Annotated in this window: 45 protein-coding genes (2 of these 45 cut by a window edge); 34 read left to right on the plus strand and 11 right to left on the minus strand. The window is 57.1% G+C overall.

Going from position 1 to position 57,671, the window contains the following annotated elements:
• The 4 genes from MTX78_RS23305 to MTX78_RS23320 all read left to right on the plus strand — a co-directional run.
• On the plus strand, positions 1 to 408 hold the end of the coding sequence (locus MTX78_RS23305) for an efflux RND transporter periplasmic adaptor subunit (RefSeq protein WP_243803109.1). 672 nt of this gene lie to the left of the window's left edge; the window shows 408 of its 1,080 coding nt (coding positions 673–1,080); its start codon lies off the left edge, out of view; it ends in the stop codon at positions 406 to 408.
• 132 nt (positions 409 to 540) lie between these two features.
• Complete coding sequence (locus tag MTX78_RS23310) at positions 541 to 3,681, plus strand: efflux RND transporter permease subunit (protein WP_243803110.1); 3,141 nt, start codon at positions 541 to 543, stop codon at positions 3,679 to 3,681.
• Positions 3,682 to 3,925: 244 nt separating this feature from the next.
• A complete protein-coding gene (locus tag MTX78_RS23315; protein WP_243803111.1) occupies positions 3,926 to 4,369 on the plus strand; it encodes a hypothetical protein in 444 nt (147 codons plus the stop codon).
• 64 nt (positions 4,370 to 4,433) lie between these two features.
• Positions 4,434 to 4,838 (plus strand): hypothetical protein, encoded by a 405-nt coding sequence (locus tag MTX78_RS23320; protein ID WP_243803113.1) that lies wholly within the window; start codon positions 4,434 to 4,436, stop codon positions 4,836 to 4,838.
• A gap of 134 nt (positions 4,839 to 4,972) precedes the next feature.
• On the opposite strand, the gene MTX78_RS23325 is transcribed toward MTX78_RS23320, so the two are convergent.
• A complete protein-coding gene (locus MTX78_RS23325) occupies positions 4,973 to 5,851 on the minus strand; it encodes an SDR family oxidoreductase (RefSeq protein ID WP_243803114.1) in 879 nt (292 codons plus the stop codon).
• An 89-nt stretch (positions 5,852 to 5,940) separates the two neighbouring features.
• Complete coding sequence (locus MTX78_RS23330) at positions 5,941 to 7,761, minus strand: glycoside hydrolase family 15 protein (RefSeq protein ID WP_243803115.1); 1,821 nt, start codon at positions 7,759 to 7,761, stop codon at positions 5,941 to 5,943.
• Between the two features lie 79 nt (positions 7,762 to 7,840).
• Here MTX78_RS23330 and MTX78_RS23335 point away from each other — a divergent pair, with 79 nt between their 5' ends.
• The gene (locus MTX78_RS23335) at positions 7,841 to 8,011 is read left to right on the plus strand and encodes a hypothetical protein (protein WP_243803116.1); all 171 of its coding nucleotides are present in this window, start codon (positions 7,841 to 7,843) and stop codon (positions 8,009 to 8,011) included.
• Between the two features lie 145 nt (positions 8,012 to 8,156).
• On the opposite strand, the gene MTX78_RS23340 is transcribed toward MTX78_RS23335, so the two are convergent.
• A complete protein-coding gene (locus MTX78_RS23340) occupies positions 8,157 to 8,678 on the minus strand; it encodes a BLUF domain-containing protein (protein WP_243803118.1) in 522 nt (173 codons plus the stop codon).
• A 474-nt stretch (positions 8,679 to 9,152) separates the two neighbouring features.
• On the opposite strand from MTX78_RS23340, the gene MTX78_RS23345 reads away from it, so the two are divergent.
• On the plus strand, positions 9,153 to 9,584 hold the full coding sequence (locus tag MTX78_RS23345) for a hypothetical protein (RefSeq protein ID WP_243802976.1): 432 nt from the start codon (positions 9,153 to 9,155) through the stop codon (positions 9,582 to 9,584).
• 36 nt (positions 9,585 to 9,620) lie between these two features.
• On the opposite strand, the gene MTX78_RS23350 is transcribed toward MTX78_RS23345, so the two are convergent.
• The 4 genes from MTX78_RS23350 to MTX78_RS23365 all read right to left on the minus strand — a co-directional run bounded on the left by MTX78_RS23350 (position 9,621) and on the right by MTX78_RS23365 (position 14,750).
• Entirely contained in the window at positions 9,621 to 9,830 is a 210-nt protein-coding gene (locus MTX78_RS23350; RefSeq protein WP_243802978.1) for a hypothetical protein, read from the minus strand.
• A 445-nt stretch (positions 9,831 to 10,275) separates the two neighbouring features.
• Complete coding sequence (locus tag MTX78_RS23355) at positions 10,276 to 11,601, minus strand: glycoside hydrolase family 28 protein (protein WP_243802980.1); 1,326 nt, start codon at positions 11,599 to 11,601, stop codon at positions 10,276 to 10,278.
• Between the two features lie 590 nt (positions 11,602 to 12,191).
• Positions 12,192 to 13,400 carry a DUF4861 domain-containing protein gene (locus MTX78_RS23360; RefSeq protein ID WP_243802982.1) on the minus strand — a complete coding sequence of 403 codons (1,209 nt, stop codon included), beginning with the start codon at positions 13,398 to 13,400 and terminating at the stop codon, positions 12,192 to 12,194.
• Positions 13,401 to 13,499: 99 nt separating this feature from the next.
• Positions 13,500 to 14,750 (minus strand): DUF2264 domain-containing protein, encoded by a 1,251-nt coding sequence (locus MTX78_RS23365; protein WP_243802984.1) that lies wholly within the window; start codon positions 14,748 to 14,750, stop codon positions 13,500 to 13,502.
• Positions 14,751 to 15,728: 978 nt separating this feature from the next.
• Here MTX78_RS23365 and MTX78_RS23370 point away from each other — a divergent pair.
• The 18 genes from MTX78_RS23370 (at position 15,729) to MTX78_RS23455 (ending at position 40,358) form a co-directional block, all read left to right on the plus strand.
• Positions 15,729 to 18,809: a SusC/RagA family TonB-linked outer membrane protein gene (locus MTX78_RS23370; protein ID WP_243802986.1), complete on the plus strand. Its 3,081-nt coding sequence runs from the start codon at positions 15,729 to 15,731 to the stop codon at positions 18,807 to 18,809.
• Between the two features lie 31 nt (positions 18,810 to 18,840).
• Complete coding sequence (locus MTX78_RS23375) at positions 18,841 to 20,418, plus strand: RagB/SusD family nutrient uptake outer membrane protein (protein WP_243802988.1); 1,578 nt, start codon at positions 18,841 to 18,843, stop codon at positions 20,416 to 20,418.
• A 328-nt stretch (positions 20,419 to 20,746) separates the two neighbouring features.
• On the plus strand, positions 20,747 to 20,896 hold the full coding sequence (locus tag MTX78_RS23380) for a hypothetical protein (protein ID WP_243802990.1): 150 nt from the start codon (positions 20,747 to 20,749) through the stop codon (positions 20,894 to 20,896).
• A 161-nt stretch (positions 20,897 to 21,057) separates the two neighbouring features.
• On the plus strand, positions 21,058 to 22,878 hold the full coding sequence (locus MTX78_RS23385; protein WP_243802992.1) for a glycoside hydrolase family 2 protein: 1,821 nt from the start codon (positions 21,058 to 21,060) through the stop codon (positions 22,876 to 22,878).
• Positions 22,879 to 23,135: 257 nt separating this feature from the next.
• Entirely contained in the window at positions 23,136 to 24,122 is a 987-nt protein-coding gene (locus tag MTX78_RS23390; RefSeq protein WP_243802994.1) for a family 43 glycosylhydrolase, read from the plus strand.
• 104 nt (positions 24,123 to 24,226) lie between these two features.
• The gene (locus tag MTX78_RS23395; RefSeq protein WP_243802996.1) at positions 24,227 to 25,393 is read left to right on the plus strand and encodes a glycoside hydrolase family 88/105 protein; all 1,167 of its coding nucleotides are present in this window, start codon (positions 24,227 to 24,229) and stop codon (positions 25,391 to 25,393) included.
• A gap of 236 nt (positions 25,394 to 25,629) precedes the next feature.
• Positions 25,630 to 26,631: a glycoside hydrolase family 43 protein gene (locus tag MTX78_RS23400; protein ID WP_243802998.1), complete on the plus strand. Its 1,002-nt coding sequence runs from the start codon at positions 25,630 to 25,632 to the stop codon at positions 26,629 to 26,631.
• Positions 26,632 to 26,922: 291 nt separating this feature from the next.
• Positions 26,923 to 27,252, plus strand: coding sequence for a Dabb family protein (locus tag MTX78_RS23405; RefSeq protein ID WP_243803000.1), 330 nt, complete (start codon positions 26,923 to 26,925; stop codon positions 27,250 to 27,252).
• Positions 27,253 to 27,366: 114 nt separating this feature from the next.
• Positions 27,367 to 28,239 (plus strand): AraC family transcriptional regulator, encoded by an 873-nt coding sequence (locus tag MTX78_RS23410; protein WP_243803002.1) that lies wholly within the window; start codon positions 27,367 to 27,369, stop codon positions 28,237 to 28,239.
• A 179-nt stretch (positions 28,240 to 28,418) separates the two neighbouring features.
• Entirely contained in the window at positions 28,419 to 29,279 is an 861-nt protein-coding gene (locus tag MTX78_RS23415) for an SDR family oxidoreductase (RefSeq protein ID WP_243803004.1), read from the plus strand.
• Positions 29,280 to 29,489: 210 nt separating this feature from the next.
• Positions 29,490 to 30,053 (plus strand): Crp/Fnr family transcriptional regulator, encoded by a 564-nt coding sequence (locus tag MTX78_RS23420; RefSeq protein ID WP_243803006.1) that lies wholly within the window; start codon positions 29,490 to 29,492, stop codon positions 30,051 to 30,053.
• A 124-nt stretch (positions 30,054 to 30,177) separates the two neighbouring features.
• On the plus strand, positions 30,178 to 30,585 hold the full coding sequence (locus MTX78_RS23425; RefSeq protein ID WP_243803008.1) for a RidA family protein: 408 nt from the start codon (positions 30,178 to 30,180) through the stop codon (positions 30,583 to 30,585).
• Between the two features lie 205 nt (positions 30,586 to 30,790).
• Positions 30,791 to 31,240 (plus strand): hypothetical protein, encoded by a 450-nt coding sequence (locus MTX78_RS23430; RefSeq protein ID WP_243803009.1) that lies wholly within the window; start codon positions 30,791 to 30,793, stop codon positions 31,238 to 31,240.
• 293 nt (positions 31,241 to 31,533) lie between these two features.
• On the plus strand, positions 31,534 to 33,585 hold the full coding sequence (locus MTX78_RS23435; RefSeq protein WP_243803011.1) for a HelD family protein: 2,052 nt from the start codon (positions 31,534 to 31,536) through the stop codon (positions 33,583 to 33,585).
• 487 nt (positions 33,586 to 34,072) lie between these two features.
• Positions 34,073 to 37,252 (plus strand): SusC/RagA family TonB-linked outer membrane protein, encoded by a 3,180-nt coding sequence (locus tag MTX78_RS23440; RefSeq protein ID WP_243803013.1) that lies wholly within the window; start codon positions 34,073 to 34,075, stop codon positions 37,250 to 37,252.
• Positions 37,253 to 37,272: 20 nt separating this feature from the next.
• Positions 37,273 to 38,748, plus strand: a complete 1,476-nt coding sequence (locus MTX78_RS23445; protein ID WP_243803015.1) for a RagB/SusD family nutrient uptake outer membrane protein — start codon at positions 37,273 to 37,275, stop codon at positions 38,746 to 38,748.
• A gap of 309 nt (positions 38,749 to 39,057) precedes the next feature.
• The gene (locus tag MTX78_RS23450) at positions 39,058 to 39,420 is read left to right on the plus strand and encodes a hypothetical protein (protein WP_243803017.1); all 363 of its coding nucleotides are present in this window, start codon (positions 39,058 to 39,060) and stop codon (positions 39,418 to 39,420) included.
• Positions 39,421 to 39,431: 11 nt separating this feature from the next.
• Entirely contained in the window at positions 39,432 to 40,358 is a 927-nt protein-coding gene (locus MTX78_RS23455; RefSeq protein WP_243803019.1) for a PAS domain-containing protein, read from the plus strand.
• Positions 40,359 to 40,496: 138 nt separating this feature from the next.
• Here the strand turns inward: MTX78_RS23455 and MTX78_RS23460 are convergent, their stop codons facing one another.
• Both MTX78_RS23460 and MTX78_RS23465 read right to left on the minus strand, forming a co-directional pair.
• A complete protein-coding gene (locus MTX78_RS23460; protein ID WP_243803021.1) occupies positions 40,497 to 41,393 on the minus strand; it encodes an alpha/beta fold hydrolase in 897 nt (298 codons plus the stop codon).
• Positions 41,394 to 41,490: 97 nt separating this feature from the next.
• A complete protein-coding gene (locus MTX78_RS23465) occupies positions 41,491 to 41,874 on the minus strand; it encodes a hypothetical protein (protein ID WP_243803023.1) in 384 nt (127 codons plus the stop codon).
• An 863-nt stretch (positions 41,875 to 42,737) separates the two neighbouring features.
• Between MTX78_RS23465 and MTX78_RS23470 the strand changes: the two genes are divergently transcribed.
• Both MTX78_RS23470 and MTX78_RS23475 read left to right on the plus strand, forming a co-directional pair.
• On the plus strand, positions 42,738 to 43,649 hold the full coding sequence (locus MTX78_RS23470; protein ID WP_243803025.1) for a helix-turn-helix domain-containing protein: 912 nt from the start codon (positions 42,738 to 42,740) through the stop codon (positions 43,647 to 43,649).
• A gap of 115 nt (positions 43,650 to 43,764) precedes the next feature.
• On the plus strand, positions 43,765 to 44,592 hold the full coding sequence (locus tag MTX78_RS23475) for an SDR family oxidoreductase (RefSeq protein WP_243803027.1): 828 nt from the start codon (positions 43,765 to 43,767) through the stop codon (positions 44,590 to 44,592).
• An 88-nt stretch (positions 44,593 to 44,680) separates the two neighbouring features.
• Here the strand turns inward: MTX78_RS23475 and MTX78_RS23480 are convergent, their stop codons facing one another.
• Entirely contained in the window at positions 44,681 to 45,688 is a 1,008-nt protein-coding gene (locus MTX78_RS23480; protein WP_243803029.1) for a Rossmann-fold NAD(P)-binding domain-containing protein, read from the minus strand.
• A gap of 932 nt (positions 45,689 to 46,620) precedes the next feature.
• Between MTX78_RS23480 and MTX78_RS23485 the strand changes: the two genes are divergently transcribed.
• The 4 genes from MTX78_RS23485 to MTX78_RS23500 all read left to right on the plus strand — a co-directional run bounded on the left by MTX78_RS23485 (position 46,621) and on the right by MTX78_RS23500 (position 51,606).
• Positions 46,621 to 47,868, plus strand: a complete 1,248-nt coding sequence (locus tag MTX78_RS23485) for a DUF6807 domain-containing protein (protein WP_243803031.1) — start codon at positions 46,621 to 46,623, stop codon at positions 47,866 to 47,868.
• A gap of 33 nt (positions 47,869 to 47,901) precedes the next feature.
• Positions 47,902 to 49,296 (plus strand): Gfo/Idh/MocA family protein, encoded by a 1,395-nt coding sequence (locus MTX78_RS23490; protein WP_243803033.1) that lies wholly within the window; start codon positions 47,902 to 47,904, stop codon positions 49,294 to 49,296.
• 62 nt (positions 49,297 to 49,358) lie between these two features.
• Positions 49,359 to 50,741: a putative oxidoreductase C-terminal domain-containing protein gene (locus MTX78_RS23495; protein WP_243803035.1), complete on the plus strand. Its 1,383-nt coding sequence runs from the start codon at positions 49,359 to 49,361 to the stop codon at positions 50,739 to 50,741.
• 82 nt (positions 50,742 to 50,823) lie between these two features.
• On the plus strand, positions 50,824 to 51,606 hold the full coding sequence (locus tag MTX78_RS23500) for a cupin domain-containing protein (protein ID WP_243803036.1): 783 nt from the start codon (positions 50,824 to 50,826) through the stop codon (positions 51,604 to 51,606).
• Positions 51,607 to 52,001: 395 nt separating this feature from the next.
• Here the strand turns inward: MTX78_RS23500 and MTX78_RS23505 are convergent, their stop codons facing one another.
• Complete coding sequence (locus MTX78_RS23505) at positions 52,002 to 52,184, minus strand: hypothetical protein (protein ID WP_243803038.1); 183 nt, start codon at positions 52,182 to 52,184, stop codon at positions 52,002 to 52,004.
• A gap of 123 nt (positions 52,185 to 52,307) precedes the next feature.
• On the opposite strand from MTX78_RS23505, the gene MTX78_RS23510 reads away from it, so the two are divergent.
• The 4 genes from MTX78_RS23510 to MTX78_RS23525 all read left to right on the plus strand — a co-directional run.
• Entirely contained in the window at positions 52,308 to 53,108 is an 801-nt protein-coding gene (locus MTX78_RS23510; RefSeq protein ID WP_243803040.1) for a 3-keto-disaccharide hydrolase, read from the plus strand.
• Between the two features lie 713 nt (positions 53,109 to 53,821).
• Positions 53,822 to 54,670: an AraC family transcriptional regulator gene (locus MTX78_RS23515; protein WP_243803041.1), complete on the plus strand. Its 849-nt coding sequence runs from the start codon at positions 53,822 to 53,824 to the stop codon at positions 54,668 to 54,670.
• Positions 54,671 to 54,737: 67 nt separating this feature from the next.
• Positions 54,738 to 56,369 (plus strand): amidohydrolase, encoded by a 1,632-nt coding sequence (locus MTX78_RS23520; protein ID WP_243803043.1) that lies wholly within the window; start codon positions 54,738 to 54,740, stop codon positions 56,367 to 56,369.
• A 289-nt stretch (positions 56,370 to 56,658) separates the two neighbouring features.
• Positions 56,659 to 57,671, plus strand: partial view of a Gfo/Idh/MocA family protein gene (locus MTX78_RS23525; protein ID WP_243803045.1) — the 5' portion only. Its footprint extends 106 nt past the window's final position; only the first 1,013 of its 1,119 coding nucleotides appear in the window; the start codon lies at positions 56,659 to 56,661; its stop codon lies beyond the right edge, outside the window.

The raw sequence follows: 57,671 nt of genomic DNA on the forward strand, positions 1-57,671 counted from the left end.
GTGAAGCTCGGTGATGGCGTGCTGGTAACCACGCTGTCATACCCCGATAAGCCGTTGCGGGGAAAGATCGACAAGCTCTTCAACGTCCTCGACCCGGATAGCAAGGTGATGAAAGTGCGCGTGCGGCTCGCCAACCCAGGCTACCTGCTCAAACCCGCCATGTACGCCCAGGTGCGCATCGAAAACACCGCTGGCACTCAAATGCTGGCCGTGCCCACCAAGTCGGTGATTTTTGACAAGGACCGCCACTTCGTGATGGTGTACAAAGACCGTCAGCACGTGGAAACCCGCCCCGTAACGATCCATAAGACGGTGGGCAACGTGAGCTACGTGGGTGCGGGCTTGCAGGCCGGCGAAATCGTCATTGCGGAAGAGCAGCTGCTGGTCTACAACGAGCTCAACAACTAAAGCCAGCCGCGTGCGGCGTGTGGCCCTAAGCCCGTGTTTGCGCTGGTCTGCTTTTCACCTCCTTACCCCCCGTCACCCGCGCGACCCGCAGCCGACGAGCACGTTGGCGCCGCTTCGCCTGACAGAACGATCATGAATAAATTTATCCAAGGCATCATTGCCTTTTCGCTGAAAAACCGCGGCTTTGTCTTCCTCATGACCCTGGTAGTGGTGGTAATGGGTGTCGTAAGCTACCGCAACACCCCCATTGAGGCGTTCCCGGACGTCACCAACACCGAAATTACCATCATCACGCAGTGGCCGGGGCGCTCGGCCGAGGAGATGGAGAAATTCGTGTCGGTGCCCATTGAAATTGCGCTTAACCCGGTGCAGAAAAAGGCTTCAGTGCGCAGTACCACGTTGTTTGGTCTTTCGGTGGTGAAGGTGATTTTCGAGGATGGCGTAGATGATGCCTTTGCCCGCCCCCAGGTATACAACCAGCTGCGCGAAGTGGACTTGCCCGACGGCATTGCGCCCGAAGTGCAGCCGCCCTACGGCCCTACCGGCGAAATTTTCCGTTACACGCTGGAAAGCAAAACCAAGTCGGTGCGCGAGTTGAAAACCCTGCAAGCGTGGGTGGTGGAACGCAACCTAAAGGCCGTGCCCGGCATTGCCGACGTGAACAGCTTTGGCGGCGAGGTGAAGTCCTATGAAATCAGCGCCAACCCCGGCCAGCTGCAGGATTTCAACCTTACGCCGCTCGACCTCTACAATGCTGTGCAGCGCTCCAACATCAACGTGGGCGGCGACGTCATAAACGAGGGCCAGCAAGGCTTCGTGGTGCGGGGCCTGGGGCTGCTCAACAACATCAACGACATCAACAACACGGTCGTCAAGAACGTGAACGGGGTGCCCATCTTGGTGCGGGACGTGGCCCAGGTGACAGAAAGCGCCCTCTCGCGGCTAGGCCAAGTGGGTCGGGGCTACGAGGACGACAAGCTGGAGGGCATTGTGGTGATGCGCAAAGGCGAAAACCCAACTGCCGTCATTCAATTGCTGCAAGCCAAGGTAGCCGAGCTGAACAGCAAAATCCTACCCGATGACGTGAAAATCAAGAGCTTCTACGACCGGCAGCAGTTGATTGACTTCTCCACCGATACCGTAATTCACAACCTGGTGGAAGGCATTGTGCTGGTTACGCTGGTGGTGTTCGTGTTCATGGCCGACTGGCGCACCACGGTTATCGTGGCGGTTATTATTCCGTTGGCGCTGCTGTTCGCCTTTATCTGTTTGCGCCTGAAAGGTATGTCGGCCAACCTGCTAAGCATGGGCGCCATTGACTTCGGTATCATCATCGACGGGGCCGTGGTGATGGTGGAGGGCTTGTTTGTGGCCCTCGACCACAAAGCGCATTCCGTGGGCATGGAACGTTTCAACAAGCTCACCAAAAATGGTCTGATCAAGAAGTCGGGGCGGGAAATGGGCAAATCCATCTTCTTTGCCAAGGCCATTATCATCACGGCTTTGCTGCCCATCTTCGCCTTCGAAAAGGTGGAAGGCAAAGTGTTTTCACCGTTGGCCTGGACGCTGGGCTTTGCCCTGCTCGGGGCATTGCTTTTCACCCTCACGCTGGTGCCGGTGCTGGTAAGTTTGCTGCTGAACAAGAACGTGCGCGAGAAAGACAACTTCTTTGTGCGGGCCGTCAATAGGGGAGCCGAGCGGTTTTTTCGTTTCACTTACGGCCGCAAAACCAGCAGCTTGGTGGTAGCCTTCGCCATCACGCTGGTGGGGTTGTTCAGCTTCTCGTTTCTGGGTTCGGAGTTCTTGCCGGAACTGAATGAGGGTTCGATTTATGTGCGGGCCCAGCTGCCGCTCAGCATCAACCTACAAGCCTCGAACCGCGTGAGCAACCAGATGCGCCGGGTGTTTATGAGCTTTCCGGAAGTGAGCGACGTGGTAAGCCAGACCGGCCGCCCCAACGACGGCACGGACCCGACGGGCTTCTACAACAACGAGTTCCTGGTGCAAATCAAGCAGACGCCGGAGGTGCAGAAAAAGATGAAGTCGAAAGCCTACCGCGAGGACCTTATCGAACGGATGAAAGGCAAGCTCGACCAGTTTGCGGGAGTGAATTTCAACTTCTCGCAGCCCATCACCGACAATGTGGAGGAGGCGGCCTCAGGAGTGAAAGGCTCGATTGCCGTGAAAATCTACGGCACCGACCTGCCCACGCTCGAAGCCACCGCCAACCGCGTGTACGAGGTGCTGAAAACCGTGCGCGGCATCGACGACCTAGGGGTGCTCCGCAATATCGGCCAGCCCGAGCTGCACGTAACTCTTGATGAGCGCCGCATGGCCAGCTACGGCGTAGACAAGGCCGATGCTAACGCCGTGCTGGAAATGGCCGTGGGGGGTAAGCAGGCCACGCAGCTCTACGAAGGCGAGCGTAAATTCCCCATCCGGGTGCGCTACGAACCGGAGTACCGGCAGACGCCAGCCCAAATCAGTGTGCTTCAGGTGCCCATGCAAAACGGCAAAACCATTGCCCTAAGTCAGATTGCCGACATCGGCCAGGTTACCGGCCCCAGCCTGATTTACCGCGACGACAACAGCCGCTTTGCCGCGGTGAAGTTCAGCATCCGGGGCCGTGACATGGGCAGCACCATTGAAGAAGCGCAGAAGAAAGTGAACCAGGCGGTGAAGCTTACCAAGGGCTACGAAATGAAATGGACCGGCGACTTTGAAAACCAACGGCGGGCCACCCAGCGTCTCGCCCAGGTAGTGCCCGTCAGCCTGGCCCTCATCTTCTTTATCTTGTTTGTGTTGTTCAGCAACTTGAAAGACGCCGGACTGGTACTGCTCAATGTGCCGTTCGCCATCATTGGGGGCATTGCCGCGTTGCTGCTCACAGGTACCAACTTCAGTATTTCGGCTGGCATCGGGTTCATAGCCTTGTTCGGTATCTGCATCCAGAACGGCGTGATTCTGATTTCGGTGTTCAAGCAAAATCTACTTCGCAAGGAGAGCCTCGACAAGTCCATCACCGAGGGGGTGATTTCACGCGTGCGCCCTGTGGTCATGACGGCCTTGATGGCCACTATTGGCTTGATGCCCGCGGCGCTTAGCACAGGCATTGGTTCAGAAACCAGCAAGCCACTCGCCATTGTGGTAATTGGCGGACTGCTCACCGGAACTGTGCTCACGCTGTTCATCTTTCCGCTGGTGTTCGAACGGTTCTATCGGTCGTTGCAGCCTGTTGAGTCCGTAGAAAGACAACCCGCCCTCGTGTCATAGCCAAGCCGGTGGTGTAGAGCCGTTGCGAGGAGACGTGCACCACGCTGCCGAATGAGCTGGCCGGTAGGGCTTGCTAGGTGCTTGGTTTGCGCCTTCAACGTAAGGTAAGCTGGCTGACGTTGCTTTTGGTATGTGGTTGCTGCTGTGGTGATTGAAATAGATTGTGTGACTGGCAGAACCGTTGTGTAGCTGGATGTGGCACCCAACAGCAACCACACCCTAAGCTGGACCGTATGGAGCCACTATGTCACAACAAATTATCGTGGATGAACCCTACGCGCTGGTCTGGGCAGACGAAGAGGTTCCGTGCATTATTGTCCAACTCTATTCCTTTGCAAACCGCATTCAGTTCAAGCAATTGATGAACGCCGGCTTAGCGCATTTCAAGGCGCATAGCTCAGTGAAACAGCGTTGGGGCTGGATTGCCGATACGCGCAACATGAGTGCTATTTCCAAAGAGGTGCAGCAGTGGCTGGCCGACGACTGGAACATGCAGGCGTATCGGGCGGGCCTCCGGGAAGTAAGCATTGTCACCTCCCACAACATTCTGGGGCAACTCGCAACCCAGCAGTACGCCAAACAAACCGTGGCCCGACCCGAAAAATATGTATTGGAGCCCGTGTACTACGATTCGCTGGAGCAAGCCAAGCAAAGCGTAACCAAGCAGTGCGCCACGCCCAACCAATAAAAGTTGCCCTAATACGTACCAGCAAAAAGCTTTGGTACCTTGGCCTCCGCCCTCATTCTCCTCTATGGAAACACTTTTTAGCACGCAGTACCTTCGCATTCACCTGCATCATACCACCCACAAAACGCTGGAATTGCAATGGTTGGACTTCGTGCCTAGCGCCGATTTCCGGACTTCCATCCTGGAGCTGATGCGCTTGGCCCGCCAACACCACGTGCGAGCCCTAATAGCCGATAACCGACTACTCCGCGCGCTGCGGCAAGCCGACTTGCAATGGAGTGGTGACCTAGTATTCAAGGGTCTCAGCGACATGGGCGCGCAGCGGTTCGCAGCGGTAGAATCGTTGGACGCCATGAATCGGATGGGCATTACCTCGTTGGTGGCAACCACAATTCCGCACACTCGCCTAACCAGTCAATTTTTCAACACCATCGACGAAGCCCGTACCTGGGCCACACAACCCCTGTAAGCGACACTATAGCAGCCACTTATCACCACCAAAGCCCTGTTGCGCACCCCGATGGTAAGGCTCATTGCCGCCATCAGGGTACGTAACAGGGCTTTTCAGTGGCCTTGCTGGGCGCTACTGGTTTAGTGGTTTACTCAGCCGCCTTTCGGCATTCCGCCGGTCACTTCCAGCAAGCTACCAGTGGAGTAGCTACCGTCTTGCGAGGCGAAATACACGTAGGCTGGCGCCAGCTCTTCGGGTTGTCCGGGCCGGCCGAGCATGGTTTCGTCGCCGAACTTTTTCAGGTCTTCCTTGAGCATCGTGCCCGGAATGAGGGGCGTCCAGATGGGGCCTGGCAACACTGCATTCACCCGGATTTTCTTGTCGCCGAGGTAAGCCGCCAAGCTTTTGGTGAAGATGTGGATGGCGCCTTTGGTGGCCGCATAATCAATCTGGTGCTTGTTGCCCACTATCCCAGCAATGCTACCCGTGTTGATGATGGAGTCGCCTTCATTCATGTATGGGAGCACCGATTGGGCCATGAAGATGTACCCTTTGATATTAGTATCGAACGTGCGGTGAATGTTCTCCTCCGGGATGGTCTCGAAATGCTCGTAGCCTTGCTGATACGCCGCGTTGTTCACCAGGATGTTGATGGCGCCTAACTCGGCGTTGGTTTGGCGGGCCGCCTCGCGGCAGGCGTCGCCGGAGCGTACATCGGCTTGAATGGCCAGAAACTTGCGTCCCTGTGCTTCCACCGCTTTGCCGACTACGGCAGCATCTTCGGCGTTGGTTTGGAAGACCACCGCTACATCAGCGCCTTCCATGGCAAAAGCCAACGCCACGGCCCGCCCGATGCCTGAGTCGCCGCCCGTAATCAAGGCTACTTTTCCTTTGAGCTTGCCGGCGGGCAGGTAATTCGACATATCCCAATCGGGCTGCTCTTTCATGTCCGCCTCGCTCGTGGGATACGCCATGGGCTTGGGGTTTATTTCGCTGTTGGTCGGACGCGGTTCGTTTTGGTCGGTTGTCATAGGTTGGAACGCTTGGGTTGTTGGGAAGAGTACGGAAAACACCATGCGCGGACTGGTAACCCCCAAATGTTGTTTGCACAACGGTTCAGTTAGTGCTCGTTTGGGTGCGAACCAGCTGCCGGCACATCAGGGGTTTCTTCGGGCCGGGAGGAGTGATGCGCATGTACGCGGCTGTCCTGGCCCGCCAGTTCCTGCTTGAGCCCATTCACCGCGCAGATAAACGACGAGTGCACAAACGTCTGGGGGAAATTGCCCAACATCTGTTCCCCGCTATCCACCCCGGCTTCTTCCGCGAAAAAGCCGAGGTCGTTCTGGTACTGCAGCACCGCTTCCAGAATCTGCTGGGTTTTGTCTAGCTGGCCGGCTACGGCGTAGTAGTGCGCCATCCAGCAAGTGCCAGCCAGAAATGCCCCTTCCTGGTGCGCGTCAAACTCTTCTAGCCGGCGCCAGTACAAGTTGTCGTGGCTCCAGTGCTGCTCGATTTCGCGAACGGTAGCCAGCATCTCGGGGCTGTCGGGGGCACAGTACGTCCAGAGCGGAAACTGCACCGCCGTAATGTCCACCTCCTGCGAGCCTGCATACACGGCATAGGCCCCCGATTCGGTTAGGCAATGCTGATTGACGTAGGCACGAATGGCCGCCGCCGCTTGCCGCCAGCGTTGGGCCTGGGCAGCGGAGTCGGCGTAATCGGCAATAAACTCCAAGCCGCGAGCGGCTAGCACTTTAGAGGAAGTGTAGGGCTTGGTAGCTCCTTCTTCCCAAATGCCATTGTCGTCGCGCGCCCAGTTTTCAGCCAGAAAATCGGCCACTTGCGCTACCATCTCCCACTCTTTTTTCTCGTTGAAACGGTCGTAGAGCAGCTTGGCTGCCAGCAGCACGTTGGCGTGGGCATCAAGTTGGAGCTGGTTGCTGGCAGTGTTGCCTATTTGCACCGGCCGGCTGTGGTCATAGCCGGCCAAGGCTATTTCGTGCAAGTCAGCGGGTCGTGTTTTGTCGACGGCGTAGAAGGGAGTAAGCTGCACTTGCTGGTTTTCGCGGCGTGCTTGGGCCAGAAACTCAAGAAAGCTTTTCTCGGGTTGCCCAACGGCGTCAAGTTGCAGCAGCGCGCTGACAATAAGGCTCACGTCGCGCATCCACACGTAGCGGTAATCATAGTTGCGCTGCCCACCCGGCACCTCCGGCAACGACGTGGTGGCTGCCGCAACAATGCCGCCCGTCTCCTGGTAGGTGAGCTGCTGCACCGCGCGAATCGAATCAACTACTGCTTGCTCGTACAGCCCCTCGTAGGGCAGCAATGCTGCCAGCTGGCGCCAGCCGTGCAGGGTATGCTGGCGAGAAGCCTCCAACCGCGCAGTTGAAAGTTCGGGCACGGCGGCGGCTGTTTCCGTCAGCACGGCCCACCCCGCCGCGCCGGCTGGTATCGTACATACCAGGGTATCGGCCACTTGCTGAAGAGGATGCGAGGCTTTCAGCCACAGCCCTAGCTCGGGGAAGTGAGCGGTGGTAGCAGCGGAGTCTAGCTCCACTGCGGTGGCCTGAAGGCCGTACTCGGCCCGGAGCCGCAGGGTAACGGTAAGCGGAGCCGGCGCAACCGAGAACTGCCGGCAAAGGCCCGCGAAGTCTTCGTTAAGCGGCATCCAATCAGTGAGGGAGAAAGGCTGCCCGGCAACGGTGAATTCAGTGGTAAGCACGCTGCTCCGCTCGACATACGTTCGGCTGATAAAGTGCTTGTCGGAACCGGCAACGGTCCAGTAACCGCCTTGCTCGGCATCAAGCAGCACCGACAAGACGGCGCTGCTGTCAAAGCGTTGGGGACAGTACCAGCACATGGTGCCTTGCTTGTCAAGCAGGGCACACGTACGCCGGTCGCTGACCACGGCCAGGGAATGAATGGCGGGTTGTTTTCTCATGGACAGTTGCTAAGTCAGGGAGGCGGTACCCAGAAAGAGCGACCATCACCAGCTACGCAGTACGGATACAGCGCATACGATGGATAAACCAACCAACAATTGGTGGGGCCGCTTGGCTGTTCTTGCTACCTGCCAGTTGAACCCAGGGGGCGTAGCCGATGGGCAGGGTAGAGGCGTTAACGCCGTGGCGCTCCAGGTTGCGGCGGCGCATTTTTGGGCGTACTGCGGGGCGCTTGGCTTCGGCGGTTAGGGGTGCCAGCAGTTGCACAAGGTGCCAAAGCCAACGCGGTGTAGGCACCACCTTTTTCAGATACTTGCCTCAACTGGTAGTCGGGTTGCACTGGTGGAGCGTTCTGTCAAGCTACCCTAGCATGCACCTGCTTAGTGCTTCCTGACTACGACCGTACGGCTTGCCACAGCCCCTGTACGTGCGGGCTTTTAAAGCGCAAATTTCGTTTCGGAGCCGGGGCTTGTACGCCTGCTACCACCTTGGCTAGCTCGGCCGCCGATACATACCCAACGCCCATGTGCCACTGCGGAAAGTGCCGACAGGTGATGGCCCGTTCGCGCACAAGCCGCACGCGTCGGTGCCGCCGATCATTCTTGATGGAGGCGAACAGCGCACATACTTCTGCCTTAGGGCCTTCTAATAACTGAAGAAATTGGCCTTCGGTGCACAGCAGCAACCCCGTAATCTGGTGGGCGGCGTTGTAGGGACGCGACCAGTCAAGAATGGCGCGCAGTTGCTGTAAGGTTGGTAAAAAGGGGGCTGCTTGGCTTTGATAGAACACTTGATACAGGTCCGATTCTGGCGCAACGCTGAGGTCGGGGAGAGAGTGGGTATTAAGTTGGGTAAGCTCTTCGGAAGTAAGGGAAGCACCTTCGTTTAGAGTTGAATAAGAGAGCAGCGGATCCATGGCTCGAAGATCGGCTGCCGTCCTTGCGTTGGCAAGCGCAACAGTAACACTTGGCGCGCATGCAGGTAAAGGAGTACCTTTCGGGGAAGAAGTTGGGCCTAGTAGATACTAGGCGACGTAAGGAGCCACCTTGTTGGGAGAGGCTGCCTGAAAAAATGGTCGTGGATGTGGTCCGTATTTATAGCGGAAACAATTCAGTATTCTTCTCCTTGCTAACCCTCCTGCAGTCGAGCAACTTTGTGGCGTACTCTTCCAGCTTTTTTGATGCGTGTCGAAGCCTTTTGTTCGGTGCTGCGTGGCTTTGCAGCCGATGGTTTCTGGCACAATCAAAGTGAATGTCCCATTGAGCTACGTATTTCCCTGGTTGAGCGCCAACAGGGCACCAGCCCCATGGGGCAGTATTGCTCTTAGTGCAAACTCCTGATGCAGCTTGCATCCCACACAAACTAGTTTTTCCCCGCTTTCAGATTTACTATGCTGATTCACCTGCTGCCCGACTCTGACGGAAGCCGCTGTACACTCACTTTCGAAGAAAAAGAGGGCTGGTTACGCGCCACGTGGCGAGGATATGTGGATCCATTAGAAGCCATGCGAGGGGCCGAAAACTACCTGACCAACGCCGAGCCATTCCACTGCCCGTACTTGCTCAATGACAACGTAGCGCTGCAAGGTCCCTGGTTTGATTCCGTGGAATGGTTGCAGCAGGCGTGGCTGCCTCACGCCCTCCAGATTGGCTTACACTACATAGCCCACGTCGTGCAGGCCGATACGCGCGTGGACGCGCTTACGCTGGCATTCCCTAAGCCCGTAACGGGGGCCGTGGAGTTGCAGATTTTTCACACGGTCGAGGAAGCGCAAGAGTGGTTGCGTAGCTGCCAGCAACCGCACACGGAAGCTGTCAGCTAGCAAAAAACTATTTAACGCTGAATTTCCTTGCGCTTTCTAAGCAGCAAATAGCAATGCTGCCGAAGAGGAAGCGGCAGCGAAAGTGCCTACCAGCAATTCCCCTATTAGCACAGCGTGGCCATTGCGTAGGGCGGCAGACCCAACGCTGTGCGAAACTGGCGTGCCATCAAGGGTAGTGTAGTCGGGCAGTGGCTGTAAGGCTTGAGGAGTAGCAGCTAAGAATAGAGCGAGAGCAGTGAGTTCCACGAGGCGAGCAAATAGGTAGGTGGTAGCGAATTGATGGCGTTTATGCCATCAAATTTCGGCGCAACCTAAGCCACATAAAAGGACAAACGGCTTTGTTTTGCGACTGGTATTATAGTAAGATAATATAACTATAATAATAAGAGCTGCCTCTTTGGGCCAAGCAACTGCCCACATAGACAGTAAGCTATTAGTGTGTGAAGTGCCCAAATAGTGACATGCACCTGCACTTCACCACGCCAATAAATAGTAAACTATACCTGCTCTGACATTCTCCCAAGGTTCGGCTAGCTAAGCTTCTTGCATCGAAGACGAAACAGGGTCGTTGGTAACTGTGCGGGTGTAGAGCCCTTTGAGGTTCTGATGTGCTAAAAGCAAGCAAAGCCCCTGGCAGAGGGGCTTTGCTTGTGACGCGCGTGCGTTGGGGCTGTAGAAGTGTGGTAGCGCTCTAGTCTGGCTTCAAGGGGTTTACCACTGGACCTTCTGCTTTTGCAGCCTTTAAGGGAGTTCCGTTCAGGGTGACGTCTTTGAATTTCACTTCCGGGTACTTGTTAGGGAAAGCCACTGTTTCGGCCGTGGCATCCACGTTTTTGAAGGTGATGTTGTCAACCTTATCGGTTGGGTTACCATTCAATACGGCGAACTGCTTGCACTTCACTTTGACGTTGGAGATGGTGATGTTGCGGATAGTGCCGAAGGGTTTTTTGGTGCTCCCCGCCATATCGAAAAACTGGGTCCAAGGCGAAAGCGTGACGATAGTACCGCAGCGGCCGGTTACGTTTTCAATGGTGATGTTCTCGTATACCTGGTAGGTATCGGGCCGCATCTTGAACAGCAGTAAAGGCCGGTCGTTTTCCACTTTGCAATTGCGCATGGTGATGCGGTTGGCGTTAATGCACTCACTGCCGCAAGTCATGGCTGCGTGCACTTCCCCGAACGTGCAGTTCTCCACCAAAACGTCTTCTATCGGGCCGTTTTCTGGTAGGTTTTGAGCGTTGGGCCCCTTGCCGCCCTTCATTACCACCCCATCATCGTTCACCGAGATGTAGCAATTACGAATGGTCACTTTCTTGCACACATCAATATCCACGGCGTCGGTGCTGGGCGCTTTCACCGGCCGGAAAGGCGACCGAATATCACAGCCCTCTATTAGCACGTTGTTGCATTGATACAGGTGCGTGGTCCAGAAGCCAGCATTGTGCAGCTTCACTTTCTCGATGGCCACGTTATTGCAGCCCCAGATAAAGAGCAGCCGGGGCCGATGCACCTCTAAATTGGTGGACGATTTGCCGAGTTTCTGCATGGAATCCCGGTGCGCCCAGAAGCTTTTCCAGAACCGCAGCCCGTTCCCGTCGATGGTACCGGGGCCAGTTATGCGGAAGTTGTTCACCTGGTACGCATTAACCAGGGCCGCGTAGTAATCCAGCTTCTGGCCCTCCATGCGCGACGGGCCCAGCGGGTAGTCTGCAATTCGATCAGAGCCCTTTAGCTTCGCGCCTTGCTGTAAGCGTAGCTGCGTGTTGGGCTTGAAAAACAACGCTCCGCTCAGGAACACACCTTTCGGAATAACCACTGTGCCTCCACCATCAGCGTTAGCCTTGTCGATGGTGCGCTGAATGGCCTGGGTGTTGAGCTGAGTACTATCAGTGCCCGCCCCGAACTGGGTGATGACGTATTCTTTGGGCGCGGCTACTTCTGTGCGTGGACTTTCAGCCCGGAAAGGCAGTGAAAAAGCGGTTAACACAATAGGAAGTAGTGCGAGAAGAACTTTCATAGGGCGGAAGAAAGGATGTATAGCACAAAGAAGCAGGTGCCCAGCGGGAGTACTGTTCTGTAGTTACCTGCTAACGGCGTTTACTTCGCCCGTGTGCCATCCTAAATGATGGTTGAAAGTTGGTTCTAAACACTAAGAACAGCCGTCTGGCTCTGCCCCGATGGCCAGCTAACGGATAGAAACTAGGAGTGTATGTAGTGCCTGGCAGTAGCGTTAAGCGGCCACGAAACTCATGGAACAGTACGACACCAGCTTCTTCATCGAACTAGCGAGATTAGAAAGCAACCCGACGAGGCAGTGGCAACCTGGCTAGAGTGCAAGCTGTGCTTAAGGGTGCTATGCCCTAAAAACCAGACGACGCCTCAGTGGATGGGCAATGAACTCTGGGCTATTCACTGTTGGTGCAGCTGCTTCGTCGTCTAGTGGGCCTTGCAGGCTACAAGCAAGCAGGGCACTGCAAGGAAGTGAGCGGGTGAGTGCTTGCTGCTACAAACACGGCCGAAAAGCCCAGGTTGAAGCCCGGTAATGAATAGGTGAACCCTTGTGTGCAGTAATTCAACAAGCGCGAGTTAGTGCTCGGTGAGCACCTACTACATGGTCACTTGTAGGGGCGAGGCCAGGCGTTGGGTGAAGTTGGCGAGGTAAGCGTCCCAGGCGGCAGCGGAAGCGAATTGCCCGCTTTTCTGCCAACCAAACCCCGAGTAGAACACTACCACATTTTGAGTAGGCTTGGTAACTATCCACAACTGGCTCTGGTCTTTTTCGGTGGTGCGGTGGTCTTGGTAATCAGTGATGTAGCGCGGTTCAGCCACCACAGCGGTGCCCAGATACGAGTCGTCAATCTTCTCCCAATACCGAAACCACCCGGCTTTGCGGTCGGCTTGCACCTCGCCTTTCTGCTCGTGCAGCGTCAGGCCGATGGTGCAGTTGGGTAGGGGCGTATCGGCTGACATGTGTTGCTCGAAGCGCGTCAGGTTGGAGCCGAGGTCCAGGGAAATGCGCTTAGTTTCGGTGATGGTGCGGCCACCCGCTTGCCAGGGGGCATACGTTAGCTCGAACACCGTGCGGATAGGCCCCGCAGCTAGGATTTTGTAGCTGGTGAAATTTCGGGAAGTGTACAGCTTCTTGTCAATCAGTACGCCCGTGCCACCCACGCCGCGGCTGCCGCCCACGTGGTAGGGGTCGTAGCCTTCGCCTATGTCGGTGTGGTAGGCGAACGGTTTTTCATTAACGTGGCGGCCGTACCACTTGTTGATGATGGGGTAGGGCACCCGCTTCAGCCAGCAGTCCATGCCGCTGGTAAGCGTGCCGCTTGGGTCTTTCTTGTCGGCCATTTGTTCGGCTACTGGGCCGTATGTACGGAATGCTACCCGGTCATTTTCCCAGGCAAAATCGTCGGTGCGCTCCGGCACGAAGCGAGCAAACGTGGTGCGTTCTGGGGCGGCGGCAGCGGGTTGGCCGGCCTCTACTGTGAATTTCTTCTGGCCCTTGGCGGGCATATCGGTCTGAAACAACAGTTCGTCGGGCTGGCCGTCGGCATCAAGGTCCAACACCTGACTTACCAGCGGCTGCTTGGTGGCGGCGTCGCGCACTTGCAGGGTGGTGGCACCCAGCTGACGAACTGCGGCCGGCAGCTTCGCCCAAGGCAAGCTGATGGTTTCGGCGGGCCGGGCGAAATTCAGCTTGTTGCGTACCGTAACGGTCAGCGCAGGCTTGGCTGGAACCTGCGGCGGCGAAAACGCTCCGAATAGCGTTGCGAAGGAAACAGGACCGAGAAACGAAAACAGAGAGACAACCATAACGTGAAGAGAATAAGGGCAGCAGCAACTACCAGCAAGTAAGCCCTAGCCGAACAAAAGTCCGCCCAATAGCCTGTTCGCAGCTAAACGAGCATGATCTTACAAGGCATGGTCGGTCTTGACATCTTGGCCCGACCAGATTTTCTTAGCGGTCCAGTCTTGGGCGGGGCTGGCCCAGAAGGCATCCGTGGCCGGCAAACCCAGTGGCAAGAACGCAGTGGAACACAAGTACAGGCTGCCCGTGGAAATGTAGCCCTCCCCGATGCCCGGCTGGTGCCCACACAACCCAATTTGCAGCCAGCCCTTGCTGTCGAAAGTGCCTTTGGGCTCCATGGTGCGCCGAATAACGGCGGTGAGGGCGCTTCGTGCTTGTCCGGCCGGTAGCTCCGGCGGCAGTTGCTGCTGCAACACTACCTGCGCCAAGTGCTGAAACGCTCCGCACCGATACGCCAACGACCGGCCAAACGCGGCAAATGACCCATCGGGGCCAATCAGGCGCTCCTGCACCAGAGCGTAGCGTTGAGCGCGGGCGCGCAGTCTTTCCAGCAACTCCTTGTTTTCCTTGCCCGCCGCTACCAAGGTGCCCACCACATCCAGCAGCATAGGTTGAATAACGTAGCTGTTGTAATAGTCCCAATGGAAGTCGGGCCCGTCGCCGTAGGTGCCGTCGCCCTTGTACCAGGTCAGGTGCTCCTTGATGGCGTAGTCCATGCGCATCAGGTCGCCGCTGCCAGTGAACTTCAGCAAGGCCGCTTCAATGATACCACTGAACAACAGCCAGTTGCTGTACACCGGCTTGATAACGCGGCTGCTTTGCAGGGCCGCAACCAACTGCTGCTGCGTGGCTTGGGGCAGCTTCTCCCAAAGCTGCGTGGGGGCCCGCAACAGAGCGTGCGCCAGAAAAGCCGCGTCAACCACTGGCTGTCCGCCTTGGGTGAAGTTCAGAAAATCCGGCGACTGAGGGTCTACGCCGCGGCTGATGGCCTGCCGGGCCCAGTCGGCGTAGCGTTGTTGCCGCTCTTTTTCGGCGGCGGGTACGTCCTGGAGTTCCAGCCACGGGGCCACGCCGGCCAACGTGCGGCCCAGCGCCTCCAAATACGTAACCTTGCGGCGGCCTTGTTCCTGGCCGGGCGCGGCTTCCACCGGCATCATGGCTTTAAGCTGGCCTTGCGCTGCTGCCTTCAACACGGGCTCTGCAATCTTGAGTAGCGTCGTGAGCCAATAGTCCCGGTCGGAGCCTTTGGCGGGGGAGGTGGCCGGAGCCGCGCCGCTTGCCCAGGAGGTGGGCAAGGGTAACGCCAGCACTGAAAGTCCGGCAGTGGCTCGCGCAACAAAGGAGCGTCTTTTCATAGCGTACAGATGGCTGGGGTTGCTTCCACTTGACAGCTTCCCGCTTGGCTTGCCCGAAAGGTACCGGTGGACCGGGCAGCGCTTACGGGCGTGGCGGGTGCCCCGTTGGCCGTAGCCTCTGCAACAGACCACGAGGCACCAGCAAACCAAAGAGAAAAACGAGAGCTATGCAATGTGGAAGGGAGTGGGAAAGCAGAAGGTAGGCAGCGGAAGATAACTCCAACGGTGAATTGCTGCCGGACAGAGCGTTTGGCGGGCTTGCCAAGCAGCCACAATAGTAGGGGCTGTTCGATAGAAAGTAGGGGTGCATTTTAGGAAAGTATGGGGTGCCTATTCGTCGGATGCTAACCCGACGCCATCCTGCTTGCTGTTATGCGAGAAATTTTCTAGCCCCATATGAATCGGGTGGGCGACCACCCCACTGGCACCACCATGCCTAGCCTGCCCATGCTGTTTCTCTTCAACGGATGAACTAAGAGTTTTTACCCTCCGCCGTTGAGCTAGTAGGAGGGAGGAGTTACTGGGTGAAAACGGGGTGAGTAAGTGGTACCACACCACGTTGTGCCAGCGCGCAGCACCTTGCTGAACTCGTTGCGTGATGAACTCCTGCGTCTGGCCTCCGATTGAGTAGGAAACAGTGCCTTTGTGCGGTAGTGGTAGTGTTTTTCAGGTGCCACTGGTCGGTGTATGCGGCTCGTATGCCTGTGATTTACAAGAAAATATGCTAATGGTGGTACTTCCGAAGCTTGCGCTAGCAGCACCGTAGCGCCGTGGGCTGGGTGAAGAATAATGAGGGGTATTTTGTCTGGGCTATCAAGGAAAAAGGGCGGTTTGTTGGAGCGGTAGCAGAATTTACCCCCCTCTTTTGGCGAAAACTCCCCCGCCCGTGGCCCGTGGGAAGACCTACTTTCGACGTATCGTTTTGTTCCCATTTTTCCCACCTCTTTCCGACCCAACCGGAAATAAGCTTCCACATGTATGAGGCTACAATCTTTACTTTTCTGCGGAACGCTGGTACCCTTGCAAGTTGTGCTTGCGGCCCCCGTTCCGGGCAGTTCAGTTACTGCCCCACTCCCTTCCTCCACCGTTGCCGATGTCACCATCAGTGGGCAGGTAACCGACGACAAAGGCGAAGGAATGCCCGGTGCTACCGTGGTCCTGAAAGGCACTACTATTGGGACCGGTACCGATGCCCAAGGCCGCTTTACGCTGGTGGTGCCCGAGAGCAACGCTAGCGGTACGCTGGTTGTATCGTCGGTGGGCTTCCTGCCCCAGGAAATAGCCATTGCCGGACGCACTTCGTTCAAGGTCCAGCTCCGAACCAACGCCCAGGCGCTGAGCGAAGTGGTGGTGGTCGGCTACGGCACCCAGAAGCGGGAAGACGTAACGGGCTCCGTCGCCTCGGTACCGACGGACCGCTTAGAGAAGATTCCGGTTTCCAACGTGGCGCAAGCGTTGCAAGGCGCTGTGGCGGGCGTGACTATCACGGCGCCCTCGAGCGTGCCGGGCAGCCAGCCCAACATTCAGATTCGGGGGGTGCGCTCCATTACGGCCGGCACCAACCCCTACTTGGTGGTGGACGGCGTGCCGTTTCCGGGCAACCTCAACGACATCAACCCCAACGACATTGCCTCCATTGAGATTCTGAAAGATGCCTCCTCGACGGCTATCTACGGAACGCGGGGCTCCAACGGGGTAATTCTGGTGAGCACCAAGCGCGGCAAATCGGGCAAGCCCCAGATTCGCTACAACGGCTACGGCGGACCCGAGTACATGGTCAACAACCTCCACCCGCTGGATGGGCCGGCGTTTTCTGAAAAGTGGCAGGAGTTTACCCGGCAGCGCGGCATCAACCTGACGCCGGTGCCCAACATTGGGGAGGTAGAAAACTACAATGCCGGCCGCACCACCGATTGGATGGACCTGATTCAGCAGCAAGGCTCTATCCAAGACCACAACGCATCCATTTCGGGTGGTACCGAAGACGTGAAGTACTTTGTATCGGGCGACTATTTCAAGCAGAAGGGCATCATCAAGGGCTACCAGTTTCAGCGCATCAGCTTGCGCTCGAATATTGATGCCACGCTAACGCCCTGGCTGCGCATCGGTACTTCCTCGTTCTACTCCACGTCCAACGACGATGGCGGCCGCGCCGACCTGAGTCTGGCGCAGGTGCTGAGCCCGTATGCCACGCCCTTCAACCCCGATGGTACCTACACTATTTTCCCGCAGCCGCCCGAGCAGCTGGTTAAAAACGCCCTGCTCGGCCTGACCACGCAGCGCGAGGACCGCGTCAACCAGCTTACCGGCACCGGCTACGCCGAGGTGGAACCCACCTTTGTGGAAGGATTGAAGTACCGGGTGAATGCCACGTACTCGTACCGGCCCGGCCGCTTCGCCAACTATACGGGCCGGCCGTTCGGGGACCTGCGCGGCACCGCCCAGCTCATCAACGACGAGCGCCAGAACTACACGGTGGAAAACCTGCTGTTCTACAACAAGACCATCGGCAAGCACCACTTCGACCTAACCGCTCTGTATAGCGCGCAGCAAAACCGCTATTTCACAACCAGCGAAACGGCCACCGGCTTCATCAACGACCGGATTGGCTTCAACAGCATCGGCTCGGGGGCCAACGCGCCCACCATCAGCTCGTTTAGCGAAGAGCGGACGCTGGTATCGCAGATGGGCCGCCTCAACTACAACTACGATAGCCGCTACCTGCTTACGGTAACGGCCCGGCGCGACGGCTCGTCGGTGTTCGGGGCCGATGCCAGCAAGTACGCCACGTTCCCTTCGTTAGCCTTGGGCTGGAACGTAGCCAACGAGGCATTCCTGAAAGACCAGGAGACGGTGAACACACTGAAACTGCGCTTTTCGTATGGCACGACGGGCAATGAAGGCATCAACCCGTATCAGACCATCACGGGCAACGCGCTGCTGCAATATGCGTACGGCGGGGTGTCGGCTACGGGCCTGCGTGCCGACCGCATCGGTAACTCGCAGCTGAAATGGGAGCAAACCACCAGCGTCAACTACGCCGTGGACTTTGGACTCCTGAAAAACCGCATTACGGGTACCGTGGAGTACTATAATGCCAAAACCGAAGACCTGCTGCTCAACCGCCAGATTCCGATTGTTTCGGGCTACAACACCATCCTCGACAACGTGGGTTCGGTGCGTAACCGAGGGATAGAAATGAGTTTGACGACGGCCAACGTGCAGACTCCCGATTTCACCTGGGAAACGACCCTGAACGTTTCGGGCAACCGCAACCGGCTGCTAAGCCTGGGCTACACCGACGCCGACGACATCGGCAACCGCCTCTTCATTGGCCGATCGTTGGGGGCTGTGTACGATTACGTGAAAACGGGCGTGTGGCAGCAGGGTGAAGACCCCGCCGGCAAAGATGCCGGCGCCAAACCCGGCGACCTGAAGTTTGAAGACCTCAACGGCGACGGCCAAATCACCAGCCTCGACCGCAAGTACCTCGGCACGACGCTGCCCAAATGGCAAGGCGGTATCACCAACACCTTCACCTACAAAGGATTCAGTTTGCGGGTGTTCATCCGGACGGTGCAGGGCGTGCTCAAAAACAACAACAACCTGAACTTCTTGGACTTAGGTGGCCGCCTGAACATTCCGGAGGAGGTAGGCTACTGGACGCCCGCAAACCAGAGCCAAGACCGGCCTGGCCTGAGCTACATCAACCCCCGCGGCTACGGCTTCCCCACCAACGGCAGCTTCACGCGCCTTCAGGACGTAACGCTCAACTATGCATTCCCGGCCCCATTGGTTGAGAAACTTAAGCTCGGCGCGCTGTCGGTGTACGTGAGCGGGCGCAACCTCTATACCTGGACCGATTGGGTGGGCTGGGACCCAGAGCAGACCTACACCCTCGGCAACGGCACCGGCAACATCGACAACCCGGTCAGCCTGCTTACCTCGTCCACCAATTTCAGCCCGACTACCAGCGTCAACAGCGGCACCGCGGGTTCCAACCCCAACTTCCCCACTGTGCGCACGTTCGTGGTCGGCCTCAACATTGGCTTGCGCTAACCCTCCCACCCCGATTTTATCACTTCAACATATGAAACGTTTTGCGTTAGCATGTACGGCTTTGCTGGTCACGTCCCAGTTGATAAGCTCTTGTAAAGATGATTACCTGGATGAAGCTCCGGCTTCGCTCTACACCCCGCAAGTGGTGCTTGTGGACTCGCTGGGCTTTGAAGCGGCCATGGCGGGTTTACAGTCGGTGGTGCGCGAGCAGTACACCCGTTCCGACGAGCAAGGCTTGCTTGGTATGATGCAGCTCGGCACCGACGTAGCCATTCCCGGTCAGGTGCAGGGCGCCGAAATACCCTATTACAACTACACGCTGCTCAACTCGCAAGACCAAGCCTCTGCTGTTATGTGGAGCTGGGCGTACCGCACCATCAACAACGCCAACCAGATTATCCAGGGCACGGCTACGGCGCCCGCTACGCTGCGGCAGGGATACAAAAACCGGATCAGCGCCGAGGCCCGCTTCTTCCGGGCCTATGCCTACGACTTCTTGGCCACGCTATGGGGCGACGTTCCGCTGATTGACGTTCCGGTTAGCTCGCCGCGCACCGACTTCACGCGGAGCCCCGTCGCCACGGTCAACGACTTCATTGCGGAAGACCTGAAAACGGCTATTCCGAATTTGTTTCTGGCCAACAAGGCCGCGTCGGGGCGCATCACCCAAGCAGCGGCGCAGCAGCTTCTGGGGCAAGTGTACCTGCGTATGAACCAGCCCGCGCTGGCCGAAGCACAGCTGCAAGCCGTTATTTCGAGTGGGCTGTACCGGCTCGTTTCGGCCCGCTACGGCGTGCGTTCCATGCAGCCCGGCGACTACTTCTCCGACATGTTTGTAATTGGCAACCAACGCCGTAGCCAAGGCAACACCGAGGTTATCTGGGGAATCGAGCAACAGTTGTTGGTGCCCGGCGGTACTACCAACGCCCAGCAGCGGCGGATGTGGGTGCCCGCGTACTATAACATTAAAGGCATGGCGTTGGCCGACTCACTCGGGGGCCGCGGCCTGGGCCGGTTGCGCCTCAGCAACTGGGTGGACTATCGGCTGTATACCACCCCCGACATGCGCAACTCGAAGTACAACCTCAAGCGGCGCTTCTACTACAATGACCCCACCCAAACGGCTACCTTCGGCCGGCGCGTGACGGGGTTGTCGGGCTCGGATACCATCTACAACATCACGCCCTACACTACCAAGTGGAACCAGTTCGACCCCGCCGACACGTTTGGCTTCGGCACCATTAAGGACATTACCATGATGCGCCTGGGCGAAACGTACCTGTTGCTGGCGGAGGCGCAGTTCAAGCAAGGCAAGCTGGCCGAAGCGGCTGCTAGCGTCAATGCGCTCCGCACCCGCGCGCAAGCCCCTCAGGTAACGGCCAGCCAAATGACGCTCGACTTCATTCTTGATGAGCGGGCGCGTGAGCTGATTGGGGAAGAGCAACGCCGTATCACGCTGGTCCGCACCGGCACCCTGGTGGAGCGTACGTTGCGGTTGAACGGTGCATCCGTAACGGGATTGACCACCAAAAATCTGCTGCTGCCTATCCCGCAAACGTCCATTGACTTGAATAGCGACGCTCCTCTAGGTCAAAACAACGGGTACTAATCTAACATGCAGCAGGCTACTCGTTGGTAGCAGCCTGCTGCATGTCTTAGCTTCGAGGCTGAAGCAAATCCTTCTAGCTCTGCTTGGGCTCTAAGTGAGGAGCCAGGTCCGAGGTCCGGCAAGCAACGGTACATTACTGGCAATAATCGCAGTGCGCTACGGCCGGCGTGCTGCCGGCCGTAGCGAAACGTGCTATCTGCAATAGGCAAGGTAGTTCCTCCCACCAACGCCCCGGTTATCCGGCGCGGCAGCTTCACCCTAAGCAAGCTCGCCGATACCTATTTCGACGTGAGCCAGTGAGGCAAAGGAGTGGCTTAACGGCCCCAACTTGGGCCGCTACTGGGAAATCGGCCCTCAGCAACCCCTGCACGTGCCGGCGGAGTGGCTGCAGAAAGGAGCCAACGAAGTAGTAGTGCTGGAAATGCTTGAGCCCCAGCAAGACAAGTTGGTGGGCGTGGAAAACCCATTCTGGAAGTAGTAAAAACCGACGGCGAAGTCCGCCGCACCAATTAAACTTGAAGATCCTACCCCGTTTTCTTCCGGAAGCGGGGCGCGTGTTCCTTCAACTGCTCATCTGGCACCCCTCTCTCGGAAGAGGTGTGTAGGGGCTACTTACTTTCTTACACCAAGTCGGACTCAATGAATTCTCATTCCTCGAAAGCAAGGATATACAGTGTACTGCTAGCGCTGCTAAGCTTCAGTTGGGGCCAAACGGTTGCTCAAACGGCCAGCCTTATCACCAACATCGACCACCGGGCTACCACTAGCCTGAATGGGAAGTGGAAAATCATCGTCGACCCCTACGAAACGGGCTTCTTCAGCTACCGCATGACCGAAGACCCGAACGGCTTCTTCAAAGACCGCAAGGCCAAGGATGCCACGGAACTGGTCGAGTACAACTTCGATATGTCCGATGAGCTGTATGTGCCTTCCGACTGGAACTCGCAGCGGGAGGATTTGAAGCTCTACGAAGGCACTATCTGGTATAAGAAGGCCTTTGACTACGCCAAGAAAGCCGCCACCAACCGCGTGTTTGTGCACTTTGGCGCCGTCAACTACGATGCGCATGTGTACCTCAACGGCAAGAAAATCGGCCGCCACGTAGGGGGCTTTACGCCATTCAACATGGAAGTCACGGACCTGCTGCAGGAGAAAGGCAACTTTCTAGTGGTGAAGGCCGACGACAAGCGCCTAAAGGAAGCCGTGCCTACGCCCAACACCGACTGGTGGAACTACGGCGGCATCACCCGCGACGTGAAGCTGGTGGAAGTGCCCGCCACCTTTGTGGAAGACTACACCGTGCAACTCGCCAAAGGCAGCCTCAACAAGCTGGATGTGTGGGTGAAAACCAACGGCACCAGCCCCCAACCCGTCACGGTCAGCATTCCGGAAGCCAAGGTGAAGCTCTCCGGCACCCCCGACGCCAGCGGCATGGTGAAGCTGACGAGCAATGCCAAACTTAAACTATGGTCGCCGGAGAGTCCGAAGCTGTACAAGGTGCAGATTACGAGCGGCAGCGAAACTGTGGAAGATGAAATTGGCTTCCGCAGCATCGAAACCAAAGGCGCTGATATTCTGCTCAATAAGAAACCGGTGCTGCTCAAAGGCATCTGCATTCACGAAGAAATGCCGACCCGGGGCGCCCGCGCCTACAGCATGGAAGACGCCCAAACCCTGCTCGGCTGGGCCAAGGAACTAGGTTGCAACTACGTGCGCCTAGCGCACTACCCGCACAACGAAAACATGACCCGCCTGGCCGACAAGATGGGCCTCATGGTGTGGTCGGAAATTCCGGTGTACTGGACCATCGATTGGGCTAATCCGGCTACGCTGGCTAATGCCAAGCAGCAGCTTACCGAGATGATTACGCGGGACAAAAACAAGGCGTCGGTGGTGCTTTGGTCGATGGCCAATGAAACACCGCTCAGCGACAGCCGCCTCAACTTCCTGAAGAGCCAGATCGAAACGGCCCGCCAGCTCGACAATACCCGCCTGATAACGGCTGCGCTGGAAGTGCACAACGCCACCGAAAACACCATGATGATTGACGACCCGCTGGGCCAGTACCTCGACGTGCTCGGCTGCAACGAGTACATCGGGTGGTACAGCCGCAAAATCGAGGACTGCGACAACATAACCTGGAAAACCACCTACGACAAGCCCCTTATCATCAGCGAAACCGGCGCCGACTGCGTGGCGGGTATGCACGGTGCAGCCACGGCCCGCTTCACCGAGGAGTTCCAGGACAACTTCTACCAGCACCAACTGGCCATGATCAAGCGCATTCCTTTCCTGCGCGGCGTCACCCCTTGGATCCTGGCCGATTTCCGCTCACCCCGCCGCCCCCTACCCGGTATTCAGGACTATTGGAACCGCAAAGGCCTGATTTCCGACCGTGGCGAACGAAAAAAGGCGTTCTACACCCTCCAGAAGTTCTACGCAGACTGGAAGCTGAAGTAAAAGTGGCTGAACAGGCAGTAGGCAAAAAACAGTGACGTTCAGGTAGCAACTGGCTACCAATACCATACACTACGTACTGTGCGGCGTCGGCCGTAGCATCCGGACTTGGGTTGCGCCCATCGTAATGGGGATGGGCGCACTAGGCAGAAAGAAGATGCTGCGCTTCTTCGGAAGGAATGGCTGGGCTGGCGTGGGAACCTGTCCGGCTAATGGTCGGCGCCGCACATCCGTAGCGTGTAATCAACCTAAATTTTGTGATGCGCATTCGTTTTCTCTTGCCGCTGCTGCTCAGTAGCTGGCCTATCGTCGCCAGTCAGGCACAACGGTCGTTGCCTGCGGACACCCTGCACGCACCCACCGCCGTGCTGCCCGGCGTGTACGCCGATCCGCACATTGCCGCCTATGGGCAGACCTACTACTTATACCCCACCACCGACGGGACGGAGGGATGGATGTCGACGGCGTTTACTTGCTGGTCGTCGCCGGACCTGAAAACGTGGAAGAAGGAAGGCGTCATCCTCGATTTGCCCCGCGACCTGACCTGGGCTAAAGCCCGCGCCTGGGCGCCAGCCATTGCCACTAAAGGCGGCAAGTACTATTACTATTATTCGGCCGATGCCAACATTGGCGTGGCCGTAGCCGACAAGCCCACCGGCCCCTTTAAAGATCCGCTAGGCAAGCCCCTGATAGCCAAAGGTGCTTTCCAGGGCCAGACAATCGACCCGATGGTGCTGGTGGATGATGACGGAACGGCCTACCTCTACTGGGGACAGGGGCAGTGCCACGTGGTGAAACTCAACGCCGACATGGTATCCTTCGACCCAGCGGCCGTGGTGGAGTTCAAGCCGCCAGGCTACAACGAGGGCTCGTTCGTGTTCAAGCGCCAAGGTAAGTACTACCTGATGTGGAGCGAGTACGACACCCGCGACCCGCGCTACTCCGTGGCCTACGCCACGGCCACCTCACCAATGGGCCCGTTCACGAAAGCCGAGAAAAACCCGGTGCTGAAGGGCAAAGGCGTGGTGAAAGGCGCCGGCCACCACTCGGTGTTGCAAGTGCCCGGCACCGACCAATGGGTGATGGCCTATCACCGCTTCCGTATCCCGGGCGGCAACGGCTACAACCGCGAAACCTGCCTTTCGCCCATGCGCTTCGACGCCCAAGGCAACATCCTGCCAGTCGATGTTTTCGAGGTCGTAAAGCCCACCAGAATCAAGCGTCCGGCTTCGTCAGTTCGGCCCTAACGCCGGAACCCATAATGAAAAGCGAATCACCAGAGTAGCAAGGTGTCTGCACAACCACACGTCGGCATCCAGCCAGTGAAATTGACACACGCCCCACTTCAGCCATGACAACCTACAAACGCCTGATGGGCATCGCCTTGCTGGCTGCTGCCGGCCTGCTAAGCACTAGTTGCGCCACCTCCCAGAAAACTGCTGGCTCCAGCGTGCAATTCACGCAGCCCAAGCAAGCCGAAGTGCTGGCGCTACTCACCAAAGTAAACGACCACTGGCAGGCTGGGCACCCGGCGCAGGTACGTTCGTTTTGGGACGAGGCCGCCTACCAAACCGGCAACATGGCCGCGTACGCCGTGACGAAAAACGAGAAGTACCGCCAGTATGCCGAGGATTGGGCCGTGCACAACCAGTGGAAAGGCGCCACCTCCGACGATAAAGCCAACTGGAAGTACAAGTACGGCGAAACGCCTGAATACGTGCTGTTTGGCGATTGGCAGGTGTGCTTCCAAACCTACATCGACCTGTATGCCCTCAAGCCGGAGCCGGAGCGTATTGCCCGGGCCCGCGAGGTGATGGAGTACGAAATGAGCACTGACCGCAACGACTATTGGTGGTGGGCCGACGGCCTCTACATGGTGATGCCGGTGATGACCAAGCTGTACGGCGTAACGAAAAACCCGCAGTACCTGAGCAAGATGCAGGAGTATTTCAGCTATGCCAACAGCATCATGCACGACCCCGAAACCGGCCTCTACTACCGCGACGCTAAATACGTGTACCCCCAGCACAAGTCGGTGAACGGCAAAAAGGACTTCTGGGCCCGCGGCGACGGGTGGGTACTGGCGGCGCTGGCCAAAGTGCTTGAAGACCTGCCCCCCAACCACCCAACCCGCGCCGAGTACTTAAGCAAGTACCAGGGGTTAGCGGCTGCCATCAAAACCTCGCAACAGCCCGAAGGCTACTGGACGCGCAGCCTGCTCGACCCGCAGCACGCCCCCGGCCCGGAAACCAGCGGCACCGCTTTCTATACCTATGGTTTGCTATGGGGCATCAACAACGGCGTACTGAAAAAAAGTGAGTACCTGCCGACAGTGCAAAAAGCCTGGCACTACCTCACCACCACGGCCTTACAGCCCGACGGCACCCTCGGCTACGTGCAGCCCATCGGCGAGAAAGCCATTCCCGGCCAGGTAGTAGACAAGAGCTCGACGTCTAACTTCGGAGTGGGAGCTTTTCTGCTGGCCGCCAGTGAGATGTACCGCTACCTCGATAAATAGCATTGCCTGCCCCACGGAAGTTTGTTGCTGCCCTCAGTAAACCGTTACGGCCTCTACGAGTTGGAAACGCCGATTTTAGCTCGCAGGCGAAGTAAAGGTGGGTTTATCAGGCGTATCTGCTGACAGTAGCTGTGCTAGAAACGCAAGCCTGAACAAGCAGTTGGGTGTGCTGAAACCCTTCTGGGCCTGCACAGCCCCCGACTATTCTTACATTCTTACTCCCCACGCGCTACACGATGAAAAACAGGTGGTTGTTGCTGGTAAGCTGTTTGTCGTTTCCCGTGCTGGCAGTGGCACAGCGAGCAGCGCCGCCAGTTGTCCGGAAGAATATCCCGCTGGATTCCATAGGATTAAGCGACCCGTACATTCTGGCCGATGTGAAAAGCCGCCAATACTACATGACGGGCACGGGCGGGCTGTTGTGGAAGAGTCCTGATTTGAAGCGGTGGGAAGGCCCGTACCAAGTAGCCAAGCCCGATCCACGTTCTTGGATGGGCCCCAAGCCCATGATCTGGGCCGCAGAAATCCATTCGTTCAAAGGCAAGTATTACTATTTCGCCACGTTCACCAACCGCGACCTGAAAGTGGACACCGTACAGGGAGTTGCGCTGGAACGGCGAGCCAGCCACGTCTTGGCCAGCAACACGGCCGAAGGGCCCTACACCCCACTCAACGGCGCGAATTACTTGCCGGCCAACAAGCTCACCCTGGATGGGACCTTCTGGATCGACAAAAACGGGAAGCCCTATTTGATCTATTGCCATGAGTGGCTACAAATCTTGGATGGGACCATCGAGAAGATAGCGCTGAAGCCCGATTTGAGTGGCACGCTAGGAACCGGCAAGGTGTTGTTTCGCGCCAGCGAATCGCCTTGGAGCCGGGAGAAAGACAAAAACGGCCAAGACCGCCCCAACAAAGTAACTGATGGCCCGTGGTTGTTCCGCACCACAACCGGGCGGCTGGGTATGCTCTGGACCAGTTGGGTGTATGACGTGTACACCCAAGGGGTGGCCTACTCCCAAAACGGCACCCTGGATGGCCCCTGGGTGCAAGAGAAACAGCCGCTCACCCCGCCCAACTACGGCCACGGCATGCTGTTCCGCACCTTTGATGGCAAGTGGCTGATGTCCGTTCACAGCCACAAAGATATCAACGGCAAGTACCGCCGTATCCCGCACCTGTTCGAAGTGGATTTGTCGGGTGATAAGCTGGTGTTGGGCAAGCCATACCGGCCCTAAAAGCACAGAACAAGTTCAGCCACTGAGGTCGGTGGAAGCAAACAGTCAGTAACTGGTTAACCGGTAAAGCAACAGGGCGGCCCCGCGGGGCCGCCCTGTTGCTTTACCGGTTTGGCTAAGACCCTTCCGTATCCGGGCTAGGGGTACACTGAGCAGCAAATGCGTCCCTGGAAAAAAGTAGGTGCGCCCCCTTATTTATGATATTTACCCATATTACTCGCGAATAACTGGATAGGCATAGCAGCCAACTTCTGTTTAACGCACTTATACTCTCAACATTCTAAACGCTTTATGGACGCCTCACAGCCTCAGCTCTTTGTGCACCACGTTCTGTTTTACATGCCCGCCACGGCCACCGACGCCGACAAAGCCCAACTGCTGAAAGGACTGCAGAGTATGCAGCGCATTTCTTCCATTAAACAAGCGCATATTGGCACCCCAGCCGCCACCACCCGCGACGTAATTGAGCGCAGCTACACCTACTCCTGGTTGTGCCTGTTCGATAGTGCCGCCGATGAGGAGAGCTATCAGGTAGACCCCATTCACGACGAGTTTCGCACCCAGTATGCGCAGTATTGGGAGAAGGTTGTGATTTACGATGCCATTGGCCCTTTGTCTTGAGCCTGAAAGCGCCGTGGCTTTTGCTACGGCGCTTTCCTTGCTACTGGTTGCCTCACGCTGGCCCCGCTAGCACTTCTGCCTTGCCTTCCTGCTTTCGCCTGCCACCCGCGCGCCATGAACAACCAGATTCCGACGTACCAGCTGCACATGTTTGCCCACCACGATGAGGTGGCAACCGAGGTGTTCTGCCCGGAGCCTTGTGCTGGCGGGAGTGGACGCGCAGCGGCCCCCATCGATCTGCCGTACCGCAGCAACTACTACAAAATCAGCCTTTGCTTGCGCGGAACGGCCGAGCTACAAGTTAATCTGCAAACCTCGGTGGTTGGGCCTGGTTGCCTGGTGGTCGTCACGCCTAACATCATCAAGCAGTGGACGCGTATCTCCGACGACTACGAAACGCTGTCGGTGTTTTTCACCAGCGACTTTATCACTGCCAACAACGCGCACGTGGGCAAGCTCGGTTTTTTGCTGAACCCGTCGGCGTATGTGCTGCCGCTTACTGACCCGGAAGCGGAGAACATTGCCGCTTCTTTTCGTTTTCTGCAGCAGAAATACCGCACCCCACACGCCAACCGCCGGGATATTGTCAAAAACATCATCAACGGGCTGCTGTACGAAATAAGCGGCCTATACGAGCAGCAACCCGCTCCGCCAGCCGTGGCGCATCCTCGGAGCCAGGGACTAACCACCGAGTTCAAGCAACTGCTCCACACCCACAGCGCGTCGGCGCGCAGCGTAACGTTCTACGCCGACAAGCTCTGCGTCTCGCCGAAGTACCTAACCGAAATGGTGCGGGAAGTAACCGGCAAAACGGCCAGCGACCTGATAACCGAAGCCGTAGTCTTGCAAGCCAAAGCGCTATTGCAAACCACCACGCTCCCAATGACTCAGATAGCCAACGAGCTGCACTTCACCGACCAGTTTGCTTTCAGCCGGTTTTTCAAGAAGAGCACCGGCCTTTCGCCTACTGCTTACAAGCAAGCGTAGCGCTGGCAGTTCCCGCCATTTAGCCAAACTCTACCGTCTTCTGGCCATGTCGCTCGTGCGGGCCAGCGAGGAACTTTGCTCATACAATAGCAGGTGCTCCACTACTTGCTCATCGGCCGTGCAGCAGGTGGCGGAGGGTGCTATTGCAGCGTTTTGTTCCACTTGATAAGACTGTTTGTATGATTTTGATAACTGGTGCCACTGGCCACCTTGGCCGAGCCGTGCTGCAAACCCTAGCCGCTACAACCAGCCCCCACCACCTGGTGGCCCTGGTCCGCGATGCCGATAAAGCCGCTGACTTGCACGCTCAAGGCATACACATCCGCGTGGGCGACTACAGCGACCGGGCTTCCCTGGACCGGGCAATGGAGGGCGTCACGAAGGTGCTGCTGATTTCGGGCGGCGGTGAAGCGGACGCCCTCCAACAGCACTACAACGTGGTGGACGCCGCCCGCCAGGCCGGCGTGCAGTGCCTGGCCTACACCAGCCGCGCCCTGAAAGACCCCAGCACGCTCACCAACCAGTTGATGGAAAGGCACTTCCAAACCGAAGACTATATCAAGGCCAGCGGCTTGCCCTACGTGCTGTTCCGCAACATCCTGTACATGGAAGCCCTGCCGCAGTTCACGGGGCCGCAGGTCTTGGCCACCGGCATTATCTTGCCAGCCGGGGAGGGCAAGGTAGCCTTTGCCTTGCGCAGCGAAATGGGCGAAGCCATTGCGCACGCCCTGCTGGAAAATACTTGCGCCAACAACACCTACTACCTCACGGGTGGCGAAGCGTATTCATTCCATGATGTTGCGGCCGCCTTAACTACGCTCTCTGGAAAACCAGTGGCCTACACCCCCGTGGAAGCCGCCGAATTCGAGAAGCAGCTGGCGGGCCGGGGCGTACCCGCCGTGGTGGTGCCGCGCATTGTGGGCTTCATGACCGATATCAAGCACGGCCAGGAAGAAATAGTAAGCTCGGATTTAGAGCAGCTACTAGGCCGCAAACCGGCCACCTTATCAGAGGGAATAGCCAGCATATTCAGTTTGTAAGCTTTTGGTTTTTAGGGGAAGCCGTAACGGATAAAGTAGGGCCATGGGTTCTGCTTGTCTATTACGGCTTCTTCCATTAGGGCTAAGCTCTTTGGCTGGACAAGGTGGTTGGGTGGAAGTTTAACGCGGGCGAGATACTTTCATGCCCTGAGCAGCACATGCCAGTACATTCGTTACGGCCTTCCGCCTGGGCACTTATTCGTAGAGAAAATGCAACAACAACTTCGGGAGCATCTGGAAAAAGTAGTTTCGCTCACCGATGACGAGTTTGCCTTTGTGCTGGCGCGCTTCACCCTGAAACGGTTCAAGAAACACCAGTTTCTGGTTCAAGAAGGCGAGCCAGTGAAGTACAACTATTTTGTGGTGTCGGGGCTATTGAAGCTGGTGTATACCGATGCTTCTGGTAAGCCGCATTTGCTTGCCTTTGCCATGGAAGACTGGTGGGAAAGCGACCTGCAAGCCTATTACACCCAAACGCCCGCCACCCTCTCGCTGGAGTGCCTCGAAGATACCACGGTGCTTTGCTTGTCGTTGGCAGACTACCACACGCTCTGCGCTGAACTGCCCCAGTTGGCGCGTTTCTTCCTGCAAAAAGCGACGTTAGGGGCCATTGCCGCCCAGCAACGGCTTTTATCGTTGCTCACCACTTCCGCTCAAGCGCGCTACGAACAGCTGCTGCGCAAGTACTCCGAGCTGGGACAACGGGTTTCTAAAACCTTGCTGGCTTCTTACCTGGGCGTGTCTCGTGAAACGCTAAGCCGGCTTACTGCTTAGTGTGACCTACATCACACGATAATCGTGCGGCACGTCACGCGCCGCAGCGGGGTTTTGCACGGAATTTTGGGGTATGAATTTCACCTAGCAGCCATGGCAGCCATGGCGTGCTATCATCTCAATCATGCAAGCAACCCCAATGGAAAAGCGAGTCGTTAACCCGTGGCAATGGCAGGAAAAAGTGGGCTATGCCCAAGCCGTTGAAATCAAACATGCAACTAGCACGCTCTACTGCGCCGGGCAGGCCGCCATCAACGCGCAAGGCGAACCCAGCACCGCGGATATGAAAACCCAGCTGCTTCAAGTCATTCACAATCTGGAACAAGTCATCCAGGAGGCAGGGTATCAATGCCAAGACATCGTGCGGCTGAACGTCTATACCACGTCGGCAGCAGAGCTTTTCAGCTGCTTTGACGTGTTCACCGAGTGGGTAACCAAGCACGGCATACAACAAGCTAGCACCTTGCTGGAAGTGAAAGTGCTAGCCTATGACTGTCTGAAAATCGAGCTGGAAGCCACTGCGGTAAAGTAGTCCCGGGTCCGAGCTGATTCCTTGCTCTACCTCGTAAACGAAGAGCGCTACTTGGTGAATTATGGGTAAGCGTATACCAGCACAGCGCTGCTAGGTCCAGCCACGGCCGGGCTACGCGAAGGGGCACAGGATGAGTTGGGTCGGTAGCCACTGCAACCTATTCGTTGTGCTCCAACTCTTTCCCATACATCCTTGATTTCCGCTTGTGAAAAACCACCCACCTGTGCTCTGCCTACTGCTGGCCACCCTGTTTTCTTGCCAAAAAGGAGAGCTGGCGCAAGTGCCAGCCAATACGTATCCGCAAACGTGGCAACTGGTTGAAATGCGGGGGCAAGTCCCCAACGTCGTCCAGACCGGCGCCAACCTGCCGTGGCAAGAAGCCTACACCTTCCAGGCCGATAGCACGTTCACCAAAACGCGCCAGCAAGACGGGCACGTAGCGGAGGCGCACGGCACGTTTTCCTACCTGAACTTGTCGGATGGCCCGTACGTGGTGCTTACCTACGCCGCGCCCAACAGCCTCATTGGCGCGTGCACTACCGAGCCAAAGGAAACCCTAGCCGTCAAGGCCGACGGCACGCTGTCCAGTACGTGGCAGGCGTGTGATGGGCCAGGACTGGAATACAAGAAAGTACAGCAGAGCCGTGTGAAGTGAGCGGCCGTTTCTACGTAAAGCAGCCTCGATGTAGCGTAGCCGCCTGCTAGCAAGGAGCATCCGATGTCCTTGCTAGCAGGCGGCTAAGAGCTTCAGCTTGTTTTTCTGTTTTGGGGCCGTGGTGCTCAGGAGAGCAAAGGCCCGCGCCAGCTGTTCTTCCGTGGAGGGCTGCAACACGAAATCGAGTACGCTGTAGGCTAGAGCAGGTGACGCACCTAATAAAATATGCGGAACACTTCTGCAGACCGGAATTTGATGGCACCTTTGAGGTCCTTTTTCAAGAGCTGCAAGGGATGAACGCAACAGAGCAAGACGAACGAGAATACCTGGAAGAAATCAAGGAGCAACTCACCCTGGCCATCAAACGGGTGGACGACTCTGTCAAGCAGTTTTCCGACGAACTCCGGCAGAAAAAGCAGTACATCCACGAGCACCAGTCGGGCATGGACGATGCCGATATGGTGGCGGCCGGCCAGTCCATTAACCGCATGGCTTTCACGGGTGAAGCTGCCGTTGCCAGAAAGCGCAAACTCCTGAAGCTAGGCCAGTCGCCTTACTTCGGCCGCATTGATTTCGTCGGCCAAAACCAGGTGGCCTCCCCGGTGTACATCGGGATATATTCGTTTTTGGACGAGCGGCAGCGCCAAAACCTGATCTACGATTGGCGCGCGCCCATCTCCTCTATGTTCTACGATTTCGAGCTGGGGGAAGCGTCTTACCTCACTCCATCCGGTACCATCAAGGGCCGCATCGACCTGAAGCGGCAGTACAAAATCCGGGACGGCCGCATGGAGTTCATGATTGAAAACGGCGTGAACATTCACGACGACGTGCTGCAACGCGAACTAGCCAAGTCGTCGGACGACAAGATGAAGAACATCGTCGCGACCATCCAGCGCGACCAAAACGCGGTGATTCGCAACGAGACGGCCCCGGTCATGGTCATTCAGGGAGTGGCGGGTTCGGGCAAAACGTCTATTGCCTTGCACCGAATCGCCTTCCTGCTGTACCGCTACCGCGAAACCATTGCGGCGAAGGACATTCTTATCATTTCTCCCAACAAAGTCTTCGCCGACTATATCTCGAACGTCTTGCCCGAGCTAGGGGAAGAGCACATCCCGGAGATGGGCATGGAAGAGCTGGCCACCGACTTGCTCGAAGGCCGGTACCAGTTTCAGACCTTTTTCGAGCAGGTATCTGCATTGCTGACGGAGCACAACCCCGCATTCATTGAGCGGATTCAATTCAAGTCCTCGTTTGACTTCCTAAGCAAGCTCAATCAGTACCTTATCTACATCGAGAACAACTACTTCGTTGTCAACGACCTGCGGGTGGGGCGGACCGTGGTGCCCGCCTCGTTCCTGCTGACCAAGCTCAAGGCCTACCACCGGGTACCAATTTTGAAAAGATTCGCGCTGGTGGCCGATGACGTGCGGGCTTACGTGCGCGACGCCGCCGGCCGGAAGCTCACCGGGCACGAAAAAGCAACCATCGGGGAAGCTATTCCGCGCATGTTCAAGTTCAACCAAGTACTGGACCTCTACCGGGATTTCTACCGCTGGATCGGCCGGCCGGAGCTGTGCAAAATCGACCAGCGCCTGCGCTTGGAATACGCCGATGTGTTTGCCTTGATTTACCTGCGCATACGCCTGGAAGGCATCACGGCCTACGAGCACGTAAAGCACTTGCTCATTGACGAGATGCAGGATTACACGCCGGTGCACTACGCCGTTTTGTCGCGGCTGTTTCTGTGCCGCAAGACCATTTTGGGCGACGTAAACCAGACGGTGAACCCATACAGCGCCTCCTCGGCCGAGACAATTGAACGCGTATTTCCGCAAGCCGACGTCGTGAAGCTGTACCGCAGCTACCGCTCCACCGTTGAAATTACAGCCTTCGCGCAGCGGATCACGCCAAACCCCGACATCATTGCGCTGGAAAGGCACGGCCGCGAGCCAGAGGTACTGAGCTACAACAGCCGCCACGAGGAAATCGAGGCCATTCAGCAGATGGTTGCCGTGTTCCAACGCTCAGGAAGCAATTCGTTGGGTATCATCTGCAAAACGCTCCGGCAAGCCGAAGACGTGTATCAGGCCCTACAAGCCCCCGGCGTGCAGCTGCTCACGGAAGATTCCACGTCCTTCAAAGAAGGCGTTATCATCACCACGGCTCATTTGGCGAAGGGGCTGGAATTTGATGAGGTGATTGTGCCCTTTGCCTCCGCTCGTACTTACAAAACGGACGTGGACAAGAGCATGCTGTACGTAGCCTGCACCCGAGCCATGCACCAACTCACCTTGACGTATTCGGGTACGGTTACGGAGTGCTTGTCTGCTAAAAACTAGTGCCGCAGTCGGTGTTTTAGCGATTCTCTGAAGGATGTAGAAACGCAACCTTTTGGCTGCGTCGGACTGGTTTTAGCCTAAGAATCGCATAGCGCGCTGCCGCCTCTAGGAAATCCACCGGCGTTGGATAGGACAGGGCAGAGCCCTGTTGTTGCTGATGGGTGGGGGTATTGTAGCGAGCAGGAAATGGCGGCCGCATCCTGTGCTCTGATATGGCGTGGACTTTAGGGGCCGTTGCCTTGGTATAACAGGACGCTACGCGGAAAAGGAGAGGGCGGTGTTTAGCAGCAAGCTGCTAAACACCGCCCTCTCCTTTGCTTTAACAGGATTTTTCAAACAAAAAATTTACCAAGCTAGTTAGCATGCTTCTACCAAGACAGCATTTGAGAATCTGTGCTCCAACTAGTGTTTATGGATGAGCTAGTTAGCGTATGATTTTGTGGCTAGATCTAGTAGCAAAGCAGTAAATATTCAACCAGAACTATGCATGAAAATTTTACCAGTCTTAGTGATACATATAGCATCTGATCAGTGGGTTAAGCGCGTGGCCACGCTGGCAGCGGGACTAAGCTTGAGCCAAGCTGGTTTGCTGCCTGCCCAAGCTGCGCCACTCTGGCAACAAGCTGTACCCCAAGCCGGTACACCCGTTGCCGGCCGTGTGGTAGATGAGAGGGGAGAGGTATTACCAGGCGTGAACGTGGTGGTGAAAAATACCAGCATTGGCACCGCCACCAACGCGGAAGGACAGTACTCGCTCAACGTGCCCGCGGGCGCGACGCTGGTGTTTTCCTTTATTGGCTACTCGCCCCAGGAGCTGGTGGTAAATGGCCGCAGCACCCTCGATGTGCAGTTTGCCTCCCCGCAAGCGCGCAGCCTCGATGAGGTAGTGGTGGTGGGCTACGGCACCCAAACCAAGCGTGAAGTAACGGGCGCTATTGCGTCGGTGAAGGGTACGGAACTCGTCAACCAGGCGTCGCAAAACCCAGTCAGTTCCTTGCAAGGGAAAGTGGCTGGCGTGCAAATCACCAACGCCGGTGTGCCCGGTACAGCCCCGCAGATCCGGGTGCGCGGCACGGGCTCGTTGGCGGGCGTGTCGCCGCTCTACGTGGTTGACGGTACGCTACTGCCGGCTGGTTCCGACCTGAGCTTTCTAAACCAAGACGACATTGCCTCAGTGGAGGTGCTGAAAGACGCGGCCAGTGCTTCCATTTATGGTATTCAGGCTGCCAATGGCGTAGTGCTCGTGACCACCAAGCGCGGGCAGGCCGGTAAAACGCGAGTGAACTACAACGGCTTTGGTGGGGTGCAAACCGTGACCAACAGCATCGAAATGGCCAATGCCCAGCAATACGCCGAACTGCTCAACGAGAAATACGCGCTTACCAACGTCGACCCGAGCAACAACCTCGCTACCAATCTGCCTTCCACCGACTGGCTCAAGGAAGTGACCCGCACGGCGGCCACCCAAAACCATCAGTTGAGCCTGGGTGGCGGCAGCGAAAAAGCCTCCTATACCTTCAGTGGCTCGTATCTGCGGCAGGAAGGCGTCTTGCAGAAGAACGACTTCGAGCGGATTACGGCGCGGCTGCAAACCGACTTTGCCCTCAACGACCACATCAAAGTGGGGTACTCAGCCAGCTTCGCTACCCTTGATGCGCACGACGCACCGGGCCTTGCTTCCAGTGTCTTCCCCAGCTACAGCGGCCTTGGTGGTGCAGCGACGGGCACCTCGTCCAACTTCGCGCTGGGCGGCTCCAACGTGTTTGCGCAGGCGTACGTGGCGCCGCCAGTGCTGCCCGTTTTTCAGGCCGATGGCCGCTACGGCGACCCTGGCCTCATAGGCTCAGGCCTCGGCAACTTCGGCAACCCGCGCGGCACGCTCGACTATTTCGTGCAACGCTCCCAAGGCCAGACGCTGGTAAGCAACGCGTTTGCTTCGTTCAACTTTCTGCAACACTTCACGTTGCGCACCAGCGCGGGCATCAGTTACAACGCGGCCAAGTTCTACAACTATCAGAAGGCCGATTCGCTCACCACGTTTCAAGTGTACCGGGGCAATACGTTGCGCAAAGGCACGAGCCAAAGCAACCAGTTGCAGTGGGAAAACACCCTCACCTTCGACCGCGCCTTCGGCACCGACCACCACCTGACGGCCCTGCTCGGCACCACGGCTCTGCGTTACCGCACCGAGCAGCTTATTGGCGCCATCAATGGGGTGCAGGCCGGTAGCAGCGACAGTTACTACTTCAACCTGGGTACGGTGGGCACCGCCACACTCGCTAACCCGGTTGATTTGTACACCATTTTCTCGCTGTTCGCCCGTGTGAACTATGCCTACAAGGAGCGCTACCTACTCACGGCCAGCTTCCGCCGCGACGGGGCCAGCAAATACACTGGCGCCGACCGCTACGGCAACTTCCCGTCGGTGGGCATCGGCTGGGTAATTTCGGAAGAGGGTTTTCTGAAGGAAAGCGCGGTATTCAATTTCCTGAAGCTACGGGCTAGCTACGGCTTGCTTGGCAACAGTCAGGTGCCGAACAACATTGCCGTGTCGGTCGTCGATTTTTACCCAACCTACGCCGGGTTCTTCGGTATTCCGAGCACACCAATCACGGGCGCCAACATCAGCACTTTGGCAGCGGGACGCGTGCGTTGGGAAAAAGTGCGCGAAGCTGATGCGGGCCTGGAAATGGGCTTTCTGAACAATCAGTTATCGGTGGAACTGGATTATTACAACCGCCGCACCATTGATGCGGTGTTTCCGGTGCCCATCTTGTCGGGGCCGGGCTACGCCAACAGCATTGGCTACCTCGATAACAATGCCACCTTTCAGAACCAGGGCGTAGAAGCGGCCGTGCGCTGGAACTCGGCCGGCACCGGCGACTTCTCGTACTCGGTGGGTTTGGTGGGCGCTTACAACCAGAACAAGGTGCTTTCTACGGCCAGCGGCGCCCCGCTCTTTTCCGGCGCCTTGCCGCTCGGCGACTACCGCACCACCATTTCGCAAATTGGCGCGCCCATCGGTGCGTTCTACGGCTACCAGACCACTGGTGTGTTTCAAACGCCGCAGGAAGTAGCCGAGTCGCCGCAGACCACCACCGCCAAGCCCGGCGACCTGCGCTACCAAGATCAAAACGGCGACGGTTTGCTTGATGCCCGCGACTACGTGGTGCTCGGCAACCCCAACCCGCGTTTCACCTACGGCCTGAACACCACCTTCCGCTACAAAGCCTTCGACTTGCAGCTTGATGTGCAGGGGGTAGGCGGGGTGGAGCTGTTCAACGCGTTGCGTTTGCTGCGCGTCGGCAACGAAAACTACACCCAGGACTTCTACAACAACCGCTGGCGCGGTGCGGGCACTTCAAACAGTTACCCGTCGGCCGACCTCTCGGGGCGCAACCTCGACCCGAGCTCGTACTACGTGGAGAAGGGCGACTACATCCGTTTGCGCAACGTGCAGCTCGGTTTCAACTTCCCGAAAACCCTCGTGAGCACGCTGCGCTTGCAAACGTTGCGCGTGTATGCCAACGCGCAGAACCCCGTGACGCTTACCAAATACAAAGGCTTTACGCCCGAAGTTGGGGGCACGCCCACCTATGCCGGCCTCGACCAGAACGTGTACCCGCTGGCCGCAACGTACAACTTGGGTATCAATATCGGTTTCTAACGACCTCGCCTCTATTCGCTATGAACAACACTACACCTGCGTACCCGGCCCGGCGCCGGCTATTACCAACGCTGGCCGTGCTTGGGCTAACGCTCGGGCTGAGCGTGTCTTCGTGCAACGATTTTCTCAACGTGCAGCCCCAAGGGCAGCCTGTGGTAACGGAGTTCTTTAAAAACCAGAGCGACGCGGCGGCGGCAGTTAGCTCTTGCTACGCCAAACTGCGTGAGTACAACTTAGTGGCTTTCAACTGGCTGTCCGTTACCACCCTGCCCTCCGACGATGCCGACAAAGGCAGCGTACCCGGCGACGGTGACTACCTCAACGACTATTCTTTCTTCCGCTTCACGGCTACGGCGGGCTCCGCAGAAGGCTACTGGCTCGGGCAATACCAGCAAGTGTTGCTCTGCAACCAAGTTATCCTCAACGTGCCCAACGTCGATATGGACTCGAACCTCCGCAGCCGCTACGTGGCCGAGGCGCAGTTTCTGCGGGCGCTGGCTTATTTCAACCTGGTACGGGCTTACGGAGGCGTCCCGCTGTACACCAAGCCAGCCGTTACCACAGATGAACAGAACATTCCGCGCGCCAGCCGTGACGAGGTGTATGCGCTTGTTATCAGTGATCTAACTGCAGCAGCAAGTATTCTGCCAACGTCGTACCCGAACAGCGACGTGGGGCGCGTGACCAAAGGCGCGGCGTTGTCGTTGCTGGCTAAGGCGCAGCTGTACCAGAAAGACTACGCGGCTTCGCTGGCTGCTTCCGACCAAGTGCTGAACCTGAACTACTCGCTGGTGCCCGATTTCTACCGCATGTTTCGCATAGAAGGCGAGAACGGGCCGGAGTCGATTTTCGAAGTGCAATGTACCTCGTTGCCTGGCAACTGTGATGTAGCGAACTCCTACTGGGCCGAGGCCCAAATGGCACGGCCCCAGCTCGGCTGGGGTTTCTGCACACCTTCCGCCGATCTGGCCGCGGCCTTCGAGCCCGGCGACACACGCAAGCTGGGCACCATCATGGAGCGCGGCACCACCACCCCCGATGGCGACTTCATCGACAACAGCAACTCCAACGAGCGCTACAACATGAAGGCTTACGTGCCCAACGCGGCCGATAAATCGTGCGGCTACGGCCGCGACCAGAACATTCGGGTGCTGCGGTTTGGTGAGGTCTTGCTCCTGAATGCTGAAGCCGCCAACGAGTTAGGGCAATCAGGTAAAGCACTGGCCGCCGTGAACCGCGTGCGTGCCCGCGCTGGCCTTGCGGCCCTTCCCAATGGCCTTTCTCAAGTGCAGATTCGCCAAGCCGTATGGCAAGAACGCCGCGTGGAACTAGCTCTGGAATACGGCGACCGGTACTTCGACCTTGTGCGGCAGGGTCGTGCTGCTACTGTGCTAAGAAACCGCGGCTTTGTGGCAGGTAAAAACGAGGTGTTCCCCATCCCGTTAAGCCAAATCCAACTCAGCGGCGGTAAGCTGACGCAAAACCCGGGGTACTAACGCAGGATAGAACCGGAAGAGCATTTGAAAGTAAGGTTGCTGCTAAGCGAAACCATACCCAGATGCCTTTGGTAATCAGAGCATAGACGATGCTGAGTGTTCGTAACAGAGGATACCCCCCGTCGTCTCAACGCTCTGGTTCTACTGCTGCGTCACGTTGCCAAGTTCCTTTGCTGCCACATCAGCAAAGCAGTTGTTCGCGCCCGAGTACACGAGTAGCTGCTTGACTGCCTTGCACAGCTTTCCGGCGGGTTAGCACCTACATTCACTGGCCAGCTGTACTTTTGAAGGCACTTTTTCTCTTCTCCCATGAGCACTCCAACATTACTGGATGTGAACCTCCAGCAAGTGCCGGACCCTTACTTACACGGTAAGTGGCGCGTTGTCAACAAGGTTCTTAGCCGCGAAGACCCTGCTTCTGCCTTGGCCCAGGCTACGGAGGTGCATTTAGAGCAACAATACCTCAGCCTCGACAATGCTGGCCAGGCCACCAGCGGCCAGTGGCGGGTGGAGCGCGATGCGCTACTAAGCCGCCCTTACTTGCTTTTGCAGCTAGCTGGCCACGAGATAAAGGCGCTAATCACACGGCTGCGCTTTTCGACCGACGGGCACTTTCGCGCCCTGACCTTGTATTTCCAGTCGGGCCTGGAATTGTTTCTCGTTCAACCCTAACCTTTTTTTCAATGCCAACTTCCTCTCCCGAGGTTCAGTTTGAACGCCTGCAAAGCGCCGTCGATGCGGCTGGTACCGGTACGTGGGACTTTACGCCGCTCACGGGTGCCCTGATTTGGTCGGACCGCTGCAAAGAAATCTTTGGCTTCGCTCTAGAGCAAGACGTGACGTATGCCCAGTTTCTGGAAGGCGTGCACCCCGACGACCGGGCCCTCACGCAAGCCGCCGTTGACCAGGCGCTGTCCCCAACCGGTCCCGGCACTTACGCCATCGATTACCGGACGCAGTGGCAGGACCCCGCTACACCCGCCCGCTGGGCTCATGCCACCGGACGCGCGTTCTTTAATGCGGAACGCACGCAGGCGCAGCGCTTTATTGGAACCATTACCGACATCACCGAGCAGAAAGTCAACCAGCAGTTGTTGCGCCAGCACGAGGCCGAGCTGGCCACTATGGCCGACAGTATCGCGCAGCTAGCGTGGATAGCCGACGCGACGGGCAACATCACGTGGTACAACCAACGCTGGTACGAGTACACTGGCACGACGGCGGAACAGATGTTGGGCTGGGGCTGGCAGCAAGTGCAGCACCCCGAGTACGTGCACGGCGTGGTGGAACGCTTGCGCCAGGCTTTTGCCGCGGGCACTGCCTGGGAAGACACATTCCCACTTCGCGGCCAAGACGGAGTCTACCGCTGGTTTCTCTCGCGGGCCGTGCCCTTGCGGGACGAGCATGGCCACGTGTTGCGCTGGTTTGGCACCAACACCGACGTCACCCAGATGCGGCAGCTCCAAGAGCAGTTGACGCAGGCCTACGAAGACCTGGAAGTGAAAGTCACGTTCCGTACGCTGCAGCTCGAACACGAAGTTCAGCAACTCCGGGCGCAGCTAGCCGCTGGGGTATCAACTCCACTTGTGCCCCCCACGCCCCTTCAGTAGCACGGTTCCTGCTTGCTAAAAGCCTCTCTTACGAGAGGCTTTTTTATGCCTGCATCGTTGTCTTCTTGTACGAAGCTGGTTTGGTGTACCCTGCAGGAATTCGCTCAACGAAGGCACCGCTTGATGACCAGACTAGCATTAAACAGCCAAAAAAGCGTCCATAGCAGCCAACGTTTCCAGCGGGGCACTCAGGTGCGGGCAATGGCCGGTGGTACTAAGCTGTACTAGCGTTGCCTCGGGAAGGTGAGCTAACAAGTAGTCGCCGACTTCCGATGGGGCTGCCATATCCTGCGAGCATTGCACCAGCAAGGTCGGCACTGGTACGTAAGCTAGGTCGGCGCGACAATCCGAGAAAAAGCTGACGCGCGCGAAATGCTGGGCAATGTGCGAATCGGCATTGCAGAAATGCTGGGCGAGTTCCTTGGACAGCAGGTCGTGGTTTTCGGTTCCCAGCAACATACCGGCGAACAGGTTGGCCCAACTATCATGATTGACTTGCATCAGCCCCAAGAGTTGCTCGACGTCTTCCCGACTGAAGCCCCCGTAATAGTCGTCTTCAATGAGGAAATGAGGAGAAGCTGCCAAGGCAACCAAGTGGCTGAAATACTGCGGCGCGGCAATGGTAGCGAGCATAGCAATACTGGCGCCGATGGAGTGGCCAACCAGAGTAACCTCGCGCAGGTCCAGCGCCTGACAGATTTCCAGGACGTCCTGCACGTAGCCAGCCAGCGAAGAATAGCGCTCAGGCGTGTAGGCACTGAAATCGGAACCGCCGGAGCCCACGTAATCAAAAAGCACCAAGCGGTAGCGCGTGGACAGAGCCGCCGTCAGGCGATGCCAGATATGTTGGCTGCAGCCGAAGCCGTTGCAGAGTAGCAGTACCTGCTTGCCGTGCCCAAATACGCGCACGTTGTTGCGCTCAAGAACAACGTTAGGGAGAGTATATCCGACGGCTGCGGGATGGGAAACCAGATCTGGAAAACGATTGGCGACTTTGTCCGCACAGTTGGCTAGCGGAACAGTAAAGGCAGTCATCGATAAAAAAGCGTGATACAAAACGGATAATAACTATAAAGATGAGCATACTTTGGTCTACACGGCAACATATACTGCTGATACAAGCACGATAACACTACTTTTCTTTCTGAGAAAACCCGCTTTGCCGCTCCTGCGCTTTATAATCGGTGAGTAAATAGTTAGTCAGTGCCAAAGCGAAAAAGCCAACGAAGAAGCGGCGAGCGTTACGTTGCTTCAAGGCCCCCGTTATGTAGGGCGCCACTAGCAGGGCTGGCAGCATGGGCCTTTCCAACTGGCCGTGTACGCGGAAAGGAACAACCTTCTTGAGGGCGTAGGGCTGGTCGGTCAGCGAATTGAGGAGGGCCTGGTTGCAGGCGAAAACGTAGCAGAGCGTTTTGGCCGGTCCGTGCAGCTTGAACAGGGAAGGAGCTAAGGCCTGTAAAATAATAAAGCCGTAGTCGATGGCGCCGTGCAGCCGCGGGCCGATAGGAGGGGGCATGATAGGAACCACTGGTGTCCCGTATCTAACGAGCCGAATAGGGAGGCGGGTTGCGGACCCGCCAAGAGAGCAGAGCCACGGCCACCCGAAAGCGTTAGCGGAACCAGGAAACCACCCAGTACCAAGCGTGCAGGGCGCACCAGCCCATGCTTAGCAGTAGTAAAGTGGCAATGAAACGAGCAAGATGCTCGTGAACTAGTTCTTTGTATTGGTGATAATAGCGCCTAATCATATGCTTTCCACTAAAGCCCCAGCTGCGCAGAGGCTTCATTTGCTTTATATACAGACCAAGGTATTCACTTCCTCTCTGCTAGTCAAGCTTGAAACCACAAGCCTACTTTCCACTTCCGGCGGCGCAAGGGCAAGACACCAACGCTCAGGTAGTGTACATGGGCGCTCTGCTTACCTTACGTTCAGGACCTTACCACGAGCAAGGCGCTGCGTTTTACTATACGTTCTTGGAGCCGGTAGTGGATTGGTGCTGTGGTCGACGACGAGCAAGGACGGCGGTGATTCCCGACGATTTCTATCCCTGAAAGTAAGATGTTATGGTTTTGCGACCTTTTGGGCGCGGCCGTATCAGGGTGCAGAATTCGGGGTTGGATGGCGCTACATCCTCTTCGCCAGGATTGTCTGATACATCTTATCCTCGGAAGTAAACACTACTACTAGTTAGGTATGAAAGCCAAGCAACGAGCACTACCCAGTCGATTTATTAGGCATCATCCTTACTACAACTCGTGCTCATACTAAGTAAGGATGATGAAAGTGTTGGCAGTGTCGCCGCTGCGTGAATGCCACACGTTGCCCCGCTCAAACTTCAACGGGTTGTTTCAGCTTACTACCCAAGCAGAAGCCTTGTTATGACTATACACCAGCAGAAGTTAGCCGACTATTACGCCCACCAGCCCGCACAGTTATCCAACGCTACCTGGCCGAGTGGGGGGCACTTTCGGGCGTGGCGGCTAGAGGAGTTTCTCGCCGACTTCGAGTTGATGGGCGTCTACAGCCGCAAGGATTTTTTTAAGGTCACCCTCAGTACCGGACCCTCCACCTACCACTACGCGCACCAGCGCTTGGAGCTAGCCCCCGATGAACCCGCCTTGGTGTTTACCAACACGCAGATACCTTACGCCTGGGAATTGCCCGCCGCTGCTACCTGTCGGGGCTATTGCTGCGTTTTCACCGAGGAGTTTGTGCCGACACGTACGCTCATGCGGCCGGCCGATTGGGCGGTGTTCGCGCCCGACCAACCCAGTTTTTTTCGCCTCACGCCCGACCAGCACGCCGGGTTTGTGCGCTTGTTCGAGCAGATGCTCGTCGAACAGGATTCCGACTACCCCGCCAAAGACGAGCTGCTGTACCACTACCTGATGACGTGCATCCACGGGGCCTTGAAACTGGCTCCTGTGGAAGAAGCGCGCACTATCAGCGGCCCCGAGCGTCTGGTGGCCGCCTTCCACACGCTGCTAGCCCGCCAGTACCCCATCGTGACGCCAGCCCGGCGCTTGGAACTGCGCACGCCCGCCGATTTTGCCGACCGCCTGGCCGTGCACGTCAACTACCTCAACCGCGTGCTGAAGGCTGCCACCGGCAAGCCTACGTCCCACCTGCTGGCCGAGCGTCTGGTGCAGGAAGCCCGTACCCTGCTGCTGCATACCGACTGGCCCATTAGCCGCATCGGCTACTGCCTGGGCTTCGAGGAGCCCACGCATTTCGCCCAGTTGTTTCGCAAAGTGGCTGGCTGCGCGCCCTCCGCCCTGCGGCGGGTTTGATTGGCGTCGGCATTGGTTTGATTGGCGTTAGCAGGCCCATAGGGGGCCAAACTACTTTTGTAGAGCAAACAGGACCTCCGTCCCTGAGCCAATCAACCCACTGAGTAATAGCCCTATGAAAACCTGGTTTATCACCGGCACCTCCGCCGGCTTCGGCCGTCTACTAACCGAAAAACTCCTGGCCCGTGGCGAGCGAGTGGCCGCCACGCTCCGCAAACCCGACGCCCTCCACGACCTGCAAGCTCAATACGGCGAGCAACTCTGGGTGGCCGCTCTGGACGTAACCGATACGGCGGCCGTGCGCCAAGTTATCGGGCAAGCTTTCGCCGACCTAGGCCGCATCGACGTGGTAGTCAACAACGCCGCCTACGCCTTGTTCGGTGCGGGCGAGGAAGCCGACGACGAGCAGATTCAGCAGCAGTTAGCCACCAACCTGACGGGCTCTATGCAGGTTATCCGGGCCGCGCTGCCCCACCTGCGGGCCCAGGGCGGCGGGCGCATCCTGCAGCTTTCGTCTGAAGGTGGGCAGATTGCCTACCCGAACTTTGGCTACTACCACGCCACCAAATGGGGCATCGAGGGCTACGTGGAAGCTGTGGCTCAGGAAGTTGCGCCGTTCGGTATCGAGTTTACGCTGGTGGAGCCCGGTCCGGCCCGCACGAGCTTCGGTAGCGGACTAGTCCACGCAACGCCCCTGCCTGAATACGAGGCCACGCCCGCCGGCGACGTCCGCCGCGGCGTGAGCGACGGCAGCTTTGCCATAACCGGCGACCCGGTCAAAATGGTCGACGCCATGCTCGATTCCGTAGACCAACGCCCCGCCCCGCGGCGGCTAACGCTCGGGCGCGAGGCCTACACTAAAATCCGAGCAGCTTTGGTACAGCGCCTAGCGGAGCTAGATGTGCAACAAGCCGTGGCCTTTTCCACCGAGATTGACGAGTAAACAAAGAGCTTAAATACCAGTCAGACCCCGTCACGCAGCGTTTTATGCTGCCTGACGGGGTCTGACTGATGAAAAACCTATACCAGCATTAGAGCACATCCAGCGTCAATACTTGGCCACCAATCTCTCGTAAGCGGGCAAAATAGACAGCGGGTTCAAGCAATTGGTAGGGGAAATACAATCCTGCTGGGGCAGCTGGCTTCCCGTCAAGCCCTAACAGTCGCTCCAGAACCATGGCCACGCCTAGCCCCGTCAGCGGCATTTGCCCCTGCGGGTGGACCACCGCGTGCCGCGTGCGCAACAGCTGACCCGCGTGGTCTTCTCCTGCCAGCTCGATGATGATTTCGGTGGACATTGGCTCGCCGCGGCGGCGAGTGGAACTTACGCCTAACGCAAGCTTGAAGTGCACATTCAGCGCATCGGTAGCAGTAGCCAACCCTAGCACGTCGTAGACCGAGAAGGTCGACGCTTCCATCTCAGTGCCGTCTGCGGCGCGGAACGAGGTGCGGGCTTCGTCGCCCACGCACCAAGTAAAGGCCCCGTCGCGGCGCGTGAGGGCCGCAGGCACGGTCTTGGTTTGGCGCTCTAAGTCGGCGTAGGCGGCTGGGCCAGCAGCATCCTGCTCGTCAAGCAGCGCGCCGATGGTGATGTCGTGCACCCGCCCGAAGGCCTTGGCGAACTCCAGCGTGGGAATGGTGGTGGCTCCCACCAGCCACTCCGTGCCCAAAACGACCGGTGCAGCCTGCGGCCGGTGGATGTACGCTGCCACTTCAGGGCCCATTTCAATGATGCCGGGTGAAATGCTGAGGTGCGGCACGCCACGGGTTTGGGCAAACCGGAGCGCCGCAACTTTGTCGTCGGTAAACAACACAGCTACGGCACTGACTGGCCGCTCGCCGAGGCCCAAGTCAGTTGCGTCAAGCTGCAGCGCTACGCCCTCCGCCCCGCCAATTTCAGCCGCGGCTTCCTGCGCTCGGGCTAGGTCGCGCCCGCCGAGCAAGAGAGGAACCTCGGGATGCGCGGCGTGCAGCAAACGGGCCGCCCAGCGGCCAACAATACCAGAACCGCCGACTAAGAGAATGGGAGCTAGTGCCATAGGACTCGTTGTTGGGTAGTTGAGTAGGAACCGGCGTTTACGATGTAGCTGGGCTGGTAAGATGCGCGAACTTATCATAAACGGCTCGGATGATAGCGCTAACGAACCTTTTCCTACACAGTTTTCAGAAAAACCTGCTTGACGCAACGCCAGGTTTCGGATAGCTTTCGACTACAGTTCACTCATGACCACTTGCTGTTTTTAGGCGCAGTACATCGGGTCTGCTTGGTGGCTATTCGTTGTTCTATGCACGCACCTGACAAGTTGCTGCTAGGCTTGCTAATACTCTCGCCTGTGCTAGGCACGGCCTTTATTTCAGCGCATAGCACACTTGCCCGGTCCATGACGGAGCCGGCTTGCTGCGGGCAGCCAAGCCAAGCACGGGCGCCATCACTGAATCGAGCAGTCTCCTCTCCTGGCGGATTGGAGCGGTTGCCGCTCTATGTTTGGCAGCACGTGAAGTAGGCTAAGCTACCACACTAAGAGAGACGTATGTTTGTCTCCTTCCGGGTGGACACAACTAGGCGTTTGCAGCAGATTCGGCTGCGCAACAGCTTAGGTGCCGCGTACGATCAGGCAGTGTAGTGCATCTTCCGGCAAATGCCACCTTGACAACCCGCCCTCCGGTAGGGAAAGCGGCTGACACAGGCGTTGACTATACCGGCGCTTTTCACGGAAGCGGCCCGGCGAGACTAGGATACAGCACCTAGCAAGCTATGAAGTGCTGATAGCATCGGGCCATATACCCAGCGCTAACCCAGTGTAAACCTGATCGGTAACGATTGTGATACCTTCATTCGCCGATTTGTCGGTTTCAGCCATCCGTTAGCCCAAAGGATTTCCTTACTTGGAAATGCCTTCCAGCGAACGATGAGCCTTGCGGTACCAAGCTCTCTCGGTATGGATGAGCTTGCACCGTTAGGCACAACAACATGAACCGGTTCACTTGCTGGCTGCTTTTGCTGGCCACTGTAGTAAGCACGAAGAGCGTCGCGCAAACGATTGCCACTCTTGAAGTGGTAGTTCCTGCCACTCCAAGCCGCTTGGAAACACCGGTCAAAGCCAGCTTGGATGCCCTTACTTTATTGCCCGACTCGGTACTGACCCTGGTAGAAGTGCAAGGCACCAAACGCACGAGCGTACCCTTCCAGATCGAACACGGACCGGAGCGCATCATCCATTGGATACTCGACCCGGCCACCAGCAAAACCAGCAAGCGCGCCTATGAATTGGTGAAAGGCAAGCCCAGCAAGGCGAGTGCGCCGATGCGTGTACAAGATGCGCAAGGCTCTTTCACCATCACGAGCAAAGGCACTAACCTGCTGCGCTACAACTACAAAACGGTATACCCGCCCACCGGCATTGACACGGCCTACAAGCGGAGCGGCTTTATTCACCCGTTGTGGTCGCCGCACGGCCAGGAGCTAACCCGGATTCAAGCGCCCGACCACTACCACCACTACGGCATCTGGAATCCGTGGACGCATGTGTTGTTCGAGAAAGACACCGTCGATTTCTGGAACATCCGGGACCGAAAAGGCACTGTGCGCTTCGCCAAGGCAGTTTCCACCACTGAAGGCCCCGTGTACAGCGAGTACCAAGTGTTGCAGGAGCATGTGGCATTCAAAAAAGGCGGCACGGAAAAAGTGGCTTTAAACGAGTTGCAAGAGGTACGAGTGTATCAGCCGCAGGGAAAAGACTACTATATAGCCGACGTCACCATCAATATGAATTGCGCCAGCGCCAGCCCGGTGTTGCTGCTGGCGTACCGGTACGGCGGGTTTGGCTGGCGCACCACCGAAAAGTGGAACAAGGATAACAGCGAGGTGCTCACCTCGGAAGGCAAAACCCGCAAGGAGGCCGACGGCTCTACGGCGCGCTGGTGCATTGTGCAGGGCCAACTCGACAACGACTACGCCGGGGTGGTGATGATGTCGTACCCAACCAACTATAATCACCCCGAGCCGCTGCGCATCTGGCCCGAAACGCAGAATGGCCGCGGCGACATGTTTGCCAACTTCTCGCCCACCAAGAACAGGAACTGGCAACTCAACCCCGGCCAAACTTATACGCTCAAATACCGCCTAATCGTGTACAACGGGCATTTCACGAAAGAAAAAGCGGATAGTGGTTGGCAGGCCTTTAGCGCCGAACCCAAGGTTACGGTGCAGCGCAAGTGATACGTTCTTCTGATCTGTGTAAAAATTCCTCCCATGAGCGAAGAAAAAACCTCCCCGGTTTCCAGAAGAAGCTTTCTGGAAACATCCACCAAAGCTGCGGCCGCCACCCTGGTGTTCGGTGGTTTCCCGACCATTGTGCCGGCCAGCGTTTTCGGCAAAAATGCGCCTAGCAACCGCATCAACATCGGGGCCATAGGCACGGGGCGCATCTCCCGCATTCATGACATGCCCGGCGTGTGGCAGTACGACCAAGCCCAGATCATGGCCGTTTGCGACGTGGACACCCGGCGCGCCGAAGAAGGCAAACAGCTGGTCAACGAGTATTACACCAAGAAAAACGGCAAGCCCTTCGACGGCGTGAAGGTCTACCACGATTACCAAGCACTACTCCAGAACAAAGACATCGACGGCGTCTTAATCAGTACCCCCGACCATTGGCACGCGTTAATTGGGATGGCGGCCGTAAGGGCGGGCAAAGATGTGTACTGCCAGAAACCAACGTCTTTGACCATTGCCGAAGGCAGGGCCCTGAGCGACGCCGTGAAAAGCACGGGGCGCATTTTTCAGATTGGCAGCCAGCAACGGTCCTCTACGCAGTTTCGCTACGCAGCCGAACTAGTGCGCAACGGGCGCATCGGTACTCTGAAAACCGTGTCTATCGGGTTGCCCGGCGACCCTTCGGGCGAGGAAGAGGTGGCCATGCCGGTGCCCACCAACTTAAACTACGACCGGTGGCTGGGCTCGACACCCGAAGTATATTACACCGAAAAACGTGTGCACCCCCAGCAGGGCTACGACCGCCCCGGTTGGTTGCGTTGCGAGCAATTTGGGGCGGGCATGATTACGGGTTGGGGCTCGCACCACGTCGATTGCGCCCACTGGGCCATGAACACCGAACACACCGGCCCGGTGGAAGTCTCGGGCAGTGCCGAATTCCCCAAAAAGGGCCTCTGGGACGTGCACGGGCCGTTCCGAACCGAGGGGCGCTACGCCAACGGGGTGCACATGATTATCAGCGACAGTTTGCCCAACGGTATCAAGTTTGAGGGCACCGAGGGCTGGATCTTTGTGTCGCGCGGCGATGCCAAGGCTACCTCCAGCGACCCGGTTAGCTTGCAAGCCGCCAAAGCGCTGGATGCCAGCGACCCCAAGATCATCCAATCGGTAATCGGGCCCAACGAAATCCACCTCTACGAAAGCAAAGAGCACCACGGCAACTGGCTGGAGTGCATCAAGTCGCGCAAGCAACCCATTGCGCCCGTGGAAGTGGGGCACCGCTCCTGCTCTACGTGTTTAATTCATCATATTGTAATGAAGTTGAAGCGCAAAGTGTACTGGGACCCCGCCAAGGAGCAGTTCGTGAATGATGCCGAGGCGAACCGCCTGCTTTCCCGTCCCCAGCGCAAGCCCTACACACTGCCGGGCTAATGTGGTTCGGCAACGCTTACGCGTAGTGGGAAGGCGTTTTGTTTTACTGTTCGTTGAAGAAGATGAAGAACCTATTCGTTGTCAGCCCCTTCTTTTTCTTGCCCCTGCTGCCCTGCCTCGCACAAACCGCCGCTCCCAAACCTAGCGCCCCGGTTCAGCTTATTACCCTCGATCCTGGTCATTTTCACGCGGCGCTGGTGCAGAAGTCGATGTACAAGAAGGTGGACCCGACCGTGCACGTGTACGCACCCGAAGGCACCGATTTGCAACAGCACCTAGCTAGAGTAACAGCTTATAACACCCGCACCGAGGCGCCCACGCACTGGCAGCAGCAAGTATACACCGGGCCAGATTTCTTTGCCAAGATGCTAGCCGAAAAGGCCGGCAATGTGGTAGTGGTAGCCGGCAACAATCAAAAGAAGACGGAATACATTGCGCAGTCTTTGCAGGCCGGCTTCAACGTGCTGGCCGACAAGCCCATGTGCATCAACAGCAAGGAGTTTAAGACCCTGGAAAGTGCCTTCGCAACAGCTAAGAAGAAAGACTTGCTGCTGTATGATATCATGACCGAGCGGTTTGAGATACCCACGATTCTGCAAAAAGAGCTGACCCAGATGCCGGCGGTATTTGGCACCTTGGAGAAAGGAACTCCCCAGAATCCTGCGGTAGTCAAGGAAAGTACCCACTGCTTTTACAAGAACGTTTCGGGCAGCGTGCTCACCCGGCCCGCCTGGTTTATGGACGTCACGCAGGAAGGCGAGGGCCTGGTGGACGTAACCACCCACTTAGTGGATTTGGTGCAGTGGGAATGCTTTCCGGAGCGGGCTTTAGACTACAAAAAAGATATTCAGGTGCTATCGGCCAAGCGCTGGGCCACACCCATGAGTTTAAGTGAATTCAAGGTTATTACCAAGCAAAGCAGCTTTCCCGACTACCTCAAGAAAGACCTCGTCAATGACAGTCTGTTAAAGGTGTACAGCAACGGCACCATTTCCTATAAGCTGCTCGGGGTGCATGCCCAGGTATCGGTGACGTGGGCCTACAAAGCCCCGGATGGCGCCGGCGACACGCATTATTCGCTGATGCGGGGCACCAAAGCCAACCTCGTCATTCGCCAAGGAGCCCCCCAGCAGTACAAGCCAACGCTCTACATCGAGCCTCGGGCAGGTGATGCCGCTTACGAAAAAGGGTTGCAGCAAGAATTCAAGAAACTCCAGGCGAAATACCCCGGCGTAGCACTCAAGAAGGTGGACAAAGGCTGGGAAGTACTGATTCCTGACAGCTACCGCGAAGGGCACGAAGCCCACTTTGCCCGCGTAACCGAGCATTTTCTGGAGTACCTCGAAAAGCGCAACATGCCCTCCTGGGAGGTGCCGAACATGCTGGCCAAATATTACACCACCACCAAGGCGCTGGAAATAGCTACAGAAAGCCCCAAGCAGTAGCGGCCTAAACTCCGCTCGTCCTTTGGTGCTATTGCACCCCTTTCTTTTACCTGCTCTCACGTCAAGTTCAAATCCCATCCTGATGAAAACCACCCTGCTAGCCGTTGGCGTCCTGCTGACTTCCAGTCTCCAGACCCAAATGGCGCCCTTACCTTCCGCTGTGTATAGCAAGCCTAAGCAAGCACCCAAACAGGATGGGGGAAGGCAAAGCAGCGAATTTGCCAAGGGCAGCACCCTTGATCTGGCGGAGCTGGCCATCCATACCTCTACGCTCAAACCAGGGCAAACCAATCATCCGCTGCAAGCTTACAATGACTCAGAAGAGTTGGTAATCGTGCAGGATGGCCGCCTTACGGCCACGGTGCAAGACTCCACCAAAACTCTGGGTCCCGGTGGTCTGCTGCTAATAGTCGCAGGCGACAAGCAAAGCTTCCGCAATGCGTCCGATGCGCCGGCCACGTACTACGTGTTGAAGTTCAAAGCCAAAGACCCGGTAGATAGGCAGCGGGGACTAACCGGTGGGGGCTCTTTCCTAAAGGATTGGAGCCAGTTTAAGGTGGTGAAGACCGATAAAGGCGAAACCCGCCCCGTATTCGACCGGCCGTCTTCGGTGTTTAAGCGCTTTGATGTGCACGCCACCGTGCTCAAGCCGGGCATTGCCAGCCATGCGCCGCACACCCACCGCGCCGAAGAAATCATCTTGATGACGAAAGGCAGCGGCGAAATCCTAATCGACAAGCAAGCACACAAAGCGGCCACCGGGGATGTAGTGCTACTTGGCGCAAATGTGCCCCATGCGTTTACCAATACGGGCAGCGCCGAGTGCGGCTACTTCGCTATTCAATGGCATAGCAATGCGGAATAGGCTGTAGCTCCCATTATTAAATTGCTGGTATTGAAGTGCGTAAGGTAACCAGACCAACGAAGAAGGCAGGGTACTTGCGTTCGGAAAGGCGCCGCAGTGTCTTTTTCTCAATCAGCAGCAACAGTAGGGGGTAGTATGCCCGCACAACGGCTTGGTTAAGTCCTGTGAGTTGCGGCAGAAGGTGATTCTGTATTCCAAGCCGAGTCTTTTAGTACTTGGTGGCAGGATCATCCGGAGAAGTAACGGAATGAAGCAAGATAATAGATACAGGTGCCATGAAAGGAGTAAAGCTTGACGATAATTAAGTAGCTATAGTGGAAGTGCGCTGCGCCTTATTTGAAGGCCTTTGCCAGCAGTGGGCCGTTTAATGCGGCGGGCTTTATCCGACCTCGGGGTCAAAGGCGCTGGGCCAGTAGTGTCGTTTCTGAAGCCACCGTTGCTGGTTGGCGCAACACGTGGCCGAGGACACTGGATAGCTGGCGGGACGCCCGGCGAGAGGTGCGTTTGGTTGCGTCGGCCAGGAAATCAGCCACTTCCTCAGCGTAGAGAGGGGAGTCGTGGCAGTCGTAGAGGCGCACAATGCTATGGTTTTGGGGAGTAAAATTCTAATGAGTTGATTTGGCTGTACTGCAGCGTTTCTTCTATCTTATTTCAACACAAGTTGATGTGTTGTTGACACGCTAATACTCTAAAGACCACTGATGCGACTACTTGTACTTTCGATTTTGGGGCTGTTGTCACTACCTGGTTGTAGTTCCGTTCCCCCCACCCGGGATTCCAATACCAGCAAATGGATCAAGCTCTTTAACGGTAAGGATCTTACGGATTGGTTTGTAAAGATTCAGCACCATGAGGTGAACGAGAATTTTGGCAATACTTTCAGAGCAGAAGATGGGATTATAAAAGTGCGCTATGATCAGTACGGGGACTTCAACGACCAATTCGGCCATCTGTATTACAAAATACCCTTTTCCTACTATCACCTCAAGCTAGAGTACCGCTTTGTGGGAGCCCTCCAACAGGGTGCGCCTAGCTATACCTTACGCAACAGTGGCGTCATGTTTCACTCGCAAGATCCGCGCACGATGCCGAAAGAACAGGACTGGCCTATTTCGGTGGAGTTTCAATTCTTAGGCGGTCTTGGGGATGGAAAGCCGCGTCCTACCGGAAATATGTGCTCGCCAGGCACCCACATCGTCTACAAAGGCCAACTTGATGAGCGCCACTGTATTGATTCCACCTCGAAAACCTACGACGGTGACCAATGGGTTACAGCAGAGCTTATTGTGTTAGGAGATTCGAGCATCACCCACATCATCAATGGCGACACCGTTTTGCGCTATTCCAAGCCGCAGATTGGCGGAGAAGTGGTGAACCGTTTCGATCCGGCAATGAAACAGGACGGAAAAATATTGAAGAGCGGCTTTATTGCGCTGCAAAGCGAAGGGCAGCCGGTTGACTTTAGAAACATCGAACTCAAGGAATTGTCAGCAAAGCCGTAGCTAGCAGCAGACGACCTAAACGAGTTCCTGTGCCCGCTAGTAGCCCCGAGCGGATACTGCTAGACATTTGGTGCTTAACCGATAACTACCGGCGCAACACCTACCACGCCAAGGCATAGCTCTACTTAGCTAGCATTCAACGACGTATGTAATCAATTAAAATAGCCGCTTGAGGATGCTATACGGGTGGAGGAGTACTACGTATAAACCACAATACGTATTGTCCAGTTTGCGCGATTAGTACGGATAGTAGAACTTTGTGCTACGTACTTATCGTAGTTCCTCGTGATTATCCCTTCTACCTCCGTATCCTCGTTACAAGCGCGCCGTCTCGCTATTTATTTCGCGTTGCATTATCCTGCGCATTCTTTCTTGACATTTACTCCCCACCAGCACTTGTTGCTGGATACGTTTCTGCGTGGAGAACTAAGCATAGACCAGTTATTGGTGCACTTAGAAGCGCATGAATACGAGCGGGAACGAAAACCAATATGGGGGCAAGCGTGAGGCAAGACGCTTCACACTTGTCTGGGATGGGGCTAGTTCGCTCGATAATTTTTCGGGTTGCGTAGAACGAACACGCATCTGACGGAGGTGAGTTAGCTGTGGGCAAGGTGATGAGCCGGCGTTCAACCCCGTGCGCATCAGGTAGCTACACCAAGCAGAGTTGAGGCCGGAGCGCTATATTACGGTTGCTTCCTGCTGTTGCCCCCATGGTGATTCGCTTTCAGTTGCCTGCTCCGCCGCTGCAATCTTTTGTGCAGCACTACCTACTTATGCACGTTCGGTACGGAGGAGGCAACCCCGCTCAGGCCAGCAAACCCATGCCGCCCACGCCGCATCATTGCCTGTATTTCTATCCGCGCGATGCTTTGCATAAGCTGGTCCCCAACCAAGCCAAGCCGCTGCAACTGCCTCCTAGCTTCGTGGTGGGCCCGCAGGTGCAGCCCGTATCCCTGCAGTTTGGCCAAGACCATCTGCTGCTGTGCGTTGTTTTCTGGCCGGGCGGGCTGCATCGGCTGCTGGATGTGCCAGTAAAGGAACTGCTGGATGTGTCCGTGGAAGGACGGGCTCTGCTCGGGCCGGCTGTAGCCGCCGTAGAGGCGCGCCTGGCAGAACTCACCGACTACGACGCCATGCTGGCTACCACCGAAGCTTTCTTGCTAGGGGCTTTGCGCCGTCGGCGCGCCCGGCCGGAGCGGCCGCTCGACCGGCTACTGCCCGTGCTGTTGCCTTCTGGCCGCGCCACTGCCTCGCTGGACTGCCTGGCTGCCGACGCTTGCCTGAGTGCGCGGCAATTCGAGCGGGGGTTTGTTGAGCGGGTCGGTCTGTCGCCTAAGCTCTTCGCCCGCTTGGTCCGCTTCGACCAGGCCTATCGGCTCAAAGTCAGCCAGCCAACGCTGGATTGGCTGGCCGTTGCTGTCCGTAGTGGCTACTACGACTACCGCCATCTACTGCGTGATTTCCGCGAGTTTGCGGGTATGACGCCTCCACAGCTGCTGGCCGCCGACCAAGCCTACGTGCACTTCGCCGGGGGCGATGCTCGGATTGGTGGAGTATAATGTCGGATTTTTACTACCCGGCTGGGCGCTAGCGCCCGTGCTTTGCCAGCCTACTTCTGGCTGCCTTATGAAACGGTTCCTTCTCACTTTACTTGCCTGCCTCGCACTTCGTTTGCCGTATGCGCAGGCACCAGCTACTGCTTTTCGCGCTAAGCAAGGCCCCGACCTTATCATGCTGAATGGCAAGCTATTCACTGCGGATTCAGCCCGCCCGTACGTGGAGGCCCTGGCTATTCAGGGCAGCCGCATTCTAGCTACGGGCACGAGTGCTATGATTCGCAACTTGGCCACTGCCCACACCACTATTGTAGACTTGCAGGGCAAAACCGGCGTACCGGGCTTCAATGATGCCCACGACCACCTCGGTATGGTCGAGACGGCCAACACGTTCAGGGCGCCCTTCTCGGTACCGGGCCTCTCCAAGCAAGCAGTGGCCGACTCGGTGCGTCGGCTGGTAAGCCAGGCCCGGCCGGGGCAATGGCTGAGCGGACCGATTGGCTTGACTGTGCTGCGCGACCCCACCGCCGGCCGGCGCTTTCTTGACAGCCTGGCGCCCAACAATCCGGTCGTGCTGGGTGTGCCGTGGGGACACGGCATGCTCATCAACAGCGCAGCATTACGCGCCCTGCATCTAACCGATACAGCTTCCGATCCGCTGGGAGGGTGGTACGAGCGGCAGCCAGGAACCACCAAGTTGGCGGGGCCCCTGTTCGAGTACGCCCAGTTTCCTTTCTGGCAGGCGGTGGCCACAGCCAACCCGACGGCACTGGTCCGCGAACTTCAAGCGTATGCGCAGCAGCAATTAACCTTCGGTATCACCACCGTGCAAAACATGAGCAGTCTGCTGCAAGGCACTGCGGCCCGGCAGTACTTCGGGGCGGCCGCTCTGCCCGTACGCACCCGCCTGATTGCTATGCCGAGCACCACCGATCAAGGCCGCAACGTGCGGGAATGGGCCGTTCCCTTCAACGCTGGCCGTTCCCTGACGTATGCTTCGGGCGTTAAGTACATGATTGATGGCACGTCGTTGGAGCAGAACGCTTTGCGCACTACGCCTTATCCGGGCCGTCCTGGGTGGTACGGGCGGTTGAATTTTCCGCCAGATACCCTCCGCCGTCTGCTGCGGGAAGCCTTAGTCAGCAACCAGCAACTGATGCTGCACGTGACGGGAGACAGTGCCACCACTCTGGTAGTGCAACTGATGAAAGACCTAGCGCCGGCCGCCGTCTGGCAGCGCAAACGCGTCCGGATCGAGCACGGAACCGGTATCCGAGCAGCATCCGCGCAAGACATAAAGAAGCTGGGGATAATCGTTGTGCATACACCGCAGTACGGTATGCGCAGCCCGTTGCGCAGCTGGCTGGACCTGGGCATCCCCGTAGCCCTCGGGCCCGACGGCGTGACCAATCCCTTTCTGAGTATTCAGGTGGTTACCACCCAGCAAGCCACGCCTACCGAAAACCTAACCCGCGAGCAGGCGGTGCGGGCATATACCATCAACTCAGCGTACGCTGAATTTGCGGAGGCCATCAAGGGAACCCTACAGCCTGGCAAACTAGCTGACTTAGCCATTCTATCAGCCGATGTGTTCAGCGTGCCAGCGGCGCAGTTGCCAAGCATCCGCAGTGTGTTAACTATTGTCAACGGAAAAATCGTGTATCGGCACCCAGCTAAGACAACGAACTTAACCCGGCCGTAACGCGCCTTGTGCTTGTTTTGGCGCTTTAAAAACGAGAAGTTTCAACCTTACCTAGCACTACTGACAATTGGCTTTAAGCCTTGCAGCCAAATACAGATGCTGCTGCTAGGGGAAGAATAAGTGTGTTCTAAAGATGCCGGAGCTAGTGCTTTACTAAGCGTACCGGCTCAGGTGACGCACTATACATACTTAACCATATACTTGTGCGTTACCTGCCCGCTGTTCTTCGATTTTCTGTCTTTATCTCGGTAGCCTTGTTGATTGTTGGCTTGCGTACTGTTTAAGTATTATGAAAAATGTATCTCGGCGTGGGTTTGTAGAACAGCTTGGGTTGGGTTTCGGAGCCACAATGCTGCTGCCTTCCTTTGTATGGTATCCAAAGTCGAAAACCCCGCTGTATGCCGGCAAAAAACTCCGGGTTGCTGTCTGTGGCTTGGGCCGATACGCAAATCTGGTGCGGGAGGGCCTTGCGGCCTCGCAGTACTGCGAGCTGGCGGGCATCGTTACAGGTACTCCGGCGAAGGCTACTCAATGGAAAACCGACTACCAACTCCCTGCGAAAAACGTGTACTCCTACCAGAACTTCGACACGATACTCGCCAACAAAAGCATTGACCTAGTCTATATCACGCTGCCCAACGCCCTGCACAAGGAATTCACGCTCCGGGCAGCCAAGGCGGGCAAGCATGTAATTGTCGAGAAACCCATGGCCTTGACTGAGCAGGACTGTCAGGACATGGTTGAGGCCTGCAAAAAGCACAGTGTTCAATTGGCAGTTGGCTACCGGTTGCACTACGAACCGCACCACATCGAGCTCAAACGGCTCGGGCAGGAAAAGGTGCTCGGGCAGGTTCGCTTGATTGAGGCTTCCCTTGGATACCGCCTGGAAGGCATCAGCCCCGACGACTGGCACTTAAAAAAAGCCTTGGCCGGCGGCGGTCCGCTGATGAACCTGGGGGTGTACTGCGTGCAAAGCAGCCGCTATGTGCTCGGCGAAGAACCAATAGCAGTAACGGCGCAGTACGGCCCCGTCACCATGCCGAACTTGTTCAAGGAAGTGGAAGAATCCATTTCGTGGCAGCTTTACTTTCCTAGTGGCGCCGTATGCACATCCACCACCTCTTCCAACAGCAACATCGACCGGTTTTTTGCCGCGGCCGACAACGGCTCTTTCGAACTCAGCCCAGCCTTGAGCTACGGCCCATTCAAAGGCAAAAGCAGCCAGGGCGCATTCAACTTCCCAACCATCAATCAGCAAGCCGCTCAGCTGGATGGTATTGCTCCCTATATCTTGGAAAACAA

It is taken from the genome of Hymenobacter tibetensis, from assembly GCF_022827545.1.
In the GTDB taxonomy this organism is placed as follows: Bacteria; Bacteroidota; Bacteroidia; order Cytophagales; family Hymenobacteraceae; genus Hymenobacter; species Hymenobacter tibetensis.

What these genes read in the sequence shown, in the direction of transcription:
- MTX78_RS23470 (WP_243803025.1), top strand. Translation starts at nt 42,738, where the DNA reads ATGACTATACACCAGCAGAAGTTAGCCGACTATTACGCCCACCAGCCC.
- MTX78_RS23450 (WP_243803017.1), top strand. Translation starts at nt 39,058, where the DNA reads ATGAGCACTCCAACATTACTGGATGTGAACCTCCAGCAAGTGCCGGAC.
- MTX78_RS23315 (WP_243803111.1), top strand. Translation starts at nt 3,926, where the DNA reads ATGTCACAACAAATTATCGTGGATGAACCCTACGCGCTGGTCTGGGCA.
- MTX78_RS23495 (WP_243803035.1), top strand. Translation starts at nt 49,359, where the DNA reads ATGAAGAACCTATTCGTTGTCAGCCCCTTCTTTTTCTTGCCCCTGCTG.
- MTX78_RS23340 (WP_243803118.1), bottom strand. Translation starts at nt 8,678, where the DNA reads ATGGATCCGCTGCTCTCTTATTCAACTCTAAACGAAGGTGCTTCCCTT.
- MTX78_RS23365 (WP_243802984.1), bottom strand. Translation starts at nt 14,750, where the DNA reads ATGAAAAGACGCTCCTTTGTTGCGCGAGCCACTGCCGGACTTTCAGTG.
- MTX78_RS23500 (WP_243803036.1), top strand. Translation starts at nt 50,824, where the DNA reads ATGAAAACCACCCTGCTAGCCGTTGGCGTCCTGCTGACTTCCAGTCTC.
- MTX78_RS23465 (WP_243803023.1), bottom strand. Translation starts at nt 41,874, where the DNA reads ATGCCCCCTCCTATCGGCCCGCGGCTGCACGGCGCCATCGACTACGGC.
- MTX78_RS23355 (WP_243802980.1), bottom strand. Translation starts at nt 11,601, where the DNA reads ATGAAAGTTCTTCTCGCACTACTTCCTATTGTGTTAACCGCTTTTTCA.
- MTX78_RS23375 (WP_243802988.1), top strand. Translation starts at nt 18,841, where the DNA reads ATGAAACGTTTTGCGTTAGCATGTACGGCTTTGCTGGTCACGTCCCAG.
- MTX78_RS23455 (WP_243803019.1), top strand. Translation starts at nt 39,432, where the DNA reads ATGCCAACTTCCTCTCCCGAGGTTCAGTTTGAACGCCTGCAAAGCGCC.
- MTX78_RS23425 (WP_243803008.1), top strand. Translation starts at nt 30,178, where the DNA reads ATGCAAGCAACCCCAATGGAAAAGCGAGTCGTTAACCCGTGGCAATGG.
- MTX78_RS23345 (WP_243802976.1), top strand. Translation starts at nt 9,153, where the DNA reads ATGCTGATTCACCTGCTGCCCGACTCTGACGGAAGCCGCTGTACACTC.
- MTX78_RS23480 (WP_243803029.1), bottom strand. Translation starts at nt 45,688, where the DNA reads ATGGCACTAGCTCCCATTCTCTTAGTCGGCGGTTCTGGTATTGTTGGC.
- MTX78_RS23335 (WP_243803116.1), top strand. Translation starts at nt 7,841, where the DNA reads ATGGATAAACCAACCAACAATTGGTGGGGCCGCTTGGCTGTTCTTGCT.
- MTX78_RS23405 (WP_243803000.1), top strand. Translation starts at nt 26,923, where the DNA reads ATGGACGCCTCACAGCCTCAGCTCTTTGTGCACCACGTTCTGTTTTAC.
- MTX78_RS23325 (WP_243803114.1), bottom strand. Translation starts at nt 5,851, where the DNA reads ATGACAACCGACCAAAACGAACCGCGTCCGACCAACAGCGAAATAAAC.
- MTX78_RS23360 (WP_243802982.1), bottom strand. Translation starts at nt 13,400, where the DNA reads ATGGTTGTCTCTCTGTTTTCGTTTCTCGGTCCTGTTTCCTTCGCAACG.
- MTX78_RS23330 (WP_243803115.1), bottom strand. Translation starts at nt 7,761, where the DNA reads ATGAGAAAACAACCCGCCATTCATTCCCTGGCCGTGGTCAGCGACCGG.
- MTX78_RS23490 (WP_243803033.1), top strand. Translation starts at nt 47,902, where the DNA reads ATGAGCGAAGAAAAAACCTCCCCGGTTTCCAGAAGAAGCTTTCTGGAA.
- MTX78_RS23390 (WP_243802994.1), top strand. Translation starts at nt 23,136, where the DNA reads ATGCGCATTCGTTTTCTCTTGCCGCTGCTGCTCAGTAGCTGGCCTATC.
- MTX78_RS23420 (WP_243803006.1), top strand. Translation starts at nt 29,490, where the DNA reads ATGCAACAACAACTTCGGGAGCATCTGGAAAAAGTAGTTTCGCTCACC.
- MTX78_RS23510 (WP_243803040.1), top strand. Translation starts at nt 52,308, where the DNA reads ATGCGACTACTTGTACTTTCGATTTTGGGGCTGTTGTCACTACCTGGT.
- MTX78_RS23440 (WP_243803013.1), top strand. Translation starts at nt 34,073, where the DNA reads ATGAAAATTTTACCAGTCTTAGTGATACATATAGCATCTGATCAGTGG.
- MTX78_RS23415 (WP_243803004.1), top strand. Translation starts at nt 28,419, where the DNA reads ATGATTTTGATAACTGGTGCCACTGGCCACCTTGGCCGAGCCGTGCTG.
- MTX78_RS23445 (WP_243803015.1), top strand. Translation starts at nt 37,273, where the DNA reads ATGAACAACACTACACCTGCGTACCCGGCCCGGCGCCGGCTATTACCA.
- MTX78_RS23370 (WP_243802986.1), top strand. Translation starts at nt 15,729, where the DNA reads ATGAGGCTACAATCTTTACTTTTCTGCGGAACGCTGGTACCCTTGCAA.
- MTX78_RS23310 (WP_243803110.1), top strand. Translation starts at nt 541, where the DNA reads ATGAATAAATTTATCCAAGGCATCATTGCCTTTTCGCTGAAAAACCGC.
- MTX78_RS23320 (WP_243803113.1), top strand. Translation starts at nt 4,434, where the DNA reads ATGGAAACACTTTTTAGCACGCAGTACCTTCGCATTCACCTGCATCAT.
- MTX78_RS23515 (WP_243803041.1), top strand. Translation starts at nt 53,822, where the DNA reads ATGGTGATTCGCTTTCAGTTGCCTGCTCCGCCGCTGCAATCTTTTGTG.
- MTX78_RS23475 (WP_243803027.1), top strand. Translation starts at nt 43,765, where the DNA reads ATGAAAACCTGGTTTATCACCGGCACCTCCGCCGGCTTCGGCCGTCTA.
- MTX78_RS23400 (WP_243802998.1), top strand. Translation starts at nt 25,630, where the DNA reads ATGAAAAACAGGTGGTTGTTGCTGGTAAGCTGTTTGTCGTTTCCCGTG.
- MTX78_RS23395 (WP_243802996.1), top strand. Translation starts at nt 24,227, where the DNA reads ATGACAACCTACAAACGCCTGATGGGCATCGCCTTGCTGGCTGCTGCC.
- MTX78_RS23520 (WP_243803043.1), top strand. Translation starts at nt 54,738, where the DNA reads ATGAAACGGTTCCTTCTCACTTTACTTGCCTGCCTCGCACTTCGTTTG.
- MTX78_RS23385 (WP_243802992.1), top strand. Translation starts at nt 21,058, where the DNA reads ATGAATTCTCATTCCTCGAAAGCAAGGATATACAGTGTACTGCTAGCG.
- MTX78_RS23460 (WP_243803021.1), bottom strand. Translation starts at nt 41,393, where the DNA reads ATGACTGCCTTTACTGTTCCGCTAGCCAACTGTGCGGACAAAGTCGCC.
- MTX78_RS23485 (WP_243803031.1), top strand. Translation starts at nt 46,621, where the DNA reads ATGAACCGGTTCACTTGCTGGCTGCTTTTGCTGGCCACTGTAGTAAGC.
- MTX78_RS23435 (WP_243803011.1), top strand. Translation starts at nt 31,534, where the DNA reads ATGAACGCAACAGAGCAAGACGAACGAGAATACCTGGAAGAAATCAAG.
- MTX78_RS23410 (WP_243803002.1), top strand. Translation starts at nt 27,367, where the DNA reads ATGAACAACCAGATTCCGACGTACCAGCTGCACATGTTTGCCCACCAC.